52 protein-coding genes and 1 pseudogene (2 of these 53 running past the window's edge) are annotated in these 57671 nt (G+C 25.4%); 18 read left to right on the plus strand and 35 right to left on the minus strand.

The annotated features are described in order from the left end of the window. From dptH to BGI42_RS08605, 7 genes are all read right to left on the minus strand, one after another. Positions 1 to 4884: the 5' portion of a DNA phosphorothioation-dependent restriction protein DptH gene (gene dptH, locus BGI42_RS08575; protein WP_069679918.1), read on the minus strand. The gene continues 321 nt to the left of window position 1, outside the view; only the first 4884 of its 5205 coding nucleotides appear in the window; its start codon is at positions 4882 to 4884; its stop codon lies off the left edge, out of view. Next, positions 4865 to 6256 (minus strand): DNA phosphorothioation-dependent restriction protein DptG, encoded by a 1392-nt coding sequence (dptG, locus tag BGI42_RS08580; RefSeq protein WP_069679919.1) that lies wholly within the window; start codon positions 6254 to 6256, stop codon positions 4865 to 4867. The genes dptH and dptG overlap by 20 nt, the downstream gene beginning before the upstream one ends. A 3-nt stretch (positions 6257 to 6259) precedes the next feature. Further along, a complete protein-coding gene (dptF, locus tag BGI42_RS08585; protein ID WP_069679920.1) occupies positions 6260 to 8653 on the minus strand; it encodes a DNA phosphorothioation-dependent restriction protein DptF in 2394 nt (797 codons plus the stop codon). A 316-nt stretch (positions 8654 to 8969) separates the two neighbouring features. Next, entirely contained in the window at positions 8970 to 9194 is a 225-nt protein-coding gene (locus tag BGI42_RS08590) for a DUF6718 family protein (RefSeq protein WP_069679921.1), read from the minus strand. Continuing rightward, on the minus strand, positions 9166 to 9513 hold the full coding sequence (locus BGI42_RS08595) for a hypothetical protein (RefSeq protein WP_105165910.1): 348 nt from the start codon (positions 9511 to 9513) through the stop codon (positions 9166 to 9168). Before BGI42_RS08595 ends, BGI42_RS08590 begins: the two co-directional genes overlap by 29 nt. Before the next feature lie 87 nt (positions 9514 to 9600). Beyond that, a complete protein-coding gene (locus BGI42_RS08600; protein ID WP_069679922.1) occupies positions 9601 to 10065 on the minus strand; it encodes a hypothetical protein in 465 nt (154 codons plus the stop codon). Further along, positions 10052 to 10477, minus strand: a complete 426-nt coding sequence (locus BGI42_RS08605) for a nucleotidyltransferase domain-containing protein (RefSeq protein ID WP_069679923.1) — start codon at positions 10475 to 10477, stop codon at positions 10052 to 10054. Before BGI42_RS08605 ends, BGI42_RS08600 begins: the two co-directional genes overlap by 14 nt. A gap of 294 nt (positions 10478 to 10771) precedes the next feature. Between BGI42_RS08605 and BGI42_RS08610 the strand changes: the two genes are divergently transcribed. Both BGI42_RS08610 and BGI42_RS08615 read left to right on the plus strand, forming a co-directional pair. Further along, positions 10772 to 13759 carry a transglutaminase domain-containing protein gene (locus BGI42_RS08610; RefSeq protein WP_069679924.1) on the plus strand — a complete coding sequence of 996 codons (2988 nt, stop codon included), beginning with the start codon at positions 10772 to 10774 and terminating at the stop codon, positions 13757 to 13759. Between the two features lie 537 nt (positions 13760 to 14296). Further along, complete coding sequence (locus BGI42_RS08615) at positions 14297 to 16036, plus strand: methyl-accepting chemotaxis protein (RefSeq protein ID WP_069679925.1); 1740 nt, start codon at positions 14297 to 14299, stop codon at positions 16034 to 16036. 299 nt (positions 16037 to 16335) lie between these two features. On the opposite strand, the gene BGI42_RS08620 is transcribed toward BGI42_RS08615, so the two are convergent. Further along, positions 16336 to 17475: an AlbA family DNA-binding domain-containing protein gene (locus BGI42_RS08620; RefSeq protein WP_069679926.1), complete on the minus strand. Its 1140-nt coding sequence runs from the start codon at positions 17473 to 17475 to the stop codon at positions 16336 to 16338. Positions 17476 to 17665: 190 nt separating this feature from the next. Then, positions 17666 to 18058 carry a nucleoside triphosphate pyrophosphohydrolase gene (locus BGI42_RS08625; protein ID WP_242984713.1) on the minus strand — a complete coding sequence of 131 codons (393 nt, stop codon included), beginning with the start codon at positions 18056 to 18058 and terminating at the stop codon, positions 17666 to 17668. A 183-nt stretch (positions 18059 to 18241) separates the two neighbouring features. Between BGI42_RS08625 and BGI42_RS08630 the strand changes: the two genes are divergently transcribed. Further along, positions 18242 to 18781, plus strand: a complete 540-nt coding sequence (locus tag BGI42_RS08630) for a DUF4489 domain-containing protein (RefSeq protein ID WP_069679927.1) — start codon at positions 18242 to 18244, stop codon at positions 18779 to 18781. Positions 18782 to 18937: 156 nt separating this feature from the next. Next, positions 18938 to 19621, plus strand: coding sequence for a hypothetical protein (locus tag BGI42_RS08635; protein WP_069679928.1), 684 nt, complete (start codon positions 18938 to 18940; stop codon positions 19619 to 19621). 185 nt (positions 19622 to 19806) lie between these two features. On the opposite strand, the gene fliB is transcribed toward BGI42_RS08635, so the two are convergent. The 6 genes from fliB to BGI42_RS08665 form a co-directional block, all read right to left on the minus strand. Continuing rightward, the gene (fliB, locus tag BGI42_RS08640; protein WP_069679929.1) at positions 19807 to 21024 is read right to left on the minus strand and encodes a flagellin lysine-N-methylase; all 1218 of its coding nucleotides are present in this window, start codon (positions 21022 to 21024) and stop codon (positions 19807 to 19809) included. 266 nt (positions 21025 to 21290) lie between these two features. Then, positions 21291 to 21713 (minus strand): GNAT family N-acetyltransferase, encoded by a 423-nt coding sequence (locus BGI42_RS08645; protein WP_069679930.1) that lies wholly within the window; start codon positions 21711 to 21713, stop codon positions 21291 to 21293. A 120-nt stretch (positions 21714 to 21833) separates the two neighbouring features. Next, on the minus strand, positions 21834 to 22538 hold the full coding sequence (locus tag BGI42_RS08650; RefSeq protein ID WP_069679931.1) for an alpha/beta hydrolase: 705 nt from the start codon (positions 22536 to 22538) through the stop codon (positions 21834 to 21836). Between the two features lie 14 nt (positions 22539 to 22552). Continuing rightward, positions 22553 to 23164, minus strand: coding sequence for a class I SAM-dependent DNA methyltransferase (locus tag BGI42_RS08655; protein WP_069679932.1), 612 nt, complete (start codon positions 23162 to 23164; stop codon positions 22553 to 22555). Then, positions 23161 to 23502, minus strand: coding sequence for a hypothetical protein (locus tag BGI42_RS08660; protein ID WP_069679933.1), 342 nt, complete (start codon positions 23500 to 23502; stop codon positions 23161 to 23163). Before BGI42_RS08660 ends, BGI42_RS08655 begins: the two co-directional genes overlap by 4 nt. 71 nt (positions 23503 to 23573) lie before the next feature. Continuing rightward, positions 23574 to 24116, minus strand: a complete 543-nt coding sequence (locus BGI42_RS08665) for a hypothetical protein (protein WP_069679934.1) — start codon at positions 24114 to 24116, stop codon at positions 23574 to 23576. A gap of 232 nt (positions 24117 to 24348) precedes the next feature. Between BGI42_RS08665 and BGI42_RS08670 the strand changes: the two genes are divergently transcribed. From BGI42_RS08670 to BGI42_RS08685, 4 genes are all read left to right on the plus strand, one after another. Beyond that, positions 24349 to 24630, plus strand: coding sequence for an autorepressor SdpR family transcription factor (locus tag BGI42_RS08670; protein WP_069679935.1), 282 nt, complete (start codon positions 24349 to 24351; stop codon positions 24628 to 24630). A gap of 3 nt (positions 24631 to 24633) precedes the next feature. Further along, positions 24634 to 25278 (plus strand): SdpI family protein, encoded by a 645-nt coding sequence (locus tag BGI42_RS08675; RefSeq protein ID WP_069679936.1) that lies wholly within the window; start codon positions 24634 to 24636, stop codon positions 25276 to 25278. A 273-nt stretch (positions 25279 to 25551) separates the two neighbouring features. After that, positions 25552 to 26769 (plus strand): cation:proton antiporter, encoded by a 1218-nt coding sequence (locus BGI42_RS08680; protein WP_069679937.1) that lies wholly within the window; start codon positions 25552 to 25554, stop codon positions 26767 to 26769. A gap of 114 nt (positions 26770 to 26883) precedes the next feature. Further along, on the plus strand, positions 26884 to 28110 hold the full coding sequence (locus BGI42_RS08685) for an IS256 family transposase (protein WP_069678411.1): 1227 nt from the start codon (positions 26884 to 26886) through the stop codon (positions 28108 to 28110). Between the two features lie 218 nt (positions 28111 to 28328). On the opposite strand, the gene BGI42_RS08690 is transcribed toward BGI42_RS08685, so the two are convergent. The 8 genes from BGI42_RS08690 to BGI42_RS08725 all read right to left on the minus strand — a co-directional run bounded on the left by BGI42_RS08690 (position 28329) and on the right by BGI42_RS08725 (position 37631). Continuing rightward, positions 28329 to 28985 carry a pentapeptide repeat-containing protein gene (locus BGI42_RS08690; protein ID WP_069679938.1) on the minus strand — a complete coding sequence of 219 codons (657 nt, stop codon included), beginning with the start codon at positions 28983 to 28985 and terminating at the stop codon, positions 28329 to 28331. An 86-nt stretch (positions 28986 to 29071) separates the two neighbouring features. Beyond that, positions 29072 to 29308, minus strand: a complete 237-nt coding sequence (locus tag BGI42_RS08695; protein ID WP_242984714.1) for a hypothetical protein — start codon at positions 29306 to 29308, stop codon at positions 29072 to 29074. 109 nt (positions 29309 to 29417) lie between these two features. Then, entirely contained in the window at positions 29418 to 30419 is a 1002-nt protein-coding gene (locus tag BGI42_RS08700) for a hypothetical protein (RefSeq protein ID WP_069679939.1), read from the minus strand. 236 nt (positions 30420 to 30655) lie between these two features. Next, positions 30656 to 32086, minus strand: a complete 1431-nt coding sequence (locus BGI42_RS08705) for a HAMP domain-containing sensor histidine kinase (RefSeq protein WP_069679940.1) — start codon at positions 32084 to 32086, stop codon at positions 30656 to 30658. Continuing rightward, a complete protein-coding gene (locus BGI42_RS08710; protein WP_069679941.1) occupies positions 32073 to 32759 on the minus strand; it encodes a response regulator transcription factor in 687 nt (228 codons plus the stop codon). Before BGI42_RS08710 ends, BGI42_RS08705 begins: the two co-directional genes overlap by 14 nt. A gap of 204 nt (positions 32760 to 32963) precedes the next feature. Next, positions 32964 to 35594 carry a bifunctional acetaldehyde-CoA/alcohol dehydrogenase gene (gene adhE / locus BGI42_RS08715; RefSeq protein WP_069679942.1) on the minus strand — a complete coding sequence of 877 codons (2631 nt, stop codon included), beginning with the start codon at positions 35592 to 35594 and terminating at the stop codon, positions 32964 to 32966. 449 nt (positions 35595 to 36043) lie between these two features. Further along, a complete protein-coding gene (locus tag BGI42_RS08720) occupies positions 36044 to 37072 on the minus strand; it encodes a DUF4179 domain-containing protein (RefSeq protein ID WP_069679943.1) in 1029 nt (342 codons plus the stop codon). 4 nt (positions 37073 to 37076) lie between these two features. Continuing rightward, the gene (locus BGI42_RS08725) at positions 37077 to 37631 is read right to left on the minus strand and encodes a sigma-70 family RNA polymerase sigma factor (RefSeq protein WP_069679944.1); all 555 of its coding nucleotides are present in this window, start codon (positions 37629 to 37631) and stop codon (positions 37077 to 37079) included. Positions 37632 to 38075: 444 nt separating this feature from the next. On the opposite strand from BGI42_RS08725, the gene BGI42_RS16070 reads away from it, so the two are divergent. Next, on the plus strand, positions 38076 to 38216 hold the full coding sequence (locus BGI42_RS16070) for a hypothetical protein (RefSeq protein WP_158523400.1): 141 nt from the start codon (positions 38076 to 38078) through the stop codon (positions 38214 to 38216). A gap of 75 nt (positions 38217 to 38291) precedes the next feature. On the opposite strand, the gene BGI42_RS08730 is transcribed toward BGI42_RS16070, so the two are convergent. Together BGI42_RS08730 and BGI42_RS08735 are read right to left on the minus strand one after the other, a co-directional pair. Then, positions 38292 to 39560 (minus strand): DUF4179 domain-containing protein, encoded by a 1269-nt coding sequence (locus BGI42_RS08730; protein WP_069679945.1) that lies wholly within the window; start codon positions 39558 to 39560, stop codon positions 38292 to 38294. Between the two features lie 78 nt (positions 39561 to 39638). Beyond that, the gene (locus BGI42_RS08735; RefSeq protein WP_069679946.1) at positions 39639 to 40919 is read right to left on the minus strand and encodes a hypothetical protein; all 1281 of its coding nucleotides are present in this window, start codon (positions 40917 to 40919) and stop codon (positions 39639 to 39641) included. 203 nt (positions 40920 to 41122) lie between these two features. On the opposite strand from BGI42_RS08735, the gene BGI42_RS08740 reads away from it, so the two are divergent. The 5 genes from BGI42_RS08740 (at position 41123) to BGI42_RS08760 (ending at position 45470) form a co-directional block, all read left to right on the plus strand. Then, positions 41123 to 41548, plus strand: coding sequence for a nucleotidyltransferase domain-containing protein (locus BGI42_RS08740; protein WP_069679947.1), 426 nt, complete (start codon positions 41123 to 41125; stop codon positions 41546 to 41548). Continuing rightward, positions 41535 to 41978, plus strand: coding sequence for a HepT-like ribonuclease domain-containing protein (locus tag BGI42_RS08745; protein ID WP_069679948.1), 444 nt, complete (start codon positions 41535 to 41537; stop codon positions 41976 to 41978). The genes BGI42_RS08740 and BGI42_RS08745 overlap by 14 nt, the downstream gene beginning before the upstream one ends. Before the next feature lie 192 nt (positions 41979 to 42170). After that, positions 42171 to 42593, plus strand: coding sequence for a YjdF family protein (locus tag BGI42_RS08750; protein ID WP_069679949.1), 423 nt, complete (start codon positions 42171 to 42173; stop codon positions 42591 to 42593). Between the two features lie 449 nt (positions 42594 to 43042). Next, on the plus strand, positions 43043 to 44956 hold the full coding sequence (locus tag BGI42_RS08755; protein WP_069679950.1) for an OPT family oligopeptide transporter: 1914 nt from the start codon (positions 43043 to 43045) through the stop codon (positions 44954 to 44956). Positions 44957 to 45119: 163 nt separating this feature from the next. After that, positions 45120 to 45470, plus strand: coding sequence for a PqqD family protein (locus tag BGI42_RS08760; protein ID WP_158523401.1), 351 nt, complete (start codon positions 45120 to 45122; stop codon positions 45468 to 45470). Between the two features lie 141 nt (positions 45471 to 45611). Here the strand turns inward: BGI42_RS08760 and BGI42_RS08765 are convergent. From BGI42_RS08765 to BGI42_RS08795, 7 genes and pseudogenes are all read right to left on the minus strand, one after another. Further along, positions 45612 to 46096: pseudogene (locus BGI42_RS08765) on the minus strand (response regulator transcription factor); the annotation flags it as partial. A gap of 18 nt (positions 46097 to 46114) precedes the next feature. Next, complete coding sequence (locus BGI42_RS08770; protein ID WP_069679952.1) at positions 46115 to 46705, minus strand: hypothetical protein; 591 nt, start codon at positions 46703 to 46705, stop codon at positions 46115 to 46117. Positions 46706 to 46840: 135 nt separating this feature from the next. Beyond that, positions 46841 to 47527 carry a lantibiotic immunity ABC transporter MutG family permease subunit gene (locus tag BGI42_RS08775; protein WP_084023867.1) on the minus strand — a complete coding sequence of 229 codons (687 nt, stop codon included), beginning with the start codon at positions 47525 to 47527 and terminating at the stop codon, positions 46841 to 46843. Positions 47528 to 47670: 143 nt separating this feature from the next. Continuing rightward, the gene (locus BGI42_RS08780; protein WP_069679954.1) at positions 47671 to 48411 is read right to left on the minus strand and encodes a M48 family metallopeptidase; all 741 of its coding nucleotides are present in this window, start codon (positions 48409 to 48411) and stop codon (positions 47671 to 47673) included. 63 nt (positions 48412 to 48474) lie between these two features. Then, a complete protein-coding gene (locus BGI42_RS08785; protein ID WP_069679955.1) occupies positions 48475 to 48957 on the minus strand; it encodes a flavodoxin family protein in 483 nt (160 codons plus the stop codon). A 215-nt stretch (positions 48958 to 49172) separates the two neighbouring features. Continuing rightward, positions 49173 to 50171 (minus strand): C40 family peptidase, encoded by a 999-nt coding sequence (locus BGI42_RS08790; RefSeq protein ID WP_069679956.1) that lies wholly within the window; start codon positions 50169 to 50171, stop codon positions 49173 to 49175. 334 nt (positions 50172 to 50505) lie between these two features. Beyond that, on the minus strand, positions 50506 to 50880 hold the full coding sequence (locus tag BGI42_RS08795) for a hypothetical protein (protein WP_069679957.1): 375 nt from the start codon (positions 50878 to 50880) through the stop codon (positions 50506 to 50508). 537 nt (positions 50881 to 51417) lie between these two features. Between BGI42_RS08795 and BGI42_RS08800 the strand changes: the two genes are divergently transcribed. Both BGI42_RS08800 and BGI42_RS08805 read left to right on the plus strand, forming a co-directional pair. After that, the gene (locus BGI42_RS08800) at positions 51418 to 51684 is read left to right on the plus strand and encodes a hypothetical protein (protein WP_069679958.1); all 267 of its coding nucleotides are present in this window, start codon (positions 51418 to 51420) and stop codon (positions 51682 to 51684) included. A gap of 216 nt (positions 51685 to 51900) precedes the next feature. Continuing rightward, the gene (locus BGI42_RS08805; protein WP_069679959.1) at positions 51901 to 52293 is read left to right on the plus strand and encodes a thioesterase family protein; all 393 of its coding nucleotides are present in this window, start codon (positions 51901 to 51903) and stop codon (positions 52291 to 52293) included. 170 nt (positions 52294 to 52463) lie between these two features. On the opposite strand, the gene BGI42_RS08810 is transcribed toward BGI42_RS08805, so the two are convergent. From BGI42_RS08810 to BGI42_RS08820, 3 genes are all read right to left on the minus strand, one after another. Next, entirely contained in the window at positions 52464 to 53690 is a 1227-nt protein-coding gene (locus BGI42_RS08810; protein ID WP_069678411.1) for an IS256 family transposase, read from the minus strand. A gap of 221 nt (positions 53691 to 53911) precedes the next feature. Then, a complete protein-coding gene (locus tag BGI42_RS08815) occupies positions 53912 to 54736 on the minus strand; it encodes a rhomboid family intramembrane serine protease (protein ID WP_069679960.1) in 825 nt (274 codons plus the stop codon). Positions 54737 to 54946: 210 nt separating this feature from the next. Beyond that, entirely contained in the window at positions 54947 to 56038 is a 1092-nt protein-coding gene (locus BGI42_RS08820; protein ID WP_069679961.1) for a ribose-phosphate pyrophosphokinase, read from the minus strand. A gap of 460 nt (positions 56039 to 56498) precedes the next feature. On the opposite strand from BGI42_RS08820, the gene BGI42_RS08825 reads away from it, so the two are divergent. Then, entirely contained in the window at positions 56499 to 57044 is a 546-nt protein-coding gene (locus BGI42_RS08825) for a 50S ribosomal protein L25 (RefSeq protein ID WP_069679962.1), read from the plus strand. Between the two features lie 233 nt (positions 57045 to 57277). Continuing rightward, on the plus strand, positions 57278 to 57671 hold the 5' portion of the coding sequence (locus BGI42_RS08830) for a 50S ribosomal protein L25 (RefSeq protein ID WP_069679963.1). The gene runs 152 nt beyond the window's last position; the window shows 394 of its 546 coding nt (coding positions 1–394); it begins with the start codon at positions 57278 to 57280; the stop codon falls past the right edge of the window.

The raw sequence follows: 57671 nt of genomic DNA on the forward strand, positions 1-57671 counted from the left end.
TTTACTTAAGAAGTTATCAGCTTCATCTACTAATACAATCTTATTTAATTGTCTTAATTGATCATCAATTTTACTATGTCCATAAGCTTGCATTTGTGAATAGAATAAATCTAAAGTTATAGCTACAACAAGATTTTGTATTCCTGGATCATATCCTGATAGATCTATAACGGTAACTCCATCAATTAAATCAAATAAACTTTGTGTTTCATTACAATCTGGTTCAAATATTTCAAAATCTATTAAATTACTAAATGCAGCATATAAACTATCTTCTTTTAAATCTTCTTTGCCAACATAAATATCATATACATCTTTAAGTGTTGGTGCTGGCTTATCCCATGTATCTGGTTGATTTTTAATTATTCCTCTCTTTTCATAAGCTTCCATAATTAAATCTCTAAGTAATGTTTCTTGCTTTATTCCTAATCCAAAAGCTTTTGCTAATGTTTCTTTTAACCCATTTGCAGTATGAAGTGGAAGCATTGGTTTTGAATTTACTGCTTTTACTACTGATAATGGATTGAACGGTAAATGATATAATTCAAATACTTTTGCATCTGTAGCTTCTAAGAAATCTTGTTTTGATTTATTATAATCTCCCTTATAATCAAAGATTAATATTCCAACTTCTTTACTATCTACATTATATTTAGATTCTTTATAAATTTGTGTAACCATAGATTTAGTAAACTGAGTTTTACCTGTTCCCATAGTTCCTATTATTCCTGTATTAGTATGCATTAATTTATTTGTATCATTAGGGCACCAATATACTTCTTTATTATTCTTTTGATTAACCCCAAATAAAATTTGCATATTTCTATTATTTTCATCTTTATCTTCAGAAGATGGATCTGCAACTATTGATGATTCATTTTGTTCTAATCCAGATTGATCTGTAATCATTTCTTCTGGTGTTAAAACTCCTTCATCTTCTGGTTTATTGTTTAAAGTCTGACCATCAGGTGTTCCATATTTTCTTATTTCATCATTTCCATCTTTTTTATTATTAATTTCTTTTTTAGTATTTTCTTGATTTTCAGGTATTACGCTATTTATTTCTATATTTCCTGCTTCTTTTCTTATTTCTCCAACTGTTTTAGTTATAAATTCAAATCCATCTTGTTCAGACATTTCAATAACTAAAACATTATCTTCTTTTTTAATGTTGTCAAAATAATTTTCCTTTTTAAATGAAATAACAGCTGCTTCACCTATAGATTCTTCTATAAAATTACTTATTACATATTCTTCATTTAATAATATTCTTCTTAAATCTGAATCAATTACGCTAATCCAATTTTCTTCATTACAAACATTATAAAGATTAAATTTTTCAGCACTTGTTATTACTAACTGCATTAAAAAGTTCCTATATACTTTTTGTGTACTGCTTAATTCTTTATCTTCTTTAGGTAATAATATTTCATTAAAAATCTTTTTAGTTGATTTTGCTTGTTCTATACCTTTATTAATATAAGAATTTGAATTATCACCTATCTTAACTTCTATAGGATAATAATGTACATAAGTCTTATCACCAGCCTTTTCAATTCCTACTAAAAGAATATCATCACTTGTAGCACCATTATTTTCAAATCCTAACTTTTTAGCTGACAAAAAGCCTTCATTTTGTTTAAGTCCTGCCCCTCCTGATACTCTTAAAACTTCTTCTAAAGATACTGGTACCCAGATTATATTATCTTTTTTAAATTTAGCTAATGCTAATTTAACTGCAGATAGTATACTTATTTTTTCCTTTGGAAAATGTGATTTACTTGATAATAATCTAAGTAACCAATCTCCATTAATAGCATTAAACATATTTATTACATTTGGTGAATGAATCTTAGCATTTTCTATTCCCTTTTTAGTTAAAAACTCTTCTATAACCTTTTGATATGGACCTGACTTTCTTGTAACCGTAATTGCATCATAACCACCTGCTGTAGTATATTGATCACTATAATGAATAATAAGTAAGTCTTTAGCATCTGGATCATTCTTAAAGAAATTCAAATCTACTTTTGGATCTATAAATGTAACCCAATGGCTGGAATTATAAATATTATCTAGTGTAGTTTTATTATCATTATCTACAGAGATAGCTTTACATTGATTTATATGAAAAGGTGCTCCATCCATAGCCGTATCTAATGCATTAAGCTTACTTGCTATAGTCATTAGTTCAGTTTTAGTATTAGCATACTTAGTACCAAAACCCGTTCTATATGCATCTCCTAAAAATACTGATGGTACTCCTGAAATTAGTCCATTTAATATTATTCCTGATGGTATCTCATCCATATTAGATATTATTGTTTTAACATCATTACTCATTTCTACAAAGGTAATATGTGCATATTCAATTCCATTTTCTATCTTCTTAGAATAAAAATGTACCTTTTCTCTATATAAATCTAATACATCCTCTTCAGACATATTATCAACATTTAAATCTAAACCATATATATCTTTTAAATCATTTATATTATCATTAAATGCCACTTCTTCAAAAGCATTTGTAATATTCTTATTTGAATAAATGAATAAATCAATTGGTAATACTTTTTTATTCTTACCTTTAAGTTGCTTTATATAATATTTAAATATTCCTTGAAGAATTTCTTTACTATCACCTGTATTTATTAAATTAATTCTTATTGGTGCATTATTACCCATATTAAATAAATATTTAAAGTGTCCAACAAACTCTTCAATTTTTTCATTTACTAATTTAGATACAAAGTTTCTTGAGCTCTTATATCTTGGAAGTTCTGCATCTACATAATACTTCCATTCTGGAGAATTAAATTGTTCCATAGGAATATACAGTTTCTTTTCATCAACAGTAATATAAGGTAAAAGATATGTTGATGTAAGTTTTTTAATAATATCATCGTTCATTTCTTCTTCAAGAAATTCATTACTTAAGTGTAATTGATATACAATATTTAAAGGATGAAGAGGAGTTAATATTACTTCTCGATCCTCTATTTTTCTTTCTATCATTCCTATCCTAAATAAGTTCTTTTGTTCTCTACTAAGTAATGAACCTTCAGTAATGTTGTTTAATTCATTTATATAACATTTAATAAAGTTATGATAAAGATTCTTTAATTCATCATTTAAATAAGTTAAACTTGGAAGTTTATTAGCTATCTTATAATATCTTAATATTTCATCATAGCTTTCTTTAACCTTAGGATTTAATTCTAAATCTATAGAGTCTAGTCCCTCTTCAGATTCTGTAAAATATACTCCTTCACATTCTATAATTTGCTTCTCTAAACATAGATTTTTTCTAAATTCATCTCTAGCAAAATATTCTTTAGTTCCATGCTGAAGCTTATTTTCTCCAATAAATTTAAAATCACTTTTCTTCTCTCTTTTTAATTTCCATACTTTTAATCCTTCTATTGGAGCTATTTTTTCACTAGTTCCTCTAATGCCAAAAGGAACTACACTTTCATCTATTTTAATTTTAAACTTTATTAAATCACTATCATTTTCATATTCGAAATTATCACTAATTTTCAATTCTAATTTTTCTTGATTTTTTACTTCAACCGTATCATAATTATCGTATATTTCCTCAACTGTAGAACTAGATTCAAATTCATTGAATACTACAGAATTTTCATTTGTTTTAATTAAAATATGACTATTTTTATTTTTTACAATAATAGAATATTTAGTTTTTATACTTTCAAAATATTTTTCATTAAATCCTACTATAACTATTTTAAATTCAAATTTAATGCCTTTATCATTTTTATAAACAATTTTATAGAAGCTAGCATCACCATCACAGTAATGAAGGGTAGCTTTTATCTTTTTCCCGGAAGTTATAGCTTCAATATCTCCATCTATTTTTAAAAATTCTTTATATAAAGTATCATCAAAAGAGAATTCTAGTTCTATATCTTGTTTATGATCTTCATTAAAAACAATAATATTTCTTATTCTTGACTTCGCTTTAGATGTCCCTTCTTCTTTATCCCATGATTCTGAGCCTGAAATATATTCTAATGGTTTGGTTGCTTTTTTAGCCTCAACAAATTTTTCTACTTCTTTAAAGTCAACTTCCTTCCAGTCATCACCTTTTAATTTATCTACACCTTTATCATCAAAATACTTTTCAAGTTGAGTTTCTGGATTACCATAATTATGAATTTCACTTACTTTATTAAAGCTAAATGTATTATCTCTTAGTCTATTATTAAGTTCTTTCTTATTATTGCAATTTTTTAATTTACTATCATAGAACAATCCAAAATTTTTATATTGTTCTTTTTCAATACAAGTACCATTTACCGTTGCAAGTAAATCTTTATATTCAAAAATAGATATACTGTCTCCAAATAACTCTTTACTTTTTCTTTCTAAGTCTAATTCTATAATAGCTTTATCCACTTCTGAAAATCTAGATTTTTCTAAATTTCCTCTAATATCTTCTTGTATTGATTTTATATGAAAAGGCATACCTTCTTTAGTGAACGATTCAGTTCCTCCCATAATACTATCTAATGTTGTATTATGAATAAATAATATAGCTTTATCTTTATATCCATCTTCAACTCCAACCATATTTCTAAGTCTAGTTAAAAAATCTGGTTGAATATCATCTATTGTCGCAGAAACTATTAATTTAACATTTTGGAAATCTAAAAGATATGTCTTATATTTAACTTCTCCATTTAAATCTTTATACTCAAATTCTCTAGCAAGAGTATTATTTTTATTTATTGATTCATATAAAGCTCTTACTTGTTCTTCTTTTTCAAATTGAATATTATATTTTGCTCCACTACTTAGTGGATTCATTCTAAAAAAATCTACTATTTTTTCTGATAAATAACTATAAAATTGATCTGACATATTGTGCATCCCCGCTATCTGATTTCTTTTCTAATAAGTTTAGCTTTTCGTATAATTGTATTATTTTAATTTTGGAATCTCTATCAAATGAAATACCTCTTTTTTCGAATTCCTTAAATAATAAGTTTAATTTTAATCTCTTCTTATTATTAATACATATTTTAGTTAGTAAAATAATATCTTCTTCATTCAAGTTTAAGCTATATCCAAGAGAACCTCTTCTTTTTCCAAAGTTATCTTGCACGAATTTAACAAACCAATTGCTATATGCATTATACGCTCTTGTTCTAGTAGATGCCTTTCCTTGAAATTGATGTTCAATAGATTCAAATAATCTATACACTTTATCAAAAGCCTTATTTCCGCTATTTCCTCTTTTTACAGTAAATCCATCCCAAATTATTCCTTCTTGTCTTCTACTAATATATTCATCACATAATTTATCTATATCTTGTTGAATTTTCTCTTCATTAGTATTAAATATTTTAAATAATTCTACATATCCTAATTGTTTATCAAAATTACTATGATTTAAAAATTCTAATGTTATAGCATGTGAAAATAATGATTCAACATATCCTTTAAGTTTTTCCCAACCATATAAATAAGCTGTTCTATTTTTAGACATACTTTCCCAACTTAATGTAAAATATAACTTCTCTGGATTCTCTAAATTCGCCTTTTCAAATTGACTTAATTTCATTGATAATTGAGATATATAAAACAAATAATAAAATTCTAAAAATCTATTTAATGAATTCTTATATAGCTCTTCATCCTGTATTAAAAATTTAAAATCATTAACAAATAACTCATTTATAAATGGTATATAACATATATATTTATCAACTGATGATTGTTTCTCTTTTAATTTTGGTAATGCTTTTAGTACTAATTTATATAAAATATTATCAACATCTCTATTGTAATATTTTTCAATAATGTTCTTTAACTCGTCTGTAAAAAATATTGAATATATAAATTTAGCTATTTTTTCTTCTGAACTTGTAGAAGATATATAATTAATAGTTTTTATATCAAAATTAGCTAAGTTATCATTATCTATAAACATAGTTTTAATTATATTTCTAAATGACTCTTTACTTGTATCCCCTTCAAATTCTCCAATTTCATCTACAACATTTTCTATAAACTCTAAAGCATTAAAATCACTTTCTAATTTTTTATTACACAAAAGTCTTGAAACTTCACCAACAACACCATCAAACTTTGTAAATAATGTTTTGTCATTAGCTGCAAATGGTAATAACTTGAGTTTTTTACATTGACTATGAGTTAAACTATTATCAGTGAATTTAAAATCATCATATATTTTTTCTAAATTTAATTCATAAACTTTATTTTCTTCCATACTTTATATCTCCACAAATCTATAAGTTTCAAATTCTTCATCATATTCTAATTTAAATTGCTTATTATTTTCTCTATTCTTTTCAGTAAACATAAGTTCTTCGTTTTGTGAACCTGATTCTTCAAGCTTATTAATAAACTCAACAAACTTGATAAAATGATTCTTATCCTTTTTATTAGGTCTATATCCATTATTAACCTGAACTAATAATTTATATAGTCTATAATCAATGTCTATTTCATATGATTTTTCTGCTTTTTCACCTTTATATTTTAATTTCAAAGTTTCAATAAATTTCTTAAGATCATCATCGTCATTTTTAGGCAAATTACTTGCATCAGCTTTTAATTTAATGTTTTCACTTATCTTATATTTAATTTGATTTTTACCTAAAAATATGTTTATTTGATCTTTATCAGCTTCACCATTCCATTTCATAATTCCTTGTTTAACATTATTATAAACATTCTTAAGCTTAGATTTATTTCCTTTATTCCAATAAAATAATGCATTCATATATTCATCATAATCTTTATCTCTTAAAGAAAATAAGTCATTTCTTCCGCAAATATAATAACTTCTAATAAATAACTTTAATAGTTCATCTCTTATTTTCTTATCTTCAGTTTCATTAAAATCAACATAATTTATTTTATTTATATATCCCTTTGGATAATCAACATATTCTTTAAAATAATTTAATATATTAGATGCATTATTAAACTCTATAACAAAATCATCAATTTTTTCATTTCTTATATTTAATGGATCAATACTATTTAAAGCTTCAAATATAAATGATAATTCTTTATGCTCAAAAATAATGTTAGGTATCAAAGATTTTATATACTCCTGATTATTCAATTTTGCTATTTTATTTTTAAATGTTGGGGAATTTACATCAATATATGATCTTGGTATTATTAATTCATACATAAAGTTTAATAAAGCTCTTGTTGAAATAATTATCTTATTTTTCACTATGCATTGAACTAATAATTCAACAATTGCATCTTGTATATTATCTTTTGCTAGTAATTCATAATTTGCTTTAATTGGACAACATTCTTTATTCCCACATTGACTACAATTCCTCTTATATGAACTATAAAATATATTTTTTTCTGTAAAATCAATTTCCAATGACTGTGTTATTTTCTGTATAAGCGATTTAATATATGATGAATGAACTTTTCCATCTTTTAATGTAAAAATATGATAATCACTAAAATTTACAAACTGAAAAGAACTATTATCATTAAAGCTACTATCTTCAATACTAGATTCTAATATCTTTTTGTCTTGTACAAATTCTTTTAATTTAGTAAATCTATGTCCATATTTAGAATCAATAAAATTATTCAAAGTTCCTAAGTTTATTGCTAAAATAAACTTTTCTTTACTTATATCAATTTTTTCATCACTAAATTCATCCAATACTTCATTTAAAGTATCCATTGATGTTTTATTAGGTTCTAAGCTTTCTGTAGCATCATTATGAAGAGTAAAATTCTTCATAATTTCAGGATATCTATTATTAAAATATGATATTATATGCGATTTACCATCCCCTACACTACCACAGACTAAAATTAATTGAGAATGACTAGATTCATTTGCTTTATGTATTAATTCATCTAATCCTGTTTGTGCATCTCTTACTATATGCATATATTTTTTAAAAGGAGTAAATTCACCTAGACTTTCAACAGCTTCTTTAGATGATTCTTTTAATCTTGATAATTCTTGTATTAAACATTTCTTATCTGGTTCATCATCATTAAATATGCCTTCTAATACCATTCCTGTATAAGCATCATCAATATCTTCTTTATTTTTTACTATATCTAATTGAACTTCTGGATTATTTTCTTTATTAATTGATACATTTTCTTGCTGTTTTCCAATAAAACTATCCATCATTTTATTCATTATTTTTGTTATCACTTCTTCATTTATTTCAGATGATTTATCCGTTGATGGCATAGGATTTTTATACGGTAAAGCTTCAAACATAGGGTCTACATAAACTTCAACAAACCAGCTTGTAATTTTATAAATATTCTTATGAATATTTAAAGCAGCTTCTAACTCACCTTCTAAATTTGAATGAGCTGCTTTATTTCCAAGTAATCTTACTGCATGAAATAATTTATCTATATCCTCTGTAAAAATTCCTTCTTCTTCTAGGTTTCTTAATCTTTCAACTTGCGTCATAGTATTTAATAAACCATAACCTTCAATTTTAGCTATTTCTTGGGTTAAATTTTCAATAAACGTTCTTCCCTTAATAATTGCGGTATGAGGAGATGTAAATAAAGCTTCATTTATATCTTTTATATAATTATTAAGATATCTATAATCTTTTTCTAAGTAGGTAAAAATATCCTTTTCCAATTCTGATTCTTCCTTCCTATACTTTTAAGTTTTTATCATATGATTCCTAATAACAACTTGTTATTTTTTGTTAAATATCGGACTTATTATATATTAAAATAATACTATTTATTATCAATTTTAATGTAAAATTAACTCTATTGTCTATATTTTATCATATTTTAGCATTATTTAACATGTTTTGTGTAATTCATAACTTTCGTAAAACTTAATTGCATAAAAATAAGAGTCTACATTACAATAGACTCTCATTCATATTTTATTTATAAACTAATAGTTTCTTTGCCATTTACATATTATAACTCTAAAGTCCATATTACATATTAACTACTTTACTTATAAATTCAACTTCATTATTCACTAGCGTATATGGGAAATATTCTTTATAACTTTCTAAATCATTTAAAGTTACTATTTGAACTCCATTCTCTAATGTTGTTAATGTTAAATATTTAGATAATGAAGCTAATCTTTGTCCTTGTTCTGCTTCTAATACTAAACTACCTTCCTTATCAAACCTCTTTGCTACTAGATAACACATAGTTTAATACCTCCTTAAAATCTTCTTCATTTTTAATTTCGCCATTGTCATATTTTTCTCTTAATAACCTTCCAATATTATTATCTTTAATATGTTTGTACAAATGTATATGTAACCAATCATTTATTTGCCTATCTCTTTTTGAATTAATTTGTATTTCAATTGGATAATGTTTGTTACTGTTTTGATAATATAGATGTATTCCTCTGTATCCATCATCATTAGCTTTTCCATGTCTCATATCGGCAACTCTGAATATTTTTAAATCTTGCTTTAAAATCTCACTATACTCTAAGACAATTACTCTTATTCCTAACAAATCATTATAACATTTATTAAGTTCTATACTTGGATATGCTATAATAATACAAAATATATCTATTTCTTTGTATACTTTCTTAATTTACTAAGCATCTTTCACTTTATTGAATTTATATTCTAACTTTATAAATTCATTAGATGCCTCTAAAAATATATCAAGATATAACATTTGCGAATGACAAAACTTTACTATATCTTTTTCTGCAATATCCCTTTTATAATAATCATGTGTAAATCTATTTCTTAAAACTATACATTTAACTATAAAGTCACAAAGAAATTCATCCATTAATCCAAAACTTGAAGCAGTTTTAACTAACTCTACACCACTCAATCTTGGACTATATCTATCGTTAATTACTAAATAAGTTTCACAAATATCTATTATGTATTCTGTGAAATCAGAAAAGTAGCCAGTCATTCCCCTTGCTACTATATCGTTAGGCATTTCACAATATAATTTTATGGCTTTTCTAATTTTTATTAAAAAATCATATGCACTATTAAATTTATCATTTAGTCTTTCTTTTTTATATCTATAATACACCATACTTTGATTCCCAATCCTTTCTAACTAAATTTATAAGATTTTCGTTTATTCTGTTAAATTTGCTAATATATAGTAGAAAATCATAATGTAAGTTCATATCAAAAATTATTTTTTCTTTAAAATCTATATAAATATCTGCAAATACTTTATCAAAATCATTTAAAGCTATAAAAGTAAAATGAATATTGTTATACTGAAAAAATTTTGATATTAATGGATAATAATATTCTTCAATTTTATATTCCAAATCAAAACTTTTATGTTTAACTAATACTAAAATATCAATATCACTCTTACCTTCAATCCAAAATTCGGTATTATAACTACCAAATAAAGTTAATGATATTACATTTTCATCATATCTACTTAAGTCACAAGATGATAGACACCTATTATTTACTACTTCATTCATACTAATACCTCCTTTATAGTTAAGATTATTTTCTGATCCTTAGAAAAAATTTCTATCATTATTATTTTATCCTACAAATGATTTTTATTCAAACAAAAGAGAAATTAAGAATATATTCACATTTGTTTAAGTTTGACATAGGTAAACTCTTTAGATTCAGTTTTTTTATACATAATATGGTTTTATTTATAAAGAATTACTCTACCTTTTCGATAAATATATGTAATAAAATACATTTAAACCATAAATGTATTATTATTCAAGCAACTCAAATATAAAGGGGAAATAAATTAAATGAAAAAAAGAAACCAAATTATTTCAAGCTTAATAGCCATAGCAGTTACTACAAGTATTACTAATACATGTGCTTATGCTAAGGATGAAGAAATTAATGATGCAATTAGCATAGAAAATCAGGAAAATCATAATAACGAATTAGATAAAAATACTTTAGAATTAAACCAAAGTAAAGTTACTACTGGTGCCGCTGCTTTTATTAATCCAGTTGAGAATGATAAAGTAGATGAAATAACTGAAAAACCTAAAGAAGACTTTGTAACAAATGAAATAACTGAAAAACCTGAAGAAGATCTTATAACAGTTGAAGATAATACACGAACTTTAGATGAATATTTAAAATCTAAAATGCCTAGAAATAGTAGACGTGTAAAAAGATATGCTAGTTTTAGTTTTTTTGAAAGCAATAAGGAAGAAATTAAAGAAAGAATTAAAAATGGAATTGAAAATTGTGAAACTAATATTGACATAAAAGATCTTATCAATCTAGATGATATAAAAAACAATTCAAGTAAAGTTCTTGATTTATACTTTGATGTAATGTATGAAAATCCACAATTTTTCTACTGTAGTCCAACTTCTGTAAAGTTTAGTAACTGTGCATATAATCCATCCTCTGGAGAATTAAAATCATGTGATATAGAGGTTACTTATGAATATAGTAATGATGTTATAGATAAAATGAAAGATAAACTAAATAGCAAAATAAATGACATTAAGGAAAACTATTTAGATGAGTGCTCAACAGAATTAGAAATAGAATATGCTATTCATGACTACATTACACAAAACTGCACTTATGATAAAGATAATTATGATAAAAAAACAGTTCCAAATATTTCACATACATCATATGGTGCACTGGTTAATGAAATAGCTGTTTGTGATGGATATTCAAAAGCTAATATGCTTTTATTAAATGAATATGGTATTGAAGCTGGAATAGTTACAAATAGCGATCATGCATGGAATTATGTAAATATAGATGGAAATTACTATCAAACAGATTTAACATGGGATGACCCTACTCCAGAAACTAATAAAATTATGTATAAAAATTTTAATTGTTCAGATAGTGTAATGTATAAAATACATCCTTGGACATCTACAATACCTGGAAATTGTATTGATACAACCTTTGATAATTTATTTAGAACAGTAAATGGAACTAGGGTTAATGGAAAAAACGCTGTAAGAATCAAAAATAAATTATACTATTTAGTTGGAACTGACTTATGGAAATGTGATTTAAATGGTACTAATAAATCTTTACTTAAACAAAATATAACCCAAAATACTACTATGTTAAATTTAACGGCTCACAATAAAGATATATATTATTTATCTGAACTTGAAATTAAAAAAATTAATATAAATAGTGGTGAAATAGAAACTTTTAAAAACTTAAGTGATGAATTTAATTTTATAATTGGTTCATATTCTGTACAATTTTACATAAAAGACAATAAACTAAATGTTAAATTTGGACAAAGCCAAACAAATACTAATCTTACATATTCAACTAAAGAATATGAATTAGATGATGTTGAAGATGTTGATACAGATAATACCTATATAGATAATTCAGAAGAAAAAGCTCAAGCAGAAGAGAAAACTCAAGATGTAATAAAGCTTAATAAATCTAATTTACAAGGATTATATAATGATAATAAAGGCAAGTTAAAGGGAAATTATACAGATGAAACTTGGAATGTATTTTTAAATTCTTTAAATGAAGCTAAATACATATTAGATAGAGATGATATAACTCAAATCTATGTAGATAATGCACTACTTCATTTGCAAACAGCAATAAATAATTTAAAAGAAAAATCTCAATCAGAAGAGAAAGTTCAAGATGTAATAAAAACTAATAAATCTAATTTACAAACATTATATAATGATAATAAAAATAAGTTAAAAAGTAATTACACAGATGAAACTTGGAATGTGTTTTTAAATTCTTTAAATGAAGCTAAATACATATTAGATAGAGATGATATAACTCAAATCTATGTAGATAATGCACTACTTCATTTACAAATAGCAATAAACAATTTAAAAGAAAAAGCTCAAGATGTAATAAAACCTATCAAGCAAAACACTAATACTTCTTCAGGTGGTGGTTCAAGAGGTGGTAATTCATCAGGTGGCGGATCTAGCAAAAACTTATCTGAAAATAAACTAGATATAAAAAATCAAACTGATATTGCTAATGCCACTAAAATTAATATTAATGATTCATCGAATTTAAATATAGTAAATACAGTAAAAAATGTAGCTAAAACATTAACTGGAATTAATAATATTAATAAAGAAATCTCTTTAGACGAAATTTATGAAATTAATAATGGTGATGTAAAAGGAACTGTAGCTAGTTTAAAATCAGATAACAATAAGTTTATTTATATCTCTTGTAAAAGTACTACAGAGAATTCTAATATTAACCCAATTAAAGTAGATACTAGTGAATTAAATAGCACAGACAAGTATCTTTATAAATTAGATAATATAACAAATAAGTTGGTTCTTATAAACAATATTCAAGAAAATTTAGTTGAAATACAAGCAAAAAACCAAGATCAATATATATTATCAAATACACAAATGCAATCTTTAACAAATAACAATTGGAATAAAATAAATAATGATTGGCTATATGTTAAAAATGGACAAGTGGTAACAGGTTGGATTAAAACATTAGATAATAAATGGTATCATATGAATAATCAAGGCATGATGCAAAAAGGTTGGATAAAAGATAATAATAAATGGTATCATCTATCAAATAACGGACATATGGATACTGGTTGGTTTAAAAATACTGATGGAAACTGGTATTATTTAAATAGAGATGGTTCAATGAAAACAGGCTGGCTTAAGGATTATTACGGAAATTGGTACTACTTAAAACCAAATGGTTCAATGGCAGTAAATACTAGAATAAATGGATACTATATAAATAAAAGTGGTTTATGGCAATAATATAGGATTTACATGTTTTAATGTAATTCTTAAATATATCAAAAGAAAATATATAGGTTTATGTAATTATTATTTTAAATGTATGTAGTAGAATTTGTGAGGATGTAGTGAGATTTGTGTGAAAGCAAATCTACTATATTCTTTATTCTAAAAGACTCTATATAATTTATATATTCATAAAAAATATTACTGGAAGTTTTGATTTCCAGTAATATTTTTTTATTTTTATTAGTAAAGCTTAACAATGTAATGAGTACATATTATTCTTTATATTTCTCAGTCTTAGGATATATTTATAGAACTTTAACAAATTCTCCATATCATTATAAAATTCATTACAAAACAACAATTCAATATTAAATCTTATGTTTAATGCCTTGAAATTTAGTAAGTTCTAGCTTTGTAGCTACAACCGAAAGAAGTAACTTACCTATAATTGGAAGTAAAGTAATTATAAATAAATAACGATATATATAGCAAGAAGAGAAATTTTATCTATAAAAAATATTAAACTATGATAAAACAGGAGGTAGTACATTGCTGAAAAATCTTAAAATCAAAACAGGATTTTATATTCTGTTAACTATTATGATTATATCAATGATCACAATTGGAACATTTTGTTTAAGCTCTTTATACAACTTAAATAAACAAATTCATACTAATATTAATTCCGAGATAATAAGAACTAAATCTATAGATACTGCTAGAAGTGCACAAGTGCATTTTAAAAAGCAAGTTCAAGAATGGAAGAACTTATTAATTAGAGGAAACGACACTAATAATTTTCAAAAATACCTATCAGGGTTTAATGATGAAGAAAAGGCTACTCAAAAAGATTTATTATCTTTAAAAGACCTTATGAATCAGCAAGGATTAGATACCTCAAAAGTAGATGAGACTATAAAAACTCATGAAGAATTAGGAATTAAATATAATGAAGCTCTTAAGAGTTATGATTTCAAAAACGCCAATAGTCTTCATGTAGTAGATACTTTGGTAAAGGGCATAGACCGTGCTCCTACAGATAATATTGATGCTATTGTTCAGCAAATACAGGATTATTCAACTGAAAACTTAAAATATGTACAAGATAGTTCAGAAAAGAAATTCAAAAAAGAGCTGATATCATCAATAATTGGAATAGCGTTAATTATAGCTATTTGTTTAATTTTAACCATCACATTGCTAAAGAAAATAATAAGTTCCATAAACATGCTAAAGGATAAAATTTCTGATTTAGCAGAAAAAGATGGAGATTTAACTGTTAAATTACCTATCACAAGTAAAGATGAGCTTGGTGTTGTAGCAGAAAAATTCAATATTTTTATAGATAAGCTAAAGAAAAATATTGTTGATGCAGCAAACTGTACTTTCGTTCTAACTGATGGATGCAATAGTTTAACAGAAAATACTAATGAAGTAAATACATCTATGAATCAAATAACCTGCACTGTTTCTGAAATTGCCAAAGGTAATCAACAAGTGGCAAATGAAATAGTAAGTGTTTCCTCTACCTTAGATGAGATAAATAAACATGCTAGCACAACTGCCAAAGATATGACAGAAATAATAAAACAGTATGAAGAAACAAATGAATCAATAAATATAGGCAAAGATGCTTTACTGGAACAACAAAGTCATATGAATGAAATAAACACTATTACTAATAATATTTTAGTTGCTGCTAAAACTCTTGAAGAAAAATCAAATTCAGTAAATACTATAGTGAGCACTATTGGTTCAATTGCTGAACAAACAAATCTCTTAGCATTAAATGCAGCTATAGAAGCAGCTAGAGCTGGAGAGCAAGGTAAAGGTTTTGCTGTAGTTGCAGAAGAAGTACGAAAATTGGCAGAATCCTCTGCTTTATCAACAAAGGAAGTTTATTCAAATGTACAAGCTATGCAAGATGCTGTTAAGGAAACAATTATCCACATAAATAATGCAAATGATAGACTTCAAAAACAAGAATCTATTGTAAATAAAACTGATATTTCCTTCAATGAAATTCTTCAACATATATCATTAATAATGGATAACACTAAGCAAGCTGGAGAAAGAATGAATGAAATTACTGATGAAGTAGGTTCTTTAAATACCTCAATTCAAAACATTTCAGCCGTTGCAGAGGAGACTGCTGCTTCAACAGAAGAGGCACTGGCATCTACAGAAGAGCAAACTAACAGTATTACTAATGTAAATAACATGGTTATTGAATTTAATAAACTGACTAATGACTTAAAAGGTGTAGTAAATAGCTTTAAATATGAATAACCCTATTTTATTTAACAAAAAATCCCTAATATAACAAATTTGTTTTTTAGTTTTAAAAATCTGGTTCATGTGGCTTATAACCACCTGAACCAGATTATTTATGTCTCCTGATATTATGAAAAACTGCAAAATAATACTTTTTTGCTATCTAAATCCTGTTCATTAAAAATTCTCTCTTATTTAAACTTCTTTATGGATATTTTACTATAAATATAATATTTAGTATGAAAATAAGAGCCTACATTAAACAGACTCTCATTCACATTTATTTGTTATAATTACCTTAATTTTAGATAATGTTAAACTCCGGGAAGAATTACTTTAAAGCTATGCTCAGTTCTTGAATTTATGAACTCAACTTTCCCTTTGTTTTTAAAGGAATTTATTATTCGTTTAAATCCCTGTCCATTATTTAAAAATCTCTTTTCATCATCTAATGTTGTTAATTTTTCATACAACCATATATTTCTTTTATTATAATGAATTCTTTCACTTTTAATATTTTCATCTATAAGTTCTCCTGGGCTTGAAACAATAACATTATTCTTTTCTATAGAGACTTCTATGATTCTGTTTAAATCAAAATATTCCCTATAAAGAACAGCATTCTTTATAGCTTCTGTTATAGCTGAACATGGATAATCGCTTTTTATTATTTCTAATATTTTCTTTTCTGCCTTATCTATCATAGTCAAAAGATTTCCTTGAATAATATAAACATCACCATAAACATTATTTAAGTTGTCCATAATTTTTATCATATTATTTGGAATACAAAGATAATTATGGTCTGAAAAAACAAGAAGTCCTCCATAGGTACATCTAAGTTCAGTACTCCCCCTTTCTTGTGATGCTATGCCAGATGAAAGAAGTAAAAATTCTTTATTTTCATCATTAATTTCGATTCCTTTATGCCTAAAATATCTTTTTACAAGTTCCATATTAAGCATATCTATTCTACTATTGACAAGAGGACATGTTTCAATTGTCAAATTCAAATTCTGCTCTAGAAGGGTTATAATTTCCTGTTTCCTCATAACGTCAGTTGTTGAACCTCTTCTTATATAAAAAGCTCCATTTTCCCTAATTTGATATGGCTTCTGTCCACCATCATAAATGGTTATTACTCCAATCTTTTTATTATCTATATAAATAAAATCAACCTTTAAAGGTATAGGTGGCTCACACCTTGAAGTTATAATCTGTTGAATCTGTTCTTCTTTAAATAAATTTTCTTTTTTAACACCAATTATCTTTTTTGTTTTATCTTGTATTCCAACTATTATATATCCACGTCCATACCCAGTATTAGCAATTGCACATATATCCTTTGATAGTTCCTTCTTTCCACTTTCGGCTAAAAGATCAAGTTTCAATTTATAATCTAATTTAATTCCTTCCTCTCTTTTTAACAATGACATAAGTTTTCTTTTATTCATAGCCCCTCCAAATAAATATTAAGTTACCAAATAATGCAATATTTTTCTTTATGTCCTTTAATATTTATAATATTGTTTATCTTTATTAAATGCTAAATTAATATGGTAATCTATATCATTTTATTTATTGTTCATATTTTATTATCATCTAAATACTTATAATAATGTTCTATAATTAATATTATGCTCTCTAAACATTATCATTAAATATTACTCTTCTTAATAAAATTCCTTTTTCAAAGCCTCCTCTTTCTGCGTTCTTTTTATCCCTAACTTTTAAAAGTTCTTCTTCACTATATCCTAAAGATTTAGCAAGTCCAATTATTACTTCCATTATATCTGCTAATTCTTCTAAATTTTTATCCTCAATAAATTCATCAACTTCTTCTTGTAACTTTTTTTCTAATAATGTATGTTTTTCATCTTTTGTTACAATTTCAAAATCACACTCTTTTCCATCTTCTTTTATTATGTATGGGATTTTGTCTCTTACAAGCTTATTGTATTCCTTATAATTTAATTTATCTAAATTTGATTTACAGTTCTCTACTTCTACATCTATGCATTTATCATTTTTATTCATAATAATTTTCCTTTCTACATAGTGTTTTTATTTTACTCTCTATTATATGCAAAAATATACTATTATCAAGCATTTTCAGTCTATTAAAGAGTATATTTATCTTTTTATGGAACTTTCTTGTATATTTTTCATATTATAAAATATAAACTTAATTATAAAATATTATAAGAAAAGGGGATACTAATGAAAATTATGGACGAAAATTCAATGCCAAATTATGATTATTCTTCTAAAGATAAAAAACCTGTTGCATGTGAACCTATTTATCATGAAAAACCTAAAGCTGGAAGAGCTATTTTAAAATGTAGTTGTGGCGGTTATGCTCCAATTCCAGTAATAAGCAATAATGCTTTAGGTACTGTTAAGCCACTTCCACTTGCTAGTGTTAGTATTGATACAAAAGGTTTAAAATGTCCAACAACACTTTTAACTTTTACTTGTGAAATAAAATCTGTTATTGACGTTTCTTTAAGATTAAACTTTTTGATCAAAAAGACTTCTAAGAGTGGCTGTTGTGAATATATTTGTGGAACTCACAGCTTTTCAGACGTTATAGAATTTGCTGGAACTCAAACTTTCTCATTCCAAGTTTGTGATAAATCTTTATGTGATGACTGTGTAACTTATAGTATAGAATATGTTCCAATTGATTTTATTTTAAATGTTGGTGGCTCAATTAATAATGCTACTTTAACAGCACTTGCAGTAGAAGACTTCTGCTAAATTTAACTCTATAATAAACATCATATATAATTTGCCTCAAAATTAAAATTGATTAAAACAGGTATTGTTATATGTATTTAACTATACATGTATAAAAAATATTTTGAGGCAAATTCCTTTAATTTATTTTTATATCAATTAAAAAAGAGGTATTAAATGAAAAATTGTGACAATATTAATTATGATTACTATGTACCTATGGGAAAACCTGGTTCATTAGTTGCTAAGATTCCAGTAATATTGACTTATTTTGAATATTCTTTTCCATTATATTTTAAACTTCACACTAAAAATTACATTGACTTAAATAATAATAATCCTAAAAATACTAGAGTAATTATAGATAATATTCAATTAAATAAAAATAAACAATTAATAATTGATGGTACTTTTATTAAGAATATTAAATATTCAGATACACCTAACTCTAAATCTAATATTAAATCACATATTAAATCTGGTATTGTAAAAACACCTATAAAGCAAACACTAAATGTTAATTTTTTGCATGAACCTAATTTACCTAAGGATAACGGAGATATTTTTAAAAAACATAAGATGCATGGTATAAAATATACTATAGACTACATTAAAGTGGCTAATAGCTCCTATACAGTAACAAACCACACTTATATAAATAGAATTGTTTTATCTATTAAACTTTGCTTATCTCAAGTTCAAAATGTATTTATTCCAGAACCAGAAGGTAATTTCTCCTTGTTAAATAAAAAATCTCCACTTTTTAAATATACTGGATCCAATTGTGAAGATTTATATGTAGTTGGCTACAATCAAGATAAAGGCTTAATTGCTGACTATGCATCTAATATTTCTCAATAAAGCTACTGTTATTTCACAGTAGCTTTATTTTTTGTAAATTATAATATTAATATCTTATCCTAATTCATACATATACTAAATTAAGGACTCTATTTCAAAAGTTCACTATACTGAAACTGAGCATTATCAAATTATGAAAGACTTTTTAAGCAATGCATATAAATATTTAAAATATCTTTTTTAATTTACAATAATGTTTTTGCAAATTCTAAATTATCAAATTCATTTTCTTTTATGTGTTGTAATGTATCAGCTAAATATGTTTTGTGATGTTCTGTGGTTTTAGTAAATACTTGTATAAATTTAACTATATTTTCTGGTGATTCAACTTTATTATTTAGATATCTACCAACTAAATAAAATCTTAAAAATGAATATCTTGTTAAAAGCATTATATATCCATCAAATACACTTTCTGATTCTGAAAATGGAAATAAGTTTTTATATATAAAATTAACTAAATAATTTTCAAAAATATAACTATAAGTATTTATGAATTTTCCAACATAATCTTTAAATGCCTCTACATAAAATTGTGTTTTTTGGGTTACGTCTTTTATTTCGTCAAACTTAAATCCTGAAATAAGTTCCTTAGTATACTCTTTAAAAATCTCACTATCAATTTCTTCAAATACATTTAAATCTTCTACCATATTTTTAAAGAACCCAACTTGAAGAATATAATTCATATAATTCTTTTCATATAAATCTACTGAATTTATATCATATTCTTTAATAAACTTATGTACATTATTAAAATTATAATCTATCTCCTCTTCTACTCTTTTTAGAAATTCCCCTAATATATATAGTCTCTCACTTAAATCAAATTTCCTATTTTTTATTATATTTATGCTTATTTCTCTAATCTCTTTAAAATACTTCACTGGTGAATTTTTAAATTCCTTAGAAGTAGTATTAATATCACTTGATAAAATATGTTTACCTAAAAATTCTTCACTTTCTTTAAAATCAATGCCTTCTTCTTTTAGTAAAAGAATCCTTGCTGCTTCTGGACATGCTACATCAAGAGACATTTCATAATATCCATCTATTTTATTTGTAATTCTAGGAAATGAACTGCAAACATTTGAAAGATATTCTTCTCCCAATTTAGAATGAATCATACAGTAGTTTTTATCATCTAAAAATGGACACCTTTTTCCCTGTTTAAGCTTAACTTTTCCATAGTCTACATCCTCACTACAATAATAATTGTTATTATGAACATTCTTTTGAAACATTTTTCTCATTTCTTTATCTTCAACTTTATAGTATTGCTTAAATGTAATTTTATCTATATCTACATCCCATCCAATACAACAACTATCTTCACAGCTCCCACCTATACACTTAAATTCTTTAAGATACATTGGATATCTCATTTTTATCTTTTTTCCCATGACTTTCTTCCTTATCTAAACTTATTATTTAATCTTAATATTTATAAGGCACATTGAAATAAATAACTAGTCAGTATACCCTTTTATTTTGTGCACTACTTCTTTCTTAGAACCTGCTAATAGCACAACCCAAGTCATTGTATTTCACAAAATATTCGTTGAATCTTTAACTTGTTATTTATTTTTATATACCTAACATAAGTATAGCACAAATGTAAAAGAAGCATTAACATTTCTAAGTATTAATGCTTCTCTTCACTATAAATCTATTCAGTAAACCCTCGCATTTTCATTCTTTCTGAATTAATAAATAGTGCCATACCTGTTTTCATTTTTTTAAAGTTTTGTTTTTCATAAAAAATTTCTTTTCCTGGAGAAGCGTATAAAATAAAATTGCATTGTGGAATAAGTCTTAATATATTATCAACAATTGCTGCACCTATTTTTTTACCTTGATATTCAGGCAATACTGCTATATCATAAATTGCTGCTTGGCAAACCCCATCTGAAATCGCACGACCAAAACCAATTAGCTTATCCTCATCAAAAACAAACACAACAGCATGACTATTTTCAAAAGCTTTTTTATGTATTTTTCCTTCAAAATACGCCATTCCTACCTCTTTTAATATACTAGATACATCATTCCAATTTACATTGAAACAATTATATTGAATTTTTATATTCATCTTCTCTCCTCCTGATGTAATTCTATAAATTATAGTATAAATGCATACCCTAGGTAAGAGGCAATTAATATTTTATAAAATATTTTTAATGTCTTATTATTCAATAAACATTCTTATTTTTTAAAGAAGTATCTTTTTAAGCCATTGTCTTAAAAATTGTAATTGTTCTTCAGTATGAAAATAGTGTTCTCCATTCTCCATAACTTGTAAATCACAATCAAATTGTTTTGTAAATTCAGATACTATCTGAAACTCACATAAATTATCTTCTGATCCATAAAGAATTGATGTTGGTTTATTCCATGCTTCAATAGGATTGTCTTTAACATAGCAATAATAATCCCAATATAAAGTTTGTCCAACAGGAGTTTCAATTTCTTCTTTACTCTTTAGCATTTCTTCACTTACATTAAACCATGTCATCATATTATTTATTATACGTTCCATATTTACTACTGGTGAAAGAAATAAACATTGCTTTAATGGTTCATTCTTATATGCTAATAAACTGAAATATGCTCCCATGCTACAAGCAAAAACACTTATATTTTTTGATAATGATTTTGCATATTTCATAATAATGTTAAGATCTTTAACACAGTTTTGAACTTTGCAAGCATAAGCTTCTTCTTTACGATCACCATGTTCAGGTAAATCAAAACTAAGTACTTGATAACCTGATGCTATTGCTTCTTCTGCAAATATAACAATTGTATCATCTGCTTTATTTGACATATTTCCATGTACAACTACAAATAGTTTATCTGACTTATCTCCCCACAAAATTGCTGGAATATTTTCTATTTTTAATTCTTGTTTCTTCATTATAACTTTTCACCTTACTTTCTTGCTTTCATTAAAAACAATGAATAATTATGTTTTTCTTCATTTATAATCTTCTCATCATAAAAAAATGTATTTGATTCTACATGCTTAAAACCAATATTAATTAGAATATTTTTCAGTTTTTCTTGATTAAAACCATTATGCCCAGTAAAATCCGGATATTTTTTATGAAAGCTACCATCTTCTTCATCTAGATCTACAATACATAGTTGACCATCTTCATTAAGTAATCCATAAAACTTTTTAATTATTGATTCAGTATCATTAATATGATGTAAAACCATTGAATTATATATAACGTCAAATTTCATATTTAAATTCTTTTCTTCTAATATATTCATATGATTAGTGAACATATTATTTACTTTATACTCTTTAATTTTACAATTAAGTATGTCTATCATTCCTTGTGAAGAATCAATAAGGGTAATATCTTTAAACTTATCATATAAATTAAAACTTATAAGTCCTGTTCCACATCCAAACTCCATAGCTGAATAATTTTTATTACTATTAATTGATTTGCTTATTTCATTAGCTATTATTTTAGCTCTTTTAATCCTTCTATCAGTATCCCATTTTTGTGCTAATTCATCAAAACTCAAATTAATCGCTCCTTTATAACATATCTTAAAATAATTATAAATGAAAATATTATAAGTACATTTTGGAAAATATAAAATATTGATCCCTTAACTTCAGATTCCTCATCTAATAAATTTGAAGCTGGCCAAAATGACATAAAAGTAAGAATCCCATAAGTTCCTACAATTATTTTAAGAATCAAGTTCATATTAGATAAGTATACCCAAGAAAAAACACCAAAACTTAATGTAAATGCAAATATATAATTTAATATTCTCACAAAAAAATTAGACTTTTCTATATCTTGCCACCAAAATATTATTAAAAGTTCTTTTATAGCTAAAAATGCTTTCTTCATAATTCAATACATCACCTCTAATTAAATTATAACTATTATGATATAACTTGCTTTATGATTCTATGTAAATGCTACATTAAAAATTTTTCTTCTAAGTTTTCTCCTAAAGCATAATAAAATGCCAATACATCACTATCTTCATTGCTTTTAATCCTTCTACCAATACAATTATACACAAATGCATTGACTCCATTCACTTGAATTGCAGGTCCTAAATTTGAATCTACCCAAGAGCCTTTATAATTGGCAAGAATCATAAGTCCAAAATAAGCACTACATTTTTTTAATAAATCATTAATTACTTCTTCTCTTAATCCATTTATACGATACATTTCATGTATCTCTTCTAATATTTTATTAAATTCATTTAGACTTTTTTCACTTAATGTAAGTTCTATTTTAAATGCTTCCTTAATCCATTCTATAAAATCTATTCCATATCCAAGCATCATCAATTCTAATGTTGCTAATTCATTTCTTCCTTTTTTAATTAAAATTAATTGTTCATCATAATAATTAGTTAATTCTTCAATTGATTTTGAGTAATCAACTACACTCTCTGTTATTTCTCCTATATCAATATTTAATTGATTTTTTCTATTAAATATACTCATACGCTCTCCTTATATATCTTTTAAAAAAATTTGTTTAATAAAATTTTTTCTAAATTGACTCTATATTTTTTATTTTACCATAGTTATTGTCTAATCTAATAATATTTTTAATCTATATGGAATTTTTTCCAAAATATATCCATTGATAAATTTACATATATGATATATATTTATATTAGATATTTAGATAATTATCTAAATATCTAATACTTACTAAAAAAGGAGTGATTATTTGTCTTTTAATGATGCTTTTAAAGCTCTTTCTGATAATACAAGAAGAGAAATTCTAGATTTGCTCAAAGAAAAAGATATGACAGCAGGTGATATTTCTGATTATTTTAAAATCACAAAACCTAGTATATCTCATCACTTAAGCATTCTTAGACAAGCCGAACTTGTAAATGACGAAAGAAAAGGACAATATATTTATTATTCACTTAATACTTCTGTTTTTGAAGATGTTATGAAGTGGTTTATATCATTTTTAAATACTAATAATAAAGGAAAGGATTAAATTATGAAAAATAGAACTAAAATTTATAATATAACATTAATAATTACTGCATTTTTAATAAGCATTTTATTATACTCTAAATTACCAAATGAAATGCCTATGCACTGGAATGCATATGGTGAAATTGACAATTATGGGCCTAAAATATTTGCAGCATTTCTGCCACCTATAATTATGATTTTTATATGGGGTGGTATGTTATTTATTCCTAAAATTGACCCTAAAAAAGAAAATTACAATAAATTTAATACAAGTTATACTATTATAACAAATATTATAGTTACTTTCTTTTTTATTTTACATATTGTAGTTATAATAACTTCACTTGGATATGATATTCCAATATATAAAATTATTCCATTTATCATTGGTATAATATTTATTTTAATAGGAAATTATCTTCCAAAATCTAAAAGTAACTTTTTCTTTGGAATTAGAACTCCTTGGACTCTAACTAATGAGGATATTTGGAAAAAAACTCATAGATTAGGTGGAAAATTATTTGTATTATCTGGATTATTTATAACAGTAAGTTCTCTATTTTTTACTGGAAATATTCAATTTATAATTTTGGTAACTGCAATACTTATTGCAAGTATTATTCCTATAATAGCTAGCTATTTTTATTATAGTAAAAATATAAAATAATTTACTATAAAAAGGTTCAATTTTATTTAAAGTTGAACCTTTTTTATTTTTATCTTTAATATAATACTAAGATATGTTTTTATATTATTTTAATTTAATATTTTCTACAATATTAAAAATATATTTATTAAATTTTAAACGTTTATAGTACTAATAAACTCTAATAATTCTATTTGTTTTTGTACTAATTAGTATTATTTTGAATAGTATTATATACTATATAGAATTTTTGTTTAATATTTCTATTGAATACATAAAGGAGGGATACTATTTATGAATTCTTATCATTTCTTATTTGATTTAGCTTTAATACTACTAACTACAAAAGTTTTAGGAATAGCAAACAAAAGATTTCAGCTTCCTCAAGTGGTTGGAGCATTAATGGCTGGTGTTCTATTTGGGCCTACTGTTTTCAACCTCTTACATGAAACTGAGTTTTTAACTAAACTTTCTGAAATTGGAGTAATTGTTTTAATGTTTTGTGCTGGTTTAGAAACAGATATAAACCAATTAAAAAAAAGTAGACATTCTTCATTTATTATTGCATTAACAGGTGTGCTTATACCACTTATAGGGGGATTTTTAGTTGGTTCTATATTTAATAATGATCCATCTATTTCTGATGCATCTTCCAGTATAATTTTACAAAATATATTTATTGGAGTTATACTCACAGCCACTTCTGTTAGCATAACCGTTGAAACCCTAAGAGAGATGGGCAAGCTTAGTACAAATGTTGGAAGTGCCATTTTGGGCGCTGCAATTATAGATGATATTTTAGGTATAATTGCATTAACTATAGTTACTAGTTTTGCAGACTCAAATATAAATGTTTGGTTGGTTTTATTTAAAATTTTCGAATTTTTTATCTTTGCTGCAATTTGTTGTTTTATATTTTATAAATTCTTTGCAAAAATACAATTGCATCATGGAAAAGGTATGCGTAGATTTGTAATACTATCTTTTGTATATTGTTTAGTTCTTTCTTATTGTGCAGAAGTATTTTTTGGAGTTGCTGATATAACTGGTGCTTTTATAGCTGGGCTTATAATTTCAAAAACTACCTATTCTAAATATATAGCATCACGTTTTGAAATATTATCTTATATGTTACTTTCCCCAGTATTTTTTGCAAGTATAGGGATAAAATTTAAGTTACCAGCAATGACATTATCAATGATTATATTTTCTATAGTACTTGTAATAATAGCCATTTTAACTAAAATTTTAGGTTGTGGTGTTGCTGCCAAGCTATGTAAATTTTCTTCTTTAGAATCTCTTCAAATAGGTGCTGGTATGGTATCTAGAGGTGAAGTGGCATTAATTGTTGCAGATAAAGGTGCTGAATTAGGTTTAATGTCCTCTGTATTTTTTGGACCAATAATAATAATGATAATTATAACAACAGTAATTACACCATTACTCTTAAAAATAGTATTCTCTAATAAATTTAATAAACCAAAAAATAATAAAAAACCTATTAGTACTTGATTGTACGGGGATGTAGTGAGATTTGTGTAAAAGCAAATCTACTACATCTTTTTTTGAATGGTTTTATGGTAGATTTGGAATAATATACTTATGAATATTAGAGGAGGATTACAAATGAGAGTACCAGATATAAATTATCAAGAAGAAATAAAGAAATGCAAAAGTATGGACGATGTTGTGGGTAAGAATGGGTTAATGCAAAGATTATTAAAAGATGTTATGCAACAACTACTTGAAGCTGAAATGGAAGAACATTTAGGTAGAGAAAAATATGAGAGAACCGATAACGATAGTGACAAGAATTATAGAAATGGGTATTCAAAAAAAGATGTTAGAAGCAGCTACGGGGAGATACCTATAGATATTCCTAGAGATAGAAAATCAGAGTTTGAACCAAGAACTATAAGAAAATATGAAACTGATTGTAATGAATTAGATAAAAAAATAATTGGTTTATATGCTCGTGGAATGTCTACAAGAGACATTCAATCCGAACTGGAAGAATTATATGGAATAGATGTATCTCCATCAATGATATCTAAAATAACAGATAAAGTAATGATTGCAGCTGCTGAATGGCAAAATAGAATGTTAGATCCTGTGTATCCTATAGTTTATATGGATGCTATTCATTTTAAAGTGAGAGACGAACATAGAATAGTTACAAAGGCTGCTTATATTTGCATGGGTGTTGATATGGAAGGCTATAAAGATATATTAGGAATATGGATTGGCGAAGCCGAAGGAGCAAAATTTTGGCTTAGCGTTTGTAATGATTTAAATAATCGTGGTGTTAAAGACATATTAATTGCATGTATGGACGGTTTAAGAGGATTACCAGATGCTATTAAAGCTGTTTTTCCAAAAGTATGTATTCAAAATTGCATAATACATCAAATAAGAAATTCAATGAAATATGTATCATATAAAAATAGAAAAGAATTTATGAAAGACTTAAAACTGGTGTATAAAGCAGATACAGAGGAGATAGCGCTAACGCAGCTCGATAGGCTAAAGAATAAATGGGATGATGTTTATAGTACTGTAATAGATTCATGGTATGAAAATTGGGATAGATTGTCTACATATTTTTCATATACTAAAGAAATTAGAAAAATGATTTACACTACTAATGCACTAGAAGGATTTAATAGGCAATTAAGAAAATTCACTAAAATTAGAACAGTATTTCCAACAGATGATTCTTTGCGAAAATCATTATATTTAGCAACAGATCAAGTTATGAAAAAATGGACTTCACCAATAGCTAATTGGGGAATAACTCTTTTAAAATTAGAAATAATGTTCAAAGATAGAATCGAGGAAGCGTTAGCAATATAGCTTGTACTTATTAGAAAATTACAGTATATAATACTTATTTTAGTGCATACTAAAATTATGAAACCACGTAGTTTTAGTATTTGTAAAAATATTAAAAATATAACTGGAAACATAATTTCCAGTTATACAATATATTAAAATATTTAATTTACACAAATTATTCTACATTCTCGATTGTACTATAAAATAAAAGCGCGACTTTTAGCCACGCTTTTATTTTATATTATTCCCTCTTTTTGATAAGTTTGTATAGCTTTTACTATGTAGCTTAAAGTACAAAAATCTCTATCTACTCTATCACAAAGAATTTTTAATCCAGATATTAAACTCTTTTCATTAAACTTTTCTAAAAGTATCATTACACTCAAAGTATTAATATCACCATCTTTATTATCAAGAAGTCTTGATTTTTTTATCTTTTCATTTTCTAATGCTAAATTTATAGAGTTTTTTAATTCTTCACTCATTTCAATAATTGGATGCTCTTCAAATATTCTAATTGATGATTTATTAAGTTCTAAATTCTTAACATTACTTAAATCAGTAGCTACAAATATTACATTTTTTAATTTTGCATCTCTAAAATCTGCTCCACTTAAATTTACCCCTTCAAATACAGTATCTTCAAGCTTAGCTCTTCTAAATTTGCTTTTTTTAAGATTACTTCCTATAAACTCAGCAGATTTAAATGTACATTCAAAAAAATTACAATCTTTAAAATGAGCTCCTCTAAAACTTGCAAAATTGAAATTTGAACCTGTAAAATCACAGTTATAACAATTACTTCTTCTCAAATCATTATACATAAAATTTTTATTTTGCTTTACTGCCTTATTATAGTTTAATCCAGTACTTTGTTTTTTATTTTTATCCATTAATTCATCCATCTCTTCTATTTTTTATTTTAATATATCATATCACAATTTTAATTCTAGTTATAGTAAAATAATTATATATGATATTATTTTGTTTTAATTATATTTTTTATACTTAATTCAAGTTCATAAATAAACTTTAAATTATTTTCCATATTTAATAGAATTTCTTTATCTTTAGGCATTTTATATCTATGAACCAATCTATTCCTATATCTTCTAGATACACAATAAAATTCAAAAAATTCTTCACTTATTCTATTATTGTTTTTAATTATTTCCATTCCTTCTATTGCAGATATATCAATTTTATATTTATTCATATCTTTTAAATTAATAGAAATATAATTTTTATATTGAATTTCTAAAGAATAAAAAAATCATAGATAATTTTGCTTTTATACAAAACTATCTATGACTCCTTCTAAATTGCTATTTCATTTTTTTTGATGTTTTACGATTCTCTTTTTTTGCTTTATGATTTTCTTTTTTTATTTTATGATTTTCTTTCTTTGTTTCTTTTAGCTGTTTACGAGCTTCTTTTGCTTGTTCTTTTGTTTCTTTTCTAGCTTCCTTTATTGCTTCCTTTGTTTCTTTACGTGTTTCTCTAATTTTATCTTTTGCTTCTTTACTATTAAGTCCTGTAATATCTACTCCTAGTTTTGTAGCTCTTTCAGTAACTTTTGCTAATTTTTTCTCTTCAATAGCAGCTTTCATTTTAGCTTTTACTTCTTCTTGTGATAATCCTGTTATATCTAATCCAAGTCTTATTGATACTGCTTCTCTTATTTTAATCTTTGCTTCTTCTCTTGTTAATCCTGTTATGTCTACTCCAAACTTTGTAGCTCTTTCAGTAAGTTTTGCAAGCTTTTCTGCTTCAATAGCTACTTTTACTTTAGCTTTTGCTTCTTCTGTTGTTAAACCTGTAATATCCACTCCTAGTTTTTCTGCTTTTTCTATAAGTCTTTCTGGTGTATTTAAATCTTTCTCATCCATAGCTTCTCTTATTTTAGCTTTTGCTTCTTCTTCTGATAATCCTGTTATATCAATTCCAAGTTGTACTGCTAATGCTTCTCTTATCTTAGATCTTACTTCTTCTTGTGATAAACCTGTAATATCTACTCCAAGTTGTGCTGCTTTTTCACTAAGTTTTGTAGATATCTCTATTTCAGTAAGTTCTTGAACTTCAGAATCTGTTTCTATACCTGCTTCAACATCCCCTACAATATCACTATCAAAATCTAAATCAATATTTTCTTCAGTAGTTGTTTCAGTATTTATTTCAGTAGTTGGCACATCTTGTAGAATAGTGTCAGTCACATTTGTATCAACTGGCAAATCTTGTGTAGTAGTTTCAACTGCAAATGCTGGAACCACATTTGACACTGCCATTATAGCTGCAACAGCCATTACTAATAATTTATTTTTTTTCATAATTCTCTCTCCTTTTAATCCCTATTTCATTTACTGATTTGACCTTAAGCGCATTCGTTAATAACTAATTTAAATATATAATAAAACTTTTTTGTGAAATTTATGTGAAATAAATAAATAACATATTTTAGAGAATAAATTTCCATTTATATTAGTGATATCTAAAATTATTTATTAATAAAAATAAATGTAAAACATTTTTTGATCATTCATTTGACTAAATTCATATAAAGCCTTTATTTATCTAATTTTATAATACAATTTGGTATTTTAAGAGAGAATATTACACCATCTTCTATGTTTTTCACTTTAGTACTACCTCCATGAAGATCTGCTATTAATTTTACAATTGATAATCCTAATCCATGACCTCCATATGTTCTAGATCTCGCTTTATCTGTCTTATAATACACATCCCAAATTTTCTCGAGATTTTCTATTTGTATATAACTTCCTGTGTTAAAAACACTTATTTCTATTCCATCTTCTTTATTTTCAATGGTTAATTCAATAACTCTTCTTCCATCTACATGATCAATAGCATTTGTAATAAAATTATTTATGGCTTTTTCTAACATGTTACTATCAGCAGATATAACATAATTATTTTCACATACCAATTTAAAATCAATACATTTATCAATAAATATTTGACTAAATCGTTCTATTATCTTTGTTACAAATTCCTTAATCTGAAAACTTGTCCTATTTATTTTAACCGTACCAGATTCCATCATAGAATGATTTAAAAGTTCTTGTATCAGTCTGTCCATTCTGTCACATTCTTCAACTAAAACTGAACAATATCTTTCTATCTTTTCTTTATCATAAGCTACACCATATTTAATACCTTCAGCATATCCTTTAATTATACCTATTGGAGTTTTTAACTCATGAGACATATCTCTAACAAGTTGTTTTCGTTTTTCTACATCTTCCTTAAGATCATTTATACTAGTGCTTAATTTTTCTGAAATTTTATTAATACTTTTTCCCAAACTTCCCATTTCATCATTTAAATTAATGTGTACACGTTTATCAAATTTAAGATTTGATATGTTTTCTGCAACGTTACTCATTTCTATAATGGGTTTTGTTATCTTTTTAGAAAAAATAAATATAAATATTCCTCCAATAATAATCACTATTAATGCTGCAAGCATATAAAATTGATTTGCTATTGAAGCACTTTCATAAATTCCCTTAAGAGATTTACTTAAAATAATAAATTTACCATTATTCATTGATGAAATAAAAATTAATTTATTCATACTATCATCATGTCTTTGTTCAATATAATATACATATTCATTTAAAAGTTTATCTTCATTTTCTAAAATAGTTTCTTTGATTTCTTTAGATAGACCCCTATCTCTTCTATTAGGTTCTTTTTTAGGAAAAGAATTATATTCTATGTTGAAATTTTCATTAACAATAATAGTTCTTATATTGTCAATATTATCTATCATATCTATGTACTCATCCATATTCTCTTTATCATTAATATATTTACTAGTAATTTTTTTATTAGCTGATAGAAAAATTTTCTTGTTTTTATAAATATAATAAGATTCTAAAAATATTGAATTTAAAAATATTCCACATAGAACTAAGAAAATCATAACTACTGTAAATATTAAAAGTAACTTTGTTCTAATTGTTTTCATGATCTTTTCCTTCAAACATATATCCACTACCTCGTACTGTCTTTATATATTTTCCACATTCTAAAAGTTTAGCTCTTAAAGTTTTTATATGTGTATCTACAGTTCTTATATCTCCACAAAAATCATATCCCCATACTTTGTTTAATATTTGATCACGAGATAGTATTCTTTCACTATTTTTAATAAAGTAAGTCAAAAGACTGTATTCTTTATTATTTAACTTAACTTGTAAATTATTTGCTATTACTTTATGTTTTTCTTGATTTATCCTTATATTACCTGTAACTATTTCATTAACTTTTTCTTTATTTAATTTTCTTACAATCTTATTAAGTCTAGCTGTAAATACTTTATAACTAAAGGGTTTTGCAATATAATCATCTGCTCCTTTTTCAAGTCCAAAAACCTCATTTTTTTCATCGTCTAATGCTGTTAAAATAATTACTGGTACATCTGACTTCTCTCTAATCTCTTTAAGGACTTCTATTCCATCATATATAGGCATCATTATATCTAATATTAGAAGATCAATATCATTTAAACCAAAGAATATATCTATTGCCTCTTTACCATCACATGCTTCAATTGGTGTATATCCCTCTTTTCTTACTATATCGCATATGAGTTCTCTAAAAACCACATCATCCTCTGCTATAAGAATTTTTATATCCATAATTACACACCTTCTTATCTTTAGTTTTTATTACTATACTAAAATAATCGATAATATTTTAGTATCCTTTAAAACTTAATATTTTAAAAGTTATTCACAACTTTAAGATCTTTATAAATTCCTAAAGAATAAAAAAATACCTCGATATTTCTACCGAGGTATTATATAATTTAAGCTAATAATATTTAACTTTTATTTTAATCTTTATTTCTTTTTATTATCTTTTTTATCTGTTCCTTGTTTTTTAGGTTTAGTTCCATATGCATTTATATACATTTCTTTTAATTCTCTCATTAATGGATATCTTGGATTAGCTCCAGTACATTGATCATCAAATGCTTGCTCAACCATTTCATCTAATGTAGCATAGAATTTATCTTCACTTACACCTGCGTCTTTTATTGTCATCGGCATACTTAATTTTCTTTGTAAATCTTCAATAGCCTTAGTTAATAATTCTACCTTCTCTTCATCATTTTTTCCACCTAAATCTAGATAATCTGCAATTCTAGCAAATCTATATGTAGCATTTGGATATTTATATTGTGCAAAAGCTGCTTGTTTTGTTGGTGCATCACTTGCATTAAATTTTATTACTTCATTTATTAATAATGAATTTGCCATACCATGTGGTAGATGATGGAATGCACCTAGTTTATGAGCCATTGAGTGACAAATTCCAAGGAAAGCATTAGAAAATGCCATACCTGCCATACAAGAAGCATGAGCCATTTTTTCTCTAGCTTTAATGTTAGTTAAACCTTCATTATATGCTTGTGGTAAATATTTAAATACTAATCTTATAGCTTCTAAAGCTAATCCATTAGTAAATTCAGATGCCATTATTGAAACATATGCTTCTATTGAGTGAACTAATACATCAACACCTGCGCATGCTGTTAATCCCTTAGGAGATGTCATCATAAGTTCCGCATCAACTATAGCCATATCAGGAGTTAATTCATAATCAGCTAATGGATACTTTATTCCACTTTCTTCATCAGTTATAACAGCAAATGGTGTTACTTCTGATCCAGTACCTGCTGAAGTTGCAATAGCAACCATCATTGCTTTTTCTCCTAAAGATGGGAATTTAAATACTCTCTTTCTTATATCCATAAATCTCATAGCTAAGTCTTCAAATCTAATTTCTGGATGCTCATACATAACCCACATAATCTTAGCAGCATCCATAGCAGAACCTCCACCAAGAGAAATTATAACATCTGGATTAAAACTTAACATTTCTCTAGCTCCTGCTTTAGCAACCTTTAAAGTTGGATCTGGTTCAACATCTGAGAATATCTTATAATGGATTTTACATCTATCCAATACTTCAGTGATTTTATCAGTATACCCTAAATCAAATAATACTCTATCTGTTACTATAAATACTTTTTTCTTACCCATATCACCTAACTCTTGAAGTGCTACAGGTAAACATCCATATTTAAAGTAAATTTTATCAGGAACTCTAAACCAAAGCATATTTTCTCTCCTTTTAGCTACAGTTTTAACATTAATTAAATGTTTAGGTCCAACATTTTCTGAAACTGAGTTTCCACCCCATGAACCACAACCAAGAGTTAAAGATGGGGCTAATCTAAAGTTAAATAAATCTCCTATTGCACCTTGAGAAGCTGGCATATTTATAAGGGTTCTAGCTGTTTTCATTCTTTCACCAAATTCTTCAATTCTATCTTTACATTTTATTTCATTTGTATAAAGTATAGATGTATGACCCATACCACCTAGTATTATTAATCTATCAGCTTTATCTAATGCTTCTTTAAAAGATTTAGCTTTATACATAGCAAGTACTGGTGATAATTTTTCATGTGAAAATGGTTCTTCAAGTTCTACTGATTCAACTTCAGCAACTAATACCTTCGAGGTTTCTGGAATATTAACTCCACCCATAGCTGCTATTTTATATGCTGGTTGCCCTACTATATCAGCATTTAATCCACCTTTTTCATTTAAAATAATCTTTCTTACCTTATCTATTTCATCTGGTTTTAAAATATAAGCCCCTCTTTCAGCCAGCTCATTTTTAACCTCATTATAAACTTCATCTAATACAACAAGGGATTGTTCTGATGCACAAATTACTCCATTATCAAATGTTTTAGATAAAAGAATTGAATTAACTGCCATTTTAATATGAGCTGTTTCATCTATAATTGCTGGCGTATTTCCTGCCCCAACTCCTAAAGCTGGTTTTCCTGATGAATAAGCTGCTTTAACCATTGCAGGACCACCCGTTGCAAGTATTATGTCACAGTCTCTCATAACATTTTGAGATAATTCAACTGATGGTTCATCTATCCAACCAATTATTCCACTTGGTGCTCCTGCTTTAACTGCTGCATCTAAAACTATTTTTGCAGCTGCAATTGTAGAATTTTTTGCTCTTGGATGAGGTGATATTATTATGGCATTTCTAGTTTTTAAAGCTATTAAAGTTTTAAATATAGCTGTTGATGTAGGATTAGTTGTTGGAACTATAGCTGCTATAACACCTATTGGTTCTGCAACCTTTTCAATTCCATATGTAAGATCTTCTTCTAATACACCACAAGTTTTCATATCTTTATATTGATTATATATGTATTCAGCTGCAAAGTGATTCTTTACAACCTTATCTTCTACAATACCCATTCCTGTTTCTTCTACTGCCATTTTAGCTAACTTAATTCTATTGTCATTAGCTGCCATAGCTGCTTGCCTAAAAATTTCATCAACTTGCTCTTGACTAAAATTAGCAAATTTCTTTTGTGCTTCTCTTAACTCTTTAATTTTTTTAGTTAGTTCTTCAGGGTTTGTTACCTTCATTATTTATTCCTCCTAAAGCAAATATATTTTTTAATTTTAAGTAAAAATTATAAGACATTATTATCTTTTCTTATAAATTTTTAAATATTCCTAATTAATTTACTCTATTATTGTTCTATTATTTGCTCTTAATTATCCAAGTAAAATAAAAATTTTTTCACCATATTCCTTTTTAAAACTATATAAAAAATCTAATAGAATAATATATTTTTCTTTTATCCTTTATAATTCATTTCTTAACTTTAAAACAATATCATAATTTAAATTATCACAAATTCTTTAATAGTCTAAATTAATAGTTTAAATTCCCAAAAAATAAAAAATGTTGATATATGAGTAAGTAAAACCAGACTAAGTAAAAAATTTTCAAAATTCAATTACAATACCATTTTACCTATTTCATATATCAACCAATCTTTAAAACATCTCTTATAAAAAACCTTTAAGCTTTATTTTAGTTTAGATAAATCTATTATAAATTCTTCTCCTACTTTTTTATATTTGTTATTCATCTTTCCACTATTTTCTGGATATTTAGCTGCATATGGAGTTAGCTTTAATATTTTAGCATTTTCATTAAGGTTTCCATGTATGTTTTCTATCTTAAACAACCCATATTCTTTTTCTTGATGACGTAAAGAAAATTTGACTTTATTACCTAAATCATCAGTTCCTTTTAAACTTATATCATATGCGGATTTTGTTTGAAAATTAGATATTGATGCATAAATCTTTTGACCTAAAGAGTTATCTGTATATTTTTCCAATGTATATTCTTGACCATTTTCAAGAGTAAATTTGTTATTAAGTAATATTTTCTTAGTATCTACTTTTAATTGATCACCATTAGTCTTAAATTCAAAATTCCACTTTCCTTTTGTAAACTTATCGTTTAACATTATTCCTGAACAAGATATTTTTATATTTAAATCTCCACTTAAATCTTTATCTTTTAAAGTATAAGTTAATACTGATTGTGTAGTATAATCGTCAATATTTCCAGCACTACCACTGGCTCCAGTACTTAATTTTTTCCCATTTATATAAATATCATTATCTGCATCGTAAGACTCATACTCTTCTAATCTTTTATCAGAACTTATATTATAAGAAACTGTCATTTCATTTCCATCTAATATTACTTCATTTAATTGAACTGTTATTCCATTATAAGTTATAGCTTTATTTACAACAGTCTTATATTCATCTAAATTTCTTTCTATTCCTAAGAAGCTAGTCATATCTTCCTTTATACTTAATAATGTTGCTGCCTGAATATTACTTCCAAATACACCAATTGTTAAAATTGCAATAGCTACTGCTGCTATCATCCCTCTTTTTCTAGGCTTCTTTTTTAAAATTGATTTTTTTAAATTAGATTTTATCTTTTTCTTCTCTATATCATTAAAATCTTTTCTTTCATAATCATCTATATTTATATTTACTTCGTTTAACATAGTATATATATCATTTTTCATATTCCTACCCTCTACTTTCTAGCACCTTAAATATCTTTTGAATTTTTTTCTTTCCTCTAGACAATCTATTATAAATAACGTGTCTTTTAACACCCATTTCTTTGGTTATATCATTGATTTCTTTTTCTTCAATATATACCTTATAAAATAAATCTCTATCTTTTTCTTTTAAACAGCTTAGCATGTCCTTAATATCCGTATCTAATTCACTTTTTATAATCTCCTCATGTGTATTATCTGGAATACTTATATTTAAATCATCTATGTTCGCATATTCTAAACCTTTTAGATACTTTCTTTTATAATCAATACATTTAAATTTAGATATTCCAGCTACCCAATTTTTAAAATCCCCTTTATCTCTATCAAAACTTTTAATATTATTCCAAATTCCAAGAAATATATCATTAATACATTCGTCTTGAATACTTTGTAGATTATATAAATGCTTTTTTACTATAGATTTAATAATCCATCCATAATTATCAATAACATAATCTAAAGCTTTTTCATTTTTCTTCATTAACTCAAAAATAAAGTTTTTCTCTTCGATTTTCATTTTTAACCTTCTCTCTAAAACAAGCTTGCTCTATTAATTTACACACATAAAAACACATACTGATTTATTGTTTTTTAATGTGCTTTATCACTTACACTTAATACTTCGTTTAAAAATTAATATATCTATCAATATTTTAAATAAATTTAAATTTTAAGGTAAATTATAACATATTTAAAAAGGTGGCTACTCCATATTTAAATTGACAATAAACAATTAAAGTATAAATCTCTCTATTTAGGTTTTGTAATCCTTTCATACTTTAAAAATTCTATAATTTTCTTTACAAATAAAAATAGAGGTATATTAAATTCTACAACATATCCTCTCCTTAAAAACTCATTATATCTTATTTATTTATTTAATTGACATATTAACCAACAAAATGTAAACTTGTAAAATAAATATAAGTAAATAGGATATTATTATACTGCACAAAGAATCATGAATTTAGTTAATACATTAATGCTTACTTTAGTTACAGTATCACTACCTAGACTATCAAATTACTTGGGAAACGATTCAAAAGATGAGTATTTAATATTACTTAAATTAATAAACTATTATGTAAATTTAGATTTTTAAAAAAACTGTATAATATATAAAAATAGAGCTATACTAATTTCACTTAATCAAGTTTAGTATAGCTCTATATTTTAGTTATTTAGATATCTCTACTTCATTACCTATTTCATATTTATCTATTTCACTTGTAGTACAATCAAAATGAATTTCTTTTAATTTATTATCTTTAACATTTCCAAATTCTACAATATACCCAAGTTCATCATTTGGATTCTTATAAAAACTCATATATTTACTTCCATCATAGGTATTATTAAAACTCTCAGTCTCTTTATTTGGTTCATCATACATAACCATATTACTTGCCATTAAAAATCCTGCTTTTTCTGTACTTCCTTTGCAATAAACTCTTATTTTATTATCTTTTCTTTCTATATTATATATTTCGCCTTTATTTCCGTCAGAAAATTCAAATGATTTTTTATATTTTACATTGTTTAATATTTCCTTATCTTTATCATTAAAAATATTTTCTTTATCTTTTTCATACATATTATACATTTCTTCATATGACATATGACCAACTATTGGAATAATACTCAAGTCATTAGTATCTTTAATCCTATCATAAGTTGCTGAATTAGCTATATATTCACCTTCTACTTCCCCATCAGATAACCAGAATCCATCTGAAGATAGTCTATACATTATATTTCCTTTTTTTAATATCAAAAAGGAATTTACCGAATCTTTTTCTTCATTATTTTTTTCATCATAAGTCCCACTACATTTAAATCTAGTTCCCACAACATTTGATTCTAGTTCATCTAAAACTAAATTAAACTCTGGTATTTTAGTAGCTATTTTTTCTTGTATCATCTTTTTAAATGACTTTGAAAAATCTACATAAGCATCTATTCCTACATTAACTTTGTAATTTGGTAACGCAAGATCTACTCTCAGTTCTCCTTTTTCTGGAAATTTTTCTTTATCTTCATGATTTTTTCCATTCAAATGCATTATAAATGATTTATCATCTAAATAATCAAACCATATGCAACTGTTATTACTATGACTATTTCCCAAAGTTACTTCACTTATAAATTTTTCTGTTTTTTCTTTATCAATAGGCTTATCACTTTCTACCTTTAAAACTACATTTAAATTATGTTTTGTTCCAGTAACCTTATCTAAAGTTACTTTAAAACCATTTTGCTCAACACTTTTGTTTATATTAATTGAATAGTCTTTATAATCATGGCAGATTGCGTTCTTTAAAGCTACTGAATTATCATTTCCCTTATCATCTGCTAAAACTTTTACTTGTCCTATACTTAAGCTTGTTATAAATACCATACTACCAAGAACTGGACCTAATATCCTACTTAGCTTTCTATTTATCATTAAACTCTCTCCCTTTTAAATTTAACTCTACTCATTAAAAGCTTATAAACTTATAAATAGAAACCAATAATATCTAAATTATTTAGATATCTCTACTTCATCACCTAATTTAAATCTATCTATTTGACTTATGGCAGAATAAATATCTAAATTCAATATTTTATCCTTATCTACATTATTAAATTCCACAATATAACCAAGATCTTCATTTTTATCCTTATAAAAGCTCATATGTTTATTATAATCATACATATCATTTAATCCAACATTAGAATCATCAAATTCATAATTCATATACATATTGCTTGCCATTAATAAACTTTCTTTTTGTGAATTTCCTTTGCAATATACTTTTACTATATTGTCTTTTCTTTCTATATTATATATCTCTCCCTTAGTGCCATCAGAAAATTTAAATTCTTTTAAATATTTAACATTATTAAGTGTTTCTTTACTAGAATCTAGTTTTTCATAATATTCCATTATATTATTATCATAAGTTTTGTTTACTTCATCATAAGACATATCACAGTTTACTGGTATTATACTAAAGTCATTTTCATCTTTAAGCTTTGCATACGTTACAGCTTCTGCTCTATAACTTCCTTCACTTTCTTTGTCATTAAAAGAATAATTTCCTGCTGAGCTAGTTTTGTACATTCTATCTCCTACTTTTAATATCATTGATGAACCTATAGTATCTTCTTTATCCTGATCTCTTTCTGCGCAATGTGATGTATACTTAAGTTTAGTTCCCATAATATCAGCTTCTAATTTATTTAGTGTAAGGTTAAGTTTTGGAACGTCTACAGATATTTCTTTTTCCAATGTATTTCTGAACGATTCTGAAAAATCCACATATGCATCTATTCCTGCATTAATCTTATAACTTGGAATTGCTATATCTACTCTCAAATCGCCTTTTTCTATATATTCTGCATTCTCAATTTCCTCTGTTATATTAATTAATGCTGTATTATCATCTATATATTCAGTCCATCTCGACCCACTTTTTCCAATACTTTCACCATTTTCGTTAAATGTTATTTTAGCTATTATGTCCTCCATTTCCTCTTTATCAAGAGCCTTAGCACTTTGAACTTTTACTTGTACTTTTAAAAAATGTTTTGTTCCAGTGACCTTATCTAAAGTTACTTTAAAACCATTTTGCTCAACGCTTTTGTTTATGTTAATTGAATAGTCTTTATAATCATGGCAGATTGCGTTCTTTAAAGCTACTGAATTATCATTTCCCTTATCATCTGCTAAAACTTTTACTTGTCCTATACTTAAGCTTGCCATAAATACCATAATACCAAGAACTGGACCTAATATCCTACTTAGCTTTTTATTTAGCATTAAAATTTCCTCCTTAAGATATTTAACTATTAGTTACCTTTTTTATATATTCTACCATTCATAATGCATATATACAAATTTTTACCATTCGATTGTTTCATTAGTTATAATTTATAAATCTTAAATATCAGTATATATTTTCATTAATTGCTTTATGATATAATAAAGATATATGTGATAAAATTTAATTGGAGTGATAATATATGGATAGAGTTAAATTATCTGATTGTACATTAAATTTAAGTAATCTAAAAAACATTATATGTATTGGTACTTTTGGAAGTTATAATGAAGATTGTTTTGATAAAAACAGAAGTGATATAGATATTATGATTCTATCTATTAAAGAACTAGAATGGGCAGACGAACTGGAAATTGAAGATTATTTAGTGCGTATTTTACAAAATCATTTTCAACATGATAATATACATCTAACATTTATAAATGGTTTTGTTTATCCATTTGGCGAACTACTTATAAATAGTAATGATAAAATAATTATTTTAAAAGAAAAATATTTAGATTATATCTTGGGCTATTCTACTTTTAAAAGAGATAGGGAATACTTGGAAATAATACGAGAAGAAAATTTAAAAAATTTAAAGGAGTATAGAAATGGTTTATTATAAATACAAAAAAGAAAAGTTAGAAGAAAATTTTTCTGAAAGTAAAGTTTTTTTATTTAGAATACGCGAATGTTTAGAAAGAAGTCCAAATAGTGAAGATGAAATAGTTGATGAAGCTATGATTTCTTATTTTAATTCTTTTTGCGAATTTATAATTGATATGTGTGAAACTTATTTAGTTTCTACTGATAATTTTATACCAAATAAATCTGGGCCTGACATAGTTCAATTATCTAGTGACTTTGGATTTATCTCTAAAGAAGATTCAAAGAAACTTCAAGGAATTATCAAATTAAGAAATAGATATGTACACGACTATTATCAAAGAAAGTTATCAAGAAATAGAATTTTAGATATGTGTAGAAAAGAAATGAAAACTTTAGATATGTTTCTTGAAACATCTACTGAGAAAATAACTTTAGTTTTAAAATAAAATATATTAACCTATTATAATAATATAAATATATTATTACCCTTTAAAAATTAATCTTATTGGGTAAAATTAAATATACAGAGATAAAAACACAGTCCCGGTTGATAGTCCGGGCATAGCATTTATTGCTATCAGTAACCTGCCTCCTTGGTTGTCCTTTCTTTGTTTATAATTATTTAAGGAGGAATTAACATGAACAAAGTAACGTCAAAACTAACTGTATTTTTTGAGGAACCATTTTGGGTTGGAATTTATGAATATATTTCAGATGGTACACTAAAAATTTCTAAAATAACTTTTGGACAAGAGCCTAAAGATTATGAAGTATATGACTTTATCCTAAAAAATTTGTATAGATTACGTTATAGTTCACCTATTATTACAGAATCAAATCGTGCTGAACGTAAATTGAATCCTAAACGTATGAAAAGATTGATTAATAAACAACTTAAAAATACTGGTGTAGGAACAAAATCTCAACAGGCATTAAAGTTACAGCATGAACAAAACAAATTAGAAAGAAAATCTTTTAATAAACAAAAAAAGGAAGATAAAAAGAACAGAAAATTTCAGTTAAAACAACAAAAAAAGAAAGCAAAACATAGAGGAAAATAACATCTCTAACATTTTGTTTTTAAAACCACTAAGAAATACCGTAATTATTCAATATACAAATGAATTTACGGTATTTTAAAGTTTTTCATAAAATATTTTTAAAAATCAGTTCTATAAACTTGTAAATCTTATAATTACCCTATTGAAATATAAGTTCCTTTATATCTTATTCAACAAATATCCATTTTCTATATTTTTGAATTTTTTACTAATAATAATTAACTTTTTCAAACATAAATCACCTTTTAAAATCCTATTAAAAATTTATAAATAATATGATTACTTTTACATTAAAATCCTCATTTGTTGAAAAATAGTTAATAATATGATATCATAGTTATGTTTTTATTATATAAATATCAAAAAATTGATATGAACATTATACAACCGATCAAAATTTTATTTAAATTGTTCATAATCAATTTTGCATTATATAGGGAGGAAAAATAATGGAAAAAAACAAAGAATTTAAGCCATTTATATCGGCTGATAAAGTATTACCTGAGTTTACAATTACTTCAATATTATTAGGAATACTTTTGGCTGTTATTTTTGGAGCTGCTAATGCCTATTTAGGATTAAGAGTTGGTATGACAGTATCAGCTTCAATACCAGCAGCGGTTATCTCAATGGGAGTTATAAGAATTATATTAAGAAAAGATTCTATTTTAGAAAACAATTTGGTACAAACTATAGGTTCAGCAGGTGAATCTGTTGCAGCAGGTGCAATCTTTACTCTACCTGTAATATTTATATGGATGAAAAAGTGGGGACAAGCTGCTCCTTCTCTTTTTGAAATTTCAATTATAGCATTATGTGGTGGAATACTTGGAGTATTATTTATGATACCACTAAGAAAAGCACTTATTGTTAAAGAACATGGAGTATTACCATATCCTGAAGGAACTGCTTGTGCAGAGGTTTTATTAGCTGGAGAAGAAGGTGGAACTAAAGCAACAGCTGTATTTGCAGGACTTGGTATTTCAGCTATTTACAAATTTATAGGAGATGGACTTAAAATATTTCCAAGTAGAGTTCATTATGAAATTTCTTCTTATAAAGGATCAGCAGTTGGAATGGATGTATTACCAGCTCTTATTGGTGTTGGATACATATGTGGACCTAAAATATCATCATATATGTTTGCAGGTGGTATAATAGGTTGGATTGCAATACTACCTTTAATTAGCTTATTTGGTGGAAGTTCAGTTTTTTATCCAGCAACAGTTCCAATTAGTGCATTAGGTTCATTTGAACTTTGGGCAAACTATTTAAAATACATAGGAGCAGGAGCCGTGGCTGCTGGAGGTATTATTAGTTTGGTTAAATCATTGCCTTTAATAGTCACAACTTTTATTCAAGCAATCAAAGATTTTTCTGGAAATCAATCTGATAAAAAATTATCTAGGACAGATAAAGATATACCTATGAGCATAGTTTTAATTTTAATAGTACTTACTATAATTATGATAGGATTAGTTCCAGCCGTTCCAGTTTCATTTGGTGGAGCAATATTAATTGCATTATTTGGATTCTTCTTTGCAACTGTATCATCAAGACTTGTTGGATTAGTTGGAAGTAGTAATAACCCAGTATCTGGTATGGCAATAGCTACATTACTTATAACAACTATGATTTTAAAAGCAACAGGAAATATTGGACAAAAAGGTATGCTATCTGCTATAGCAATTGGATCAGTAATATGCATAATTGCAGCAATAGCTGGAGATACCTCACAAGATTTAAAAACTGGTTATATTGTAGGATCTACTCCATATAAACAACAAATTGGTGAACTAATAGGAGTTACAATTTCTGCATTAACAATCGGTGGAGTACTTTATTTATTAAACTCAGCATGGGGATATGGATCAGCAGAGCTTCCAGCACCACAAGCAACATTAATGAAAATGGTTGTAGAAGGAGTTATGAATGGAAATCTACCATGGAATTTAGTATTTATAGGTGTAGGTATTGCAGTTGCAGTTGAAATACTTGGAATTCCGGTATTACCATTTGCTGTTGGATTATACTTACCAATTCATTTAAGTTCAGCAATTATGGTTGGTGGTATTGTAAGATTATACTTTGAAAAGAAGAAAAAAATAAGTAAAGAAAAGAGAAAAGATGCAATTGATAGAGGTATTTTATATACTTCAGGACTTATTGCCGGAGAAGGATTAGTAGGTATACTCCTTGCTATATTGGCAATAATTAATATTAATGGAAAATCAATAGGTAAAATTATAGATTTATCATCAAAAATATCTTTAGGTAATATTGGTGCTCTAATTGCATTTTTAATTTTAGTATTAACTTTATTTAAATTCTCAATTTGGAATAAAGATAAAAAACAAGCTTAACTAATAAATAATTTAAAATAAATATTTTAGTGAAAAGCGTTAAAAGATATTTTTTAGTAAGGTATATGAAAGTAAACTAGCATACTAACTAGTTATTTATTTAAAATTGCCTAATATGATAAAATATCTTTTAGCGCTATCTAAATATTAGAAGGAGATAAAGTTGAAGAAAAAAAATATAAATTATTTAGATTATGTACCAGTTAGAAATCCTAAATTTACCTGGGAATCTATAGAAAATGATATTGTAGTTGTAGAGGTAATACGAACTGGTATATTTGATAAAATAGCACAAAAAATATTTAAAGTGCCTCGAAAAAGCGAAATAAAACTAGACCAGCATGGAAGCTTTGTTTGGAATTGCATTGATGATATAAAAAATATTGGAGAAATAGCAGAAACGGTTAAAAAAAATTTTGATGATGATGATAAAGTATTCTATCAAAGATTAATTAAATTTTTTGAAATACTAAAAAACAATAAGTTTGTTATATATAAAGATTTAAATAAATGATGTTTTAAATATAATTTCTTCGTATTTGAAAATACTAAATACATAAGAAAATTAAAGTAGATAAATTTATTGAAAATATATTTATCTACTTTAATTTTTTCATATTACTATTCTTTGGCTCTATTTTAGTAGCATATTGATATATCCATAAACACTTTCATAAATTTGTTCCTTTGAAAATACTTGTCCATGATTTAATGCCAAATATTTACATATATTATATTCACTTTTTGTAAATGGAATTAATTCTTCATTATTATATATTTCTTTTGCATTTATATAAAATTTAAGTTCAGAAATATAAAAGGCATTTTGTTTTTCTCTACATTCCCTTCTTAAATGTGCATTTACTCTAGCTCTTAATTCACTTATTCCAAAAGGCTTAGTTATATAGTCATCTCCACCATAGGACAATCTACCAAATTTCTAATTTTATTACACAAAGTAAATCCATCAATTTCTGGCATCATTACATCTAATAATATTAAATCATATTTAGTATATTGGTTATATGAAATTTCATTAGCCTTAGAAACAATGGTTACTACATGTCCTTCTTTTTCTAATGCAACCTTTATAATATTTAATATTCCCACTTCATCATCTATAGCTAAAATATGTGCCACTCTTATTCCCCCTGCTTGCTATATTTCTTTAAAAGACAATTTAATTAAAACAGTATATTCATTATCTTTTAAAATATCATTTATATTACTTAATTTAATAGGAACCCCTAATGGAATATCAGTCCTAATTTCATCTCCTGAGTTAGCATAATAAATATATATATCTGTTCCAATTGTTAAATTTGCATTGTTCGTAAAAAAAGCCTTTGAATACTTGCTTAAATCTTCATCTAAATTATAGCTTCCACTAGCATAAGCCCCTTCTTTACCCGAAATAAACCTTATTTCATTGTTATGAATATTTAATCCTAATGTTTCAATTTCACTTTTTCCACTAGGTTCATCTTCCTTAAAACCTGTAATAACTTCTTCTTTTATTTTTTCTGTATTTTTATAAACTTCATAAATTAATGAAATATCATATTTTTTATCACCAGGTATATTATTTAATTTATACATTAATACTTCATTTCCTGTAAGATCTAATAAACACTCTTCTTTTTCTGATAATGGTTCATATACTAATTTTGTATTATTTTTGAATTTTTCACATCCAACAAACATTATAAATGATATTAAAGATAATAATATTAAAAGTAGTCTTTTCATATAATCTCCCTATAAACATTAATCATTTTATTATTAATATATATGCTTATCATACCAAATAAGATATAACTTAAAATATTATAATAATCTTTAAAGAAGTTACTTAAATTGTAATATTATTAAAAACTCTAACTTTTAAACATACTTTGTTCCTTCATAAGATTTAAACCAAACTACAAATGATATTGCTAATAAAATAGTTAATGCAATACTATTCTGAATCCCAACATAAAAACTTGCAAATCCATTAGGATTTATTCCATTATTTACCCAATTGATAGAAAAATAAGCTATAAGTCTTATTCCCCATGCACATGGTATCCACTGCCATATCCCCTCTCCAAGCCCTGTAATCAGCAATTCAGAAATTAAACTTTCAAATATACTAATTCCAATAGATCCACCATTTCCTAAAATAAAGCTTATCCATAAATGAAATAAGTAAAGGAAAATTTGACTTGCAAATATAATTAATACTGAATTAATATAAAAGTTTAGTGATAATTCATTTTGCTTTAAAATATATTGAAATCCGATAAAGAAAATTCCTACAGCTAATATAGTAGATAGAAATCCTGTACAAAGCAAAATAAGAATTTTACTTAAAAGGCATTTTGTCTTTCCATATTGAGTTCCTAAAATTTCTTTAAATTCTCCAGCCATAAATTCTTGCTCTACAACCATTGAAGTTGCAATACCTATTACTAAAGGAAACATTAGTGATATAGCTTCTAAATATCCTTCCACCTTGCTAAAAGTATTCCATTGTGCAAATGAAAAATACCATAAAAAAATCAACGCACCAACAACCGGTATATGAATCTTTTTGCTTTATTATATTTAATTCTAATTATAGACTGTGTTTTAGTAATGTGTTGATATATGCAAAAAAACATCTTTTTATAATCTATCTGTAACATTTAATATAAAACTATTTATCTTTATAACAACCCTTACACATCTTATTAATCTATAGTCATATTAATCCCATTTTCTTTTAAGTAATCATGATATATTTTATAATTTGGTATAACTTCTTTTACTCTATTCCAAAATTGTTTTGAATGATTTCTAAAATCCATATGACACATTTCATGCACAACAATATAATCAATTACTTCAATTGGAGCCATACTTATTCGCCAATTAAAAAAGGTTTCATTTTTTATATTTATACTGGCATATCTTCTTTTTTGCTCTTTAACTGTGACTTTAGTTATCTTGCCTTTAAATCTAGATTTATGTAAGTTTATTCTCTCTTTAACTATATTTAAAGTCTCTTTTCTATACCAACTTTCTAAAGCTTTTTTTAATTTATCATTATCATATGTATTAGTGTTTACAATAAACTTTAAATCTTGTTCTATATTTGAAGTTAAATCTACAGCAATTAAGTTTACAGATACAGTTTTAACTTTATCATTAAAAATTAAATGAAGGGGATATTCCTTTCCCAAATACATAAATGTACTTCCATTCTTGAAGTCTCTCTTCACTTTCTTATTTAACACATTTTTTAATTCTTTTCTCTTTTCAATAATCCAATTACCTTTAGAATTAACAAAATTTAATATATATTCTTTTGATATACTCATAGGAGTTATAACTTGTACTTCTCCAGTAATATCAATCTTTATACAAATAGATTTTCTTTTTCTTCGTATAATTTTAAAATCTATTTTTTCACCTTTGTACTCAAAATTCATGAAAGTTTCCTCCAAATATAATTTAAAAAGTCAGTAACAAATTTGAGTTACTGACTCTCTTATTTACATAATAATTTTATCTATCCATTTTATTGCTTTTTCTATGTTTTCATCTTTATCATTTTTAATCGGTTCAAAAAAATCAATTTCTCCTATAAAATTATTATTAGGAATTTTTTTCTTTACATTCTTAAAAAATTTTGATGCTCCACCGCCACCATGACAGGCAAATAATCCAATGTTTTTATTTTGTATGTTATACATATCTAAAAAAGTATTAAATGGTGGTGCATATGTTCCTACCCATATAGGTGTACCAATAAATATATTTTTATAATCTTCTATATTAATCTCATTATTCTTAAGCTTTGGTTTTTCTTTAAATATCACGCTTTTACCACCCCAAAGAAACTTCTTGAATCCTGAATTGAAGTAGACTTTTTCTGGCATTAATTCCAAAATATCAGCATTTAATTTTTCAGCTATAATATTAGCTATAAGCTTTGTATTTCCTTCTAATGAATAAAACACTACTAAACTTTTCATAAATAATCCCTACTTTTCACATTTATTTTAAATTTATCATAAACCTATACCATATATCAAGGTTAATGTTATAATTTAAAAAATTTAACCTTAATAATTGGATTTCTATAAAATTTTCTTTCTAAAAAAATCACCATTCACATCATTTATATAAATTTTCTAATAATGTGAACAGTGAAAATTTTGATTATAATCTAGCTGAAAATCTATTGTTATCAGTCTTTTAACACTCTTCCAGCATATTTCATATTAGAAGTACTTAATGTACTTATTTTTACAATATCTCCTGTATGAGGAGCATGTAAGTATTTATTATCACCTATGTAAAGGCCAACGTGTGTTGAATTTGATGATTTATTAAACACTAAATCTCCTGGTTTTAATTCTGATAAACTAATAGGTTTAGTAAAACCTTGTTGTTCTTCTGATACTCTTGGTAATTCTATTTTTTCTACATTAAATACATATTGCATAAGACCTGAACAGTCAAAGCCTTGTGGCGTAGTTCCTCCCCACAAATAAGGAATTCCCAGATACTTTTGAGCTTCGTTTATTATAACTTTTGCTTCTTCTGATATATCGGATGGTAATGTTATAGGTATTATACTGCTTGTACTATCTACTAATATATTACTATTTTCTTTTACATAATCTATAAGTTGTTTCTTTTCATCCTCTAAATCTCTAATATATTTTTCTATTTCATCTTTATTTTTTTGTAACTCTTTATTCTCGTTCTCTATTTTATTTTTCATATCACTAAGATTTTGTTCTGCATTTTTAGCTTCTGTTACAAGTTTTTTATCATTTTTACACATCTTGGAAATTAATTGAACTTTCTCAACAGCATCCATTATATTTCCTGAATTTAAAAAAGCTTCTAAATATTTTAATGGTGTTACTTCAAATCCACCATCCATCTGAACACTTCTTAATCTTTCAGATAATAATTTATCCTTTTCTTCTAAGTTTTTTTTAGCAACTTCTAATTCTTCTTCATTTGCTTTTATTTGTTTTTCTTTTTGTAAAATTTGCTCCTTATATTTATTTAACTTGTCCATATTTGTTTCAATTTTATTATCATATTCCTGTATATTCTGAACAACTTCATTTATACTTAAGTTATTTGGTTCTGCAGATACTTTTAGTGTATTACTTATTGGATTTAAAAATATACACATAGATATAATTATAATTGTAAATTTCCTTTTCATAATATTCTCCTTACATGTATTTATACACTATAAAATTCTAATATCAACTCTACTATTAAATAAATATATAGGTAAATTTAATTTTATTAGTATAAAAGGTTACTTTTATTATAAAACAAAGTAATTTCTTATTTTTTACGAATTTATTAATAATTTATTACTTATAAAAAATAAATTGTATAATATTTGATTTAACCTAGATTTTATCAGTTTTTAAAACTTTTATATTTTCCCAGATATGAAAAAAGTTATTACAAAATTAATTTTTAGTTAATTCTGTAATAACTTCTTTTTAAACATTATAAACCGAATATAGTATGTTTATAAAAATATATTATTTAAAGTATTCATTTAATATTCTATTATCAAGTTCTCCAAATTCATATTTTTCTAAGTTATTTTTATTTATCCAATTTGCATCATCATAACTTTTTTCTAATACATATCTTTCTCTTAATACTCCAGTATATACTTTTACTGCTTCTTCTTCATTTATGCTAAATTCTTTAAATTCTTTAAGCTCAAACAGCACTGTTTTTAAGCTTTTATTTGCTGCTTTACTTAAAGTTTTCTCGCAATCTTTTTTACCCTTTAATGGTGAATTAAGTAGTGACCATATTTCTTTTTGACCTCTTTTAACTTTCTTTTTTAAAACTAAAATGTTGTTAAAATCATCTTTTAATATTAATACACATCCGATAATATTCATAGCTGCATTCTCCCTACACTTAATCTCTTGTATTTTTCTTAATAAGGACATTCAAATAAATAACCAGTCAGTGTGCTAGTTTATTTTGTGAACTACTACTTCCTCAGAAACTAATAATAGTATAACTATTATTAGAACCCAAGTCATTGTATTTCACAAAATATCCGTAGTATCTTTGACTTGTTATTTATTTTCATATTCCTAAAGTATATAAATAAATTATAACTCAATAGTATAAATTGTGAAACATATTTGACATAATTTTTAAATTACTAGATTTTTTTAATTAATGTGAATAGAAAATTTTTGAAATTTTATTGTTTTTATTAATTTAGATATTAAATTAATAATTTAATACTATAAATTAGATTTTGAAGATATTTCTAAATACTTTTTTAGTTTAAAATAAAATTTTTAATAAATTGTTAATTTAGTCAAGGTGTAAATATAAAAAAAATAGGTTATATTATATTTAAGAAAAGGTTTTTATTCAAAGAATTTTATTGTAAAATATTTTTTAAAATCGGAGGGATTGTTATGAACTATGGAACATTAAAAAAATATAAAGTAAACTTTGTGGCTTCTGCTACAAAAAATATCTCTCATAATAAAAAATTAGAAAATTCATTAGATTTATCGGAAATTTTAACACACTTATGGTCTGGTATATCTAAATTATTTAATAGAACCTCAGGGAAGAATTATAATAGCAATAATTACTATTATTATGATTATAATAACAAATATACAGTAGAAGATCCTACAGAAATAAGATTGATTTCATCAAGAAGAACTTTCTATTAATATAATTTTATACAATAATCTTTAGTATTTTAGCCGTTAATATTAAATATTAGCGGCTACATATTTTTTATCTTCTAATAGTTATAATAACGTGCATTTAAATAAATTTACTTTTCATAATTTTTCAACTATATATAAAAACTTACATATATCTAGTGTAATCGTATCAAATATGTTATAATTTAACTATACTTTAAATGAAAGGATGAATACATGATGAACGAACCAAAAATCGGAAAAATATCTAAAAGGGAACTTTTAGTTACAAAAGATACGTTAGCAGTTAATGTTGGAAGCGGAAGTGTTGAAGTTTTTGCCACACCAATGGTTGCAGCTATTATGGAGGGTGCTGCTGCTGATTTAGCACAAAATTTTTTAGACGATATTTATACTACTGTTGGAACTAAAATAACAGTAAATCATTTAGCAGCAACTGTTGAAGGTGTTAAAGTATATGCCGAAGCTGAACTTATAGCTGTAGATGGTCGTAAATATTCTTTTTCATTAAAAGCATTTGATAATAAAGGCTTAATTGCTACTGGTGAGCATGAGCGTGTATGTGTAAAAAAAGATAGCTTTATAAACAAAGCAATTGAACGTAAAAATTGAGAATGTAGAATAATTTGTGTAAATTAAATATTTTAATATATTGTATAACTGGAAATTATGTTTCCAGTTATATTTTTAATATTTTTACAAATACTAAAACTACGTGGTTTCATAATTTTAGTATGCACTAAAATAAGTATTATATACTGTAATTTTCTAATAAGTACAAGCTATATTGCTAACGCTTCCTCGATTCTATCTTTGAACATTATTTCTAATTTTAAAAGAGTTATTCCCCAATTAGCTATTGGTGAAGTCCATTTTTTCATAACTTGATCTGTTGCTAAATATAATGATTTTCGCAAAGAATCATCTGTTGGAAATACTGTTCTAATTTTAGTGAATTTTCTTAATTGCCTATTAAATCCTTCTAGTGCATTAGTAGTGTAAATCATTTTTCTAATTTCTTTAGTATATGAAAAATATGTAGACAATCTATCCCAATTTTCATACCATGAATCTATTACAGTACTATAAACATCATCCCATTTATTCTTTAGCCTATCGAGCTGCGTTAGCGCTATCTCCTCTGTATCTGCTTTATATACCAGTTTTAAGTCTTTCATAAATTCTTTTCTATTTTTATATGATACATATTTCATTGAATTTCTTATTTGATGTATTATGCAATTTTGAATACATACTTTTGGAAAAACAGCTTTAATAGCATCTGGTAATCCTCTTAAACCGTCCATACATGCAATTAATATGTCTTTAACACCACGATTATTTAAATCATTACAAACGCTAAGCCAAAATTTTGCTCCTTCGGCTTCGCCAATCCATATTCCTAATATATCTTTATAGCCTTCCATATCAACACCCATGCAAATATAAGCAGCCTTTGTAACTATTCTATGTTCGTCTCTCACTTTAAAATGAATAGCATCCATATAAACTATAGGATACACAGGATCTAACATTCTATTTTGCCATTCAGCAGCTGCAATCATTACTTTATCTGTTATTTTAGATATCATTGATGGAGATACATCTATTCCATATAATTCTTCCAGTTCGGATTGAATGTCTCTTGTAGACATTCCACGAGCATATAAACCAATTATTTTTTTATCTAATTCATTACAATCAGTTTCATATTTTCTTATAGTTCTTGGTTCAAACTCTGATTTTCTATCTCTAGGAATATCTATAGGTATCTCCCCGTAGCTGCTTCTAACATCTTTTTTTGAATACCCATTTCTATAATTCTTGTCACTATCGTTATCGGTTCTCTCATATTTTTCTCTACCTAAATGTTCTTCCATTTCAGCTTCAAGTAGTTGTTGCATAACATCTTTTAATAATCTTTGCATTAACCCATTCTTACCCACAACATCGTCCATACTTTTGCATTTCTTTATTTCTTCTTGATAATTTATATCTGGTACTCTCATTTGTAATCCTCCTCTAATATTCATAAGTATATTATTCCAAATCTACCATAAAACCATTCAAAAAAAGATGTAGTAGATTTGCTTTTACACAAATCTCACTACATCCCCTAAAAATTCATAGTTTTGTTTTATATATTCCCAAAATCTTATTTAACCAAAAAAGCCTAACAAATTGATTTTATAATCATTTTATTAGGCTTTCTTCATTTATAATTTTTTCTCTATTCTATTATATGCTCATGATCATATATATGTTTCTCACAATATACCTGATCACCCTTACATTTACTACAATATCTAAATAACATATTAGAATCATCTTTATCTGTTATGCCACAAACCACACATTTATATCTATACCCTTTTTTCTTGGTTTTTATTGACTTCTTCTTATATTCACTCATTTTTATTACAGAATTAGTTCTAACTTTTCTTTTTTTATAATCACTTTTTGCAAAAAATAATAAATAATTAATTATTGGAATTAAACAAACAATTACACCTATAAAACCACCACCATGTATTAACGAATAAACTATATCAAATATTATTTTAGCCCATGCTAAATAACCAAGCCATTTCATCTTTATAGGTACTATAAAAAATAATAATACTGTATGTTCAGGAAATAGTTTTGCAAATGCTAAAAAAAGTGATAATGTAACAGCTGAACCTGTGGCTACAGTTCCTGTTAAAAATGATATTATTATAGTACTTATCACTCCAACAAAAAAATAAACGTTAAATTTAAATCCACCCCATACATTTTCTAAATTAGTACCTACGATGTACTCAAAATATAAAGTTATTATTACCACAAGTAAGTTTCCACTTAATGGTGGAATTAATACAAAAGTAATAAGTCTCCAAATTTCACCATTCATAACTGCTTCAGGATATAAAACTAATTTATTTATATAATTAAAATTTCCTAAAATAAAATATGTTATAACATATACAAGAGCACTTAAACTAATAACTAACCACATTAAATTGGGTATATAATACTTGCCAAACTTTCTTTCCAGTTTATTAAGCCATTTCATTTGTAAACTTCCTTTCTAAATACTATCGCTTTCTTATAATTTTACCATAAACATTTATATAATAAAACAGATAGAACATTGACTACGCAACAACTATTTTAAATAAAATGTTGCATTAATTATACTAAAATAAGCTATATTATTTAAAAATAACATAGCTTATTTTATGACTTAATTCTTATTTAAGCAAATTTTGTTTTAATTAAAATATTATTTATTCAATAAATTATGTATTATTCTTGTTGCATCCATGTACTTAGAAATTGATTTACCATGATTTAATCTATTTATTATTCTAGAAACAAATTCTGACATATCAGTGCTTGTAAACCATTCAACATCTTTTAATGATTTAGGTATATATGTTAAATTAGTAGAGTAAATTCTCTTTATTAATCCATCTTCATATGCCTTGTTAAATTTATCAAGACCTTCAGTGAAGAATGCAAAAGTAGCAGCTACATATACATTTCTAGCACCTCTTTTTTTCAATTCTTTTGCAATATCAAGAACAGATTCCCCAGATGCTATCATATCATCAACTATTAAAACATCTTTTTCTTCAACTTCTCTTCCCATATATTCATGTTCCACTATAGGGTTTTTTCCATTAACTATAGTTGAATGATCTCTTCTCTTATAGAATAATCCAACATCAACACCTAATACACTCGAATAGTAAATAGCTCTATCCATGGCACCAGTATCTGGACTTATTACTAATAGTTTTTCTTTATCAAGTTCCAATGATTTTTCATTCACTATAATTGATTTTACTATATCATAAGTTGGATATAGATTTTCAAAAGATAATAATGGAATAGCATTTTGAATGTTAGGATCATGAACATCAAAAGTAAGAATTTCATCTACTCCTAATCTTTCAAGTTCTTGAAGTGCTAAAGCACAGTCTAAAGATTCTCTTCCTTTACGTCTATGTTGTCTTGATTCATAAAGAAGTGGCATTATTACAGTAATTCTAGCAGCTTTTCCTCTAATAGCTGAAACTGTTCTTTTTATGTCTTGGAAGTGTTCATCAGGACCCTTATGATTTTTGAAACCAAACATTTTATATGTACAACTATAATTTCCTATATCACATAATATATAAATATCTTTCCCTCTTACTGTTTCAGAAATCTTAACCTTTCCTTCACCATTAGAAAATCTTACTTCGTTAATTGGTATTAAAAATGACTCTTCTTGTTTTCTATTTTTTCTAATAAAGTCATCTATAGCCTTACCTAACTCTTTACAGCTTTCTAATGCTATTATTCCAAGCTCATGATTTAATTCAGTCATTAGTTTCTCTCCCTTTATTTATAATTTATAATTTATCTTTGTATTTTAAATATATTAACTATTAACAGTATATACTAAAAATACATATATATAAATATGTTATGATAATTTTAGTAAAACATTATAAATATATTATACTATATATTTATTATTCTGCATAATCCACATTAATAAAAACGCATTTTATTGTTTTAAATTCATATTATTTTTAATTTTAAATATATATTATTTAAAATTTTTAATATAAATTATAGCTTTATATAAGATATTAATAATTTTACACTTATTTTTTTTGATTAAATGTATATTTTTATCCCTTAAGAAATATTAAATAATAAAGAGTTATATTTATATGTAAAGTTTTAATAAAATCTTATCATATTTAATATACATGTAAATATATATTCACTTTTTATATATTTGGTCTAAATTATAAAAATTAGAAAAGAGGGATTTATTAATGTTAAATACATCATTTAATGTATACGAAAGAAGTGTAAGAGAAAATAAAAAAAGACTTAGGAGGACAGGCTTAGTTCCTGGGGTAATATTTGGTGGAGTTTTAGAAGAATCAATTCCTATTAAAATGTCAAATATAGATTTTAATAAAATGATAACAACTAACAATAGCGGTTCTATTATTACTTTAAAATTAAATGATGAAGAGCTAAATTGTGTAGTTAAAGAAATTCAAAAACTTAGTCCTAGTAAAATCTTACACGTTAGTTTTCAATATGTAGAGCCAAATGAAAAAATTAAGATGAGAATTCCAATAAAATATATTGGACAAGAAAATCTAGAAAGTAAAAGGTTAGTATTAGAAACCTTTACTCCTTTTATTGACTTCCAAGGTGATGTTGAAAAAATACCTGAATTTTTAGAAATTAATGTATCAAATATGAATTGTGAAGATAAATTATTTGTTAATGATATAAATATTCCTAATGATATTTCAATATTAACTGATCCTGATACATTATTAGCTATTGCAAACCCTTGTGAATAATATTATTTCAGATACCTCTTTTCCTATATTTGACTTTTTAGTATATATTTATTATGCTTTAATTAATAACCAAAAGGAGGTTGATGCATATGTGGAGCTTAAAAGTTAAGCTCTTAATGTAGTTTTTATGCATTGAAATTCATTTTTTGTATGAATTTATGCACCTTAACTTATTTTGATGAGTTTAATAAAAATCAGAGTAAAATAAAAAATTGGAAAAGAGGTTATTTATTATGACAAACTTAGCATTTAAGGTATATGAAAGAAATACAAAAGAAAATAAAAACAGACTTAGAAAAACCGGACTAATTCCAGGGGTTATTTTTGGAGAATTCTTAAAAGAATCAATCTCCATTAAAATTGACAAAAGTGAACTTGATAAATTGTTAAAAAATAATAATAGTGGTTCTATTATAGCTTTAGAATTAAATAACAAAAAATTCAACTGTGTAGTTAAAGAAATACAGAAAATTAATACTAATGAAATTTTACATGTTAGTTTTCAATCTGTAATACCAAAAGAAAAGATTAAAATGAAAATTCCTATTAAATATGTGGGTAAAGAAAATTTAGAAAGTAAAAGGTTAGTATTAGAAACCTTTACTCCATTTATTGACTTTCAAGGTG

It is taken from the genome of Clostridium taeniosporum (assembly GCF_001735765.2).
Taxonomy (GTDB): Bacteria; Bacillota; Clostridia; order Clostridiales; family Clostridiaceae; genus Clostridium; species Clostridium taeniosporum.

Coding starts and splice junctions, on each gene's coding strand:
- dptG (WP_069679919.1), bottom strand. CDS start 6,256: ATGGAAGAAAATAAAGTTTATGAATTAAATTTAGAAAAAATATATGAT.
- BGI42_RS08590 (WP_069679921.1), bottom strand. CDS start 9,194: ATGTGTTATCTAGTAGCAAAGAGGTTTGATAAGGAAGGTAGTTTAGTA.
- BGI42_RS08600 (WP_069679922.1), bottom strand. CDS start 10,065: ATGGTGTATTATAGATATAAAAAAGAAAGACTAAATGATAAATTTAAT.
- BGI42_RS08605 (WP_069679923.1), bottom strand. CDS start 10,477: ATGAATGAAGTAGTAAATAATAGGTGTCTATCATCTTGTGACTTAAGT.
- BGI42_RS08610 (WP_069679924.1), top strand. CDS start 10,772: ATGAAAAAAAGAAACCAAATTATTTCAAGCTTAATAGCCATAGCAGTT.
- BGI42_RS08620 (WP_069679926.1), bottom strand. CDS start 17,475: ATGAATAAAAGAAAACTTATGTCATTGTTAAAAAGAGAGGAAGGAATT.
- BGI42_RS08625 (WP_242984713.1), bottom strand. CDS start 18,058: ATGAATAAAAATGATAAATGCATAGATGTAGAAGTAGAGAACTGTAAA.
- BGI42_RS08630 (WP_069679927.1), top strand. CDS start 18,242: ATGAAAATTATGGACGAAAATTCAATGCCAAATTATGATTATTCTTCT.
- BGI42_RS08635 (WP_069679928.1), top strand. CDS start 18,938: ATGAAAAATTGTGACAATATTAATTATGATTACTATGTACCTATGGGA.
- fliB (WP_069679929.1), bottom strand. CDS start 21,024: ATGGGAAAAAAGATAAAAATGAGATATCCAATGTATCTTAAAGAATTT.
- BGI42_RS08645 (WP_069679930.1), bottom strand. CDS start 21,713: ATGAATATAAAAATTCAATATAATTGTTTCAATGTAAATTGGAATGAT.
- BGI42_RS08650 (WP_069679931.1), bottom strand. CDS start 22,538: ATGAAGAAACAAGAATTAAAAATAGAAAATATTCCAGCAATTTTGTGG.
- BGI42_RS08660 (WP_069679933.1), bottom strand. CDS start 23,502: ATGAAGAAAGCATTTTTAGCTATAAAAGAACTTTTAATAATATTTTGG.
- BGI42_RS08665 (WP_069679934.1), bottom strand. CDS start 24,116: ATGAGTATATTTAATAGAAAAAATCAATTAAATATTGATATAGGAGAA.
- BGI42_RS08675 (WP_069679936.1), top strand. CDS start 24,634: ATGAAAAATAGAACTAAAATTTATAATATAACATTAATAATTACTGCA.
- BGI42_RS08680 (WP_069679937.1), top strand. CDS start 25,552: ATGAATTCTTATCATTTCTTATTTGATTTAGCTTTAATACTACTAACT.
- BGI42_RS08685 (WP_069678411.1), top strand. CDS start 26,884: ATGAGAGTACCAGATATAAATTATCAAGAAGAAATAAAGAAATGCAAA.
- BGI42_RS08690 (WP_069679938.1), bottom strand. CDS start 28,985: ATGGATAAAAATAAAAAACAAAGTACTGGATTAAACTATAATAAGGCA.
- BGI42_RS08695 (WP_242984714.1), bottom strand. CDS start 29,308: ATGAATAAATATAAAATTGATATATCTGCAATAGAAGGAATGGAAATA.
- BGI42_RS08700 (WP_069679939.1), bottom strand. CDS start 30,419: ATGAAAAAAAATAAATTATTAGTAATGGCTGTTGCAGCTATAATGGCA.
- BGI42_RS08705 (WP_069679940.1), bottom strand. CDS start 32,086: ATGAAAACAATTAGAACAAAGTTACTTTTAATATTTACAGTAGTTATG.
- BGI42_RS08710 (WP_069679941.1), bottom strand. CDS start 32,759: ATGGATATAAAAATTCTTATAGCAGAGGATGATGTGGTTTTTAGAGAA.
- adhE (WP_069679942.1), bottom strand. CDS start 35,594: ATGAAGGTAACAAACCCTGAAGAACTAACTAAAAAAATTAAAGAGTTA.
- BGI42_RS08720 (WP_069679943.1), bottom strand. CDS start 37,072: ATGAAAAATGATATATATACTATGTTAAACGAAGTAAATATAAATATA.
- BGI42_RS08725 (WP_069679944.1), bottom strand. CDS start 37,631: ATGAAAATCGAAGAGAAAAACTTTATTTTTGAGTTAATGAAGAAAAAT.
- BGI42_RS16070 (WP_158523400.1), top strand. CDS start 38,076: ATGAATTTAGTTAATACATTAATGCTTACTTTAGTTACAGTATCACTA.
- BGI42_RS08730 (WP_069679945.1), bottom strand. CDS start 39,560: ATGATAAATAGAAAGCTAAGTAGGATATTAGGTCCAGTTCTTGGTAGT.
- BGI42_RS08735 (WP_069679946.1), bottom strand. CDS start 40,919: ATGCTAAATAAAAAGCTAAGTAGGATATTAGGTCCAGTTCTTGGTATT.
- BGI42_RS08740 (WP_069679947.1), top strand. CDS start 41,123: ATGGATAGAGTTAAATTATCTGATTGTACATTAAATTTAAGTAATCTA.
- BGI42_RS08745 (WP_069679948.1), top strand. CDS start 41,535: ATGGTTTATTATAAATACAAAAAAGAAAAGTTAGAAGAAAATTTTTCT.
- BGI42_RS08750 (WP_069679949.1), top strand. CDS start 42,171: ATGAACAAAGTAACGTCAAAACTAACTGTATTTTTTGAGGAACCATTT.
- BGI42_RS08755 (WP_069679950.1), top strand. CDS start 43,043: ATGGAAAAAAACAAAGAATTTAAGCCATTTATATCGGCTGATAAAGTA.
- BGI42_RS08770 (WP_069679952.1), bottom strand. CDS start 46,705: ATGAAAAGACTACTTTTAATATTATTATCTTTAATATCATTTATAATG.
- BGI42_RS08780 (WP_069679954.1), bottom strand. CDS start 48,411: ATGAATTTTGAGTACAAAGGTGAAAAAATAGATTTTAAAATTATACGA.
- BGI42_RS08785 (WP_069679955.1), bottom strand. CDS start 48,957: ATGAAAAGTTTAGTAGTGTTTTATTCATTAGAAGGAAATACAAAGCTT.
- BGI42_RS08790 (WP_069679956.1), bottom strand. CDS start 50,171: ATGAAAAGGAAATTTACAATTATAATTATATCTATGTGTATATTTTTA.
- BGI42_RS08795 (WP_069679957.1), bottom strand. CDS start 50,880: ATGAATATTATCGGATGTGTATTAATATTAAAAGATGATTTTAACAAC.
- BGI42_RS08800 (WP_069679958.1), top strand. CDS start 51,418: ATGAACTATGGAACATTAAAAAAATATAAAGTAAACTTTGTGGCTTCT.
- BGI42_RS08805 (WP_069679959.1), top strand. CDS start 51,901: ATGAACGAACCAAAAATCGGAAAAATATCTAAAAGGGAACTTTTAGTT.
- BGI42_RS08810 (WP_069678411.1), bottom strand. CDS start 53,690: ATGAGAGTACCAGATATAAATTATCAAGAAGAAATAAAGAAATGCAAA.
- BGI42_RS08815 (WP_069679960.1), bottom strand. CDS start 54,736: ATGAAATGGCTTAATAAACTGGAAAGAAAGTTTGGCAAGTATTATATA.
- BGI42_RS08820 (WP_069679961.1), bottom strand. CDS start 56,038: ATGACTGAATTAAATCATGAGCTTGGAATAATAGCATTAGAAAGCTGT.
- BGI42_RS08825 (WP_069679962.1), top strand. CDS start 56,499: ATGTTAAATACATCATTTAATGTATACGAAAGAAGTGTAAGAGAAAAT.